Origin of the sequence: Neisseria meningitidis, from assembly GCF_022869645.1 — a bacterium.
Lineage (GTDB): Bacteria > Pseudomonadota > Gammaproteobacteria > Burkholderiales > Neisseriaceae > Neisseria > Neisseria meningitidis.
On sequence record NZ_CP064367.1, the window covers coordinates 337,533 to 394,186 of the forward strand.

At 50.5% G+C, this 56,654-nt stretch carries 59 protein-coding genes and 2 pseudogenes (1 of these 61 only partly in view); 16 read left to right on the forward strand and 45 right to left on the reverse strand.

Annotation, left to right across the window (positions count from 1 at the left end):
* The first annotated feature begins 23 nt into the window (after positions 1-23).
* The 6 genes from IUJ45_RS01770 to IUJ45_RS01795 all read left to right on the forward strand — a co-directional run bounded on the left by IUJ45_RS01770 (position 24) and on the right by IUJ45_RS01795 (position 6,442).
* Positions 24-572, forward strand: coding sequence for a carboxymuconolactone decarboxylase family protein (locus IUJ45_RS01770; protein ID WP_002236926.1), 549 nt, complete (start codon positions 24-26; stop codon positions 570-572).
* A 134-nt stretch (positions 573-706) separates the two neighbouring features.
* Positions 707-1,798, forward strand: coding sequence for an acyl-CoA dehydrogenase family protein (locus IUJ45_RS01775; RefSeq protein WP_002217325.1), 1,092 nt, complete (start codon positions 707-709; stop codon positions 1,796-1,798).
* Positions 1,799-2,255: 457 nt separating this feature from the next.
* The gene (locus IUJ45_RS01780; protein WP_002217326.1) at positions 2,256-2,426 is read left to right on the forward strand and encodes a rubredoxin; all 171 of its coding nucleotides are present in this window, start codon (positions 2,256-2,258) and stop codon (positions 2,424-2,426) included.
* A gap of 770 nt (positions 2,427-3,196) precedes the next feature.
* Positions 3,197-4,975, forward strand: coding sequence for an autotransporter adhesin NhhA (gene nhhA, locus IUJ45_RS01785; protein WP_002236925.1), 1,779 nt, complete (start codon positions 3,197-3,199; stop codon positions 4,973-4,975).
* Positions 4,976-5,107: 132 nt separating this feature from the next.
* Positions 5,108-6,115 (forward strand): IS5 family transposase, encoded by a 1,008-nt coding sequence (locus tag IUJ45_RS01790; RefSeq protein WP_002249842.1) that lies wholly within the window; start codon positions 5,108-5,110, stop codon positions 6,113-6,115.
* Positions 6,116-6,214: 99 nt separating this feature from the next.
* Entirely contained in the window at positions 6,215-6,442 is a 228-nt protein-coding gene (locus IUJ45_RS01795) for a hypothetical protein (RefSeq protein ID WP_025461126.1), read from the forward strand.
* On the opposite strand, the gene IUJ45_RS01800 is transcribed toward IUJ45_RS01795, so the two are convergent.
* Genes IUJ45_RS01800 through IUJ45_RS01820 form a run of 5 tightly spaced genes read right to left on the reverse strand, consistent with a single transcriptional unit; the run spans position 6,439 to position 7,973 of the window.
* Complete coding sequence (locus tag IUJ45_RS01800) at positions 6,439-6,945, reverse strand: DUF1804 family protein (protein WP_002213715.1); 507 nt, start codon at positions 6,943-6,945, stop codon at positions 6,439-6,441. The genes IUJ45_RS01795 and IUJ45_RS01800 overlap by 4 nt on opposite strands.
* A 2-nt stretch (positions 6,946-6,947) precedes the next feature.
* A complete protein-coding gene (locus IUJ45_RS01805; protein ID WP_002219313.1) occupies positions 6,948-7,145 on the reverse strand; it encodes a hypothetical protein in 198 nt (65 codons plus the stop codon).
* Entirely contained in the window at positions 7,142-7,408 is a 267-nt protein-coding gene (locus IUJ45_RS01810) for a hypothetical protein (protein WP_002222591.1), read from the reverse strand. The genes IUJ45_RS01805 and IUJ45_RS01810 overlap by 4 nt, the downstream gene beginning before the upstream one ends.
* Before the next feature lie 11 nt (positions 7,409-7,419).
* Positions 7,420-7,758 (reverse strand): hypothetical protein, encoded by a 339-nt coding sequence (locus IUJ45_RS01815; protein ID WP_082308612.1) that lies wholly within the window; start codon positions 7,756-7,758, stop codon positions 7,420-7,422.
* Positions 7,755-7,973, reverse strand: a complete 219-nt coding sequence (locus IUJ45_RS01820; RefSeq protein WP_002215845.1) for a hypothetical protein — start codon at positions 7,971-7,973, stop codon at positions 7,755-7,757. Before IUJ45_RS01820 ends, IUJ45_RS01815 begins: the two co-directional genes overlap by 4 nt.
* A 12-nt stretch (positions 7,974-7,985) precedes the next feature.
* Between IUJ45_RS01820 and IUJ45_RS01825 the strand changes: the two genes are divergently transcribed.
* Complete coding sequence (locus IUJ45_RS01825) at positions 7,986-8,156, forward strand: YegP family protein (protein WP_002215844.1); 171 nt, start codon at positions 7,986-7,988, stop codon at positions 8,154-8,156.
* A gap of 44 nt (positions 8,157-8,200) precedes the next feature.
* On the opposite strand, the gene IUJ45_RS11055 is transcribed toward IUJ45_RS01825, so the two are convergent.
* The 12 genes from IUJ45_RS11055 to serB all read right to left on the reverse strand — a co-directional run bounded on the left by IUJ45_RS11055 (position 8,201) and on the right by serB (position 16,689).
* The gene (locus IUJ45_RS11055; RefSeq protein ID WP_002247134.1) at positions 8,201-8,506 is read right to left on the reverse strand and encodes a hypothetical protein; all 306 of its coding nucleotides are present in this window, start codon (positions 8,504-8,506) and stop codon (positions 8,201-8,203) included.
* Complete coding sequence (locus tag IUJ45_RS01835) at positions 8,403-8,822, reverse strand: hypothetical protein (RefSeq protein ID WP_002246334.1); 420 nt, start codon at positions 8,820-8,822, stop codon at positions 8,403-8,405. Before IUJ45_RS01835 ends, IUJ45_RS11055 begins: the two co-directional genes overlap by 104 nt.
* Positions 8,794-9,030 carry a hypothetical protein gene (locus IUJ45_RS01840; protein ID WP_002215783.1) on the reverse strand — a complete coding sequence of 79 codons (237 nt, stop codon included), beginning with the start codon at positions 9,028-9,030 and terminating at the stop codon, positions 8,794-8,796. Before IUJ45_RS01840 ends, IUJ45_RS01835 begins: the two co-directional genes overlap by 29 nt.
* A 2-nt stretch (positions 9,031-9,032) precedes the next feature.
* Positions 9,033-9,197 carry a hypothetical protein gene (locus IUJ45_RS01845; protein WP_002215782.1) on the reverse strand — a complete coding sequence of 55 codons (165 nt, stop codon included), beginning with the start codon at positions 9,195-9,197 and terminating at the stop codon, positions 9,033-9,035.
* Between the two features lie 2 nt (positions 9,198-9,199).
* Complete coding sequence (locus IUJ45_RS01850; protein WP_002219372.1) at positions 9,200-9,406, reverse strand: hypothetical protein; 207 nt, start codon at positions 9,404-9,406, stop codon at positions 9,200-9,202.
* A complete protein-coding gene (locus IUJ45_RS01855) occupies positions 9,403-9,948 on the reverse strand; it encodes an N-acetylmuramoyl-L-alanine amidase (protein ID WP_002236920.1) in 546 nt (181 codons plus the stop codon). The genes IUJ45_RS01850 and IUJ45_RS01855 overlap by 4 nt, the downstream gene beginning before the upstream one ends.
* A gap of 307 nt (positions 9,949-10,255) precedes the next feature.
* Entirely contained in the window at positions 10,256-10,684 is a 429-nt protein-coding gene (locus tag IUJ45_RS01860) for a Mor transcription activator family protein (protein ID WP_002231473.1), read from the reverse strand.
* Positions 10,665-11,099 (reverse strand): gp16 family protein, encoded by a 435-nt coding sequence (locus IUJ45_RS01865; protein ID WP_002221084.1) that lies wholly within the window; start codon positions 11,097-11,099, stop codon positions 10,665-10,667. The genes IUJ45_RS01860 and IUJ45_RS01865 overlap by 20 nt, the downstream gene beginning before the upstream one ends.
* Positions 11,100-11,255: 156 nt before the next feature.
* Complete coding sequence (locus tag IUJ45_RS01870) at positions 11,256-12,212, reverse strand: IS110 family RNA-guided transposase (protein ID WP_002239693.1); 957 nt, start codon at positions 12,210-12,212, stop codon at positions 11,256-11,258.
* 612 nt (positions 12,213-12,824) lie between these two features.
* Positions 12,825-14,405, reverse strand: coding sequence for a bifunctional phosphoribosylaminoimidazolecarboxamide formyltransferase/IMP cyclohydrolase (gene purH / locus IUJ45_RS01875; RefSeq protein WP_082308613.1), 1,581 nt, complete (start codon positions 14,403-14,405; stop codon positions 12,825-12,827).
* 163 nt (positions 14,406-14,568) lie between these two features.
* Positions 14,569-15,792, reverse strand: coding sequence for a chloride channel protein (locus tag IUJ45_RS01880; RefSeq protein ID WP_002239037.1), 1,224 nt, complete (start codon positions 15,790-15,792; stop codon positions 14,569-14,571).
* Positions 15,793-15,855: 63 nt separating this feature from the next.
* Positions 15,856-16,689, reverse strand: coding sequence for a phosphoserine phosphatase SerB (serB, locus tag IUJ45_RS01885; RefSeq protein ID WP_002239684.1), 834 nt, complete (start codon positions 16,687-16,689; stop codon positions 15,856-15,858).
* 289 nt (positions 16,690-16,978) lie between these two features.
* On the opposite strand from serB, the gene IUJ45_RS01890 reads away from it, so the two are divergent.
* From IUJ45_RS01890 to pntB, 3 genes are all read left to right on the forward strand, one after another.
* Positions 16,979-18,520, forward strand: a complete 1,542-nt coding sequence (locus tag IUJ45_RS01890) for a Re/Si-specific NAD(P)(+) transhydrogenase subunit alpha (RefSeq protein ID WP_082308614.1) — start codon at positions 16,979-16,981, stop codon at positions 18,518-18,520.
* A gap of 3 nt (positions 18,521-18,523) precedes the next feature.
* Entirely contained in the window at positions 18,524-18,907 is a 384-nt protein-coding gene (locus IUJ45_RS01895) for an MAPEG family protein (RefSeq protein WP_002245953.1), read from the forward strand.
* 65 nt (positions 18,908-18,972) lie between these two features.
* Complete coding sequence (gene pntB, locus IUJ45_RS01900) at positions 18,973-20,358, forward strand: Re/Si-specific NAD(P)(+) transhydrogenase subunit beta (protein WP_002221094.1); 1,386 nt, start codon at positions 18,973-18,975, stop codon at positions 20,356-20,358.
* Positions 20,359-20,566: 208 nt separating this feature from the next.
* Here the strand turns inward: pntB and IUJ45_RS01905 are convergent, their stop codons facing one another.
* From IUJ45_RS01905 to IUJ45_RS01940, 8 genes and pseudogenes are all read right to left on the reverse strand, one after another.
* Entirely contained in the window at positions 20,567-21,040 is a 474-nt protein-coding gene (locus IUJ45_RS01905) for an NAD(P)H-dependent oxidoreductase (RefSeq protein WP_025458830.1), read from the reverse strand.
* A 597-nt stretch (positions 21,041-21,637) separates the two neighbouring features.
* The gene (locus IUJ45_RS01910; RefSeq protein WP_002225310.1) at positions 21,638-22,033 is read right to left on the reverse strand and encodes an IgG-binding virulence factor TspB family protein; all 396 of its coding nucleotides are present in this window, start codon (positions 22,031-22,033) and stop codon (positions 21,638-21,640) included.
* On the reverse strand, positions 22,017-22,334 hold the full coding sequence (locus IUJ45_RS01915) for a DUF1132 family protein (protein WP_002216597.1): 318 nt from the start codon (positions 22,332-22,334) through the stop codon (positions 22,017-22,019). The genes IUJ45_RS01910 and IUJ45_RS01915 overlap by 17 nt, the downstream gene beginning before the upstream one ends.
* Before the next feature lie 127 nt (positions 22,335-22,461).
* The gene (locus IUJ45_RS01920) at positions 22,462-22,740 is read right to left on the reverse strand and encodes a hypothetical protein (RefSeq protein WP_002215768.1); all 279 of its coding nucleotides are present in this window, start codon (positions 22,738-22,740) and stop codon (positions 22,462-22,464) included.
* Between the two features lie 6 nt (positions 22,741-22,746).
* Positions 22,747-22,965 carry a major capsid protein gene (locus IUJ45_RS01925; RefSeq protein WP_002233767.1) on the reverse strand — a complete coding sequence of 73 codons (219 nt, stop codon included), beginning with the start codon at positions 22,963-22,965 and terminating at the stop codon, positions 22,747-22,749.
* Between the two features lie 73 nt (positions 22,966-23,038).
* Entirely contained in the window at positions 23,039-23,236 is a 198-nt protein-coding gene (locus IUJ45_RS01930; protein ID WP_002215770.1) for a hypothetical protein, read from the reverse strand.
* A gap of 4 nt (positions 23,237-23,240) precedes the next feature.
* Positions 23,241-23,531, reverse strand: a complete 291-nt coding sequence (locus IUJ45_RS01935; protein WP_002233765.1) for a hypothetical protein — start codon at positions 23,529-23,531, stop codon at positions 23,241-23,243.
* A 44-nt stretch (positions 23,532-23,575) separates the two neighbouring features.
* A pseudogene (locus IUJ45_RS01940) lies at positions 23,576-24,921 on the reverse strand (replication initiation factor domain-containing protein).
* A 102-nt stretch (positions 24,922-25,023) separates the two neighbouring features.
* On the opposite strand from IUJ45_RS01940, the pseudogene IUJ45_RS01945 reads away from it, so the two are divergent.
* Positions 25,024-25,322: pseudogene (locus IUJ45_RS01945) on the forward strand (IS1595 family transposase); the annotation flags it as partial.
* Between the two features lie 70 nt (positions 25,323-25,392).
* Here IUJ45_RS01945 and trpD read toward each other — a convergent pair.
* Entirely contained in the window at positions 25,393-26,451 is a 1,059-nt protein-coding gene (gene trpD / locus IUJ45_RS01950) for an anthranilate phosphoribosyltransferase (RefSeq protein ID WP_002246148.1), read from the reverse strand.
* Positions 26,452-26,514: 63 nt separating this feature from the next.
* Positions 26,515-27,105, reverse strand: a complete 591-nt coding sequence (locus IUJ45_RS01955; RefSeq protein WP_002242531.1) for an aminodeoxychorismate/anthranilate synthase component II — start codon at positions 27,103-27,105, stop codon at positions 26,515-26,517.
* A 419-nt stretch (positions 27,106-27,524) separates the two neighbouring features.
* Between IUJ45_RS01955 and znuD the strand changes: the two genes are divergently transcribed.
* Positions 27,525-29,801, forward strand: coding sequence for a TonB-dependent zinc receptor ZnuD (gene znuD / locus IUJ45_RS01960; protein WP_002246147.1), 2,277 nt, complete (start codon positions 27,525-27,527; stop codon positions 29,799-29,801).
* A gap of 975 nt (positions 29,802-30,776) precedes the next feature.
* Here the strand turns inward: znuD and IUJ45_RS01965 are convergent.
* Positions 30,777-31,574, reverse strand: coding sequence for a phosphatidylserine decarboxylase (locus tag IUJ45_RS01965; protein ID WP_002226415.1), 798 nt, complete (start codon positions 31,572-31,574; stop codon positions 30,777-30,779).
* Between the two features lie 154 nt (positions 31,575-31,728).
* Here IUJ45_RS01965 and uvrA point away from each other — a divergent pair, with 154 nt between their 5' ends.
* The 4 genes from uvrA to IUJ45_RS01985 all read left to right on the forward strand — a co-directional run bounded on the left by uvrA (position 31,729) and on the right by IUJ45_RS01985 (position 37,333).
* Entirely contained in the window at positions 31,729-34,581 is a 2,853-nt protein-coding gene (gene uvrA / locus IUJ45_RS01970) for an excinuclease ABC subunit UvrA (protein ID WP_082308615.1), read from the forward strand.
* Between the two features lie 2 nt (positions 34,582-34,583).
* Positions 34,584-35,441, forward strand: coding sequence for an adenine-specific DNA-methyltransferase (gene yhdJ, locus IUJ45_RS01975; RefSeq protein WP_002246145.1), 858 nt, complete (start codon positions 34,584-34,586; stop codon positions 35,439-35,441).
* Positions 35,442-35,459: 18 nt separating this feature from the next.
* Positions 35,460-36,530 (forward strand): hypothetical protein, encoded by a 1,071-nt coding sequence (locus IUJ45_RS01980; RefSeq protein WP_002246144.1) that lies wholly within the window; start codon positions 35,460-35,462, stop codon positions 36,528-36,530.
* Between the two features lie 398 nt (positions 36,531-36,928).
* Positions 36,929-37,333 (forward strand): REP-associated tyrosine transposase, encoded by a 405-nt coding sequence (locus IUJ45_RS01985; protein ID WP_002246143.1) that lies wholly within the window; start codon positions 36,929-36,931, stop codon positions 37,331-37,333.
* 171 nt (positions 37,334-37,504) lie between these two features.
* Here the strand turns inward: IUJ45_RS01985 and sucD are convergent, their stop codons facing one another.
* The 17 genes from sucD to metF all read right to left on the reverse strand — a co-directional run.
* Positions 37,505-38,395 carry a succinate--CoA ligase subunit alpha gene (gene sucD / locus IUJ45_RS01990; protein ID WP_002221113.1) on the reverse strand — a complete coding sequence of 297 codons (891 nt, stop codon included), beginning with the start codon at positions 38,393-38,395 and terminating at the stop codon, positions 37,505-37,507.
* Between the two features lie 10 nt (positions 38,396-38,405).
* On the reverse strand, positions 38,406-39,572 hold the full coding sequence (gene sucC, locus IUJ45_RS01995; protein ID WP_002246142.1) for an ADP-forming succinate--CoA ligase subunit beta: 1,167 nt from the start codon (positions 39,570-39,572) through the stop codon (positions 38,406-38,408).
* Positions 39,573-39,670: 98 nt separating this feature from the next.
* The gene (locus IUJ45_RS02000; protein ID WP_002225316.1) at positions 39,671-39,958 is read right to left on the reverse strand and encodes a hypothetical protein; all 288 of its coding nucleotides are present in this window, start codon (positions 39,956-39,958) and stop codon (positions 39,671-39,673) included.
* A 94-nt stretch (positions 39,959-40,052) separates the two neighbouring features.
* Positions 40,053-41,486, reverse strand: a complete 1,434-nt coding sequence (lpdA, locus tag IUJ45_RS02005) for a dihydrolipoyl dehydrogenase (protein ID WP_002246141.1) — start codon at positions 41,484-41,486, stop codon at positions 40,053-40,055.
* A 259-nt stretch (positions 41,487-41,745) separates the two neighbouring features.
* Positions 41,746-41,937, reverse strand: coding sequence for a hypothetical protein (locus tag IUJ45_RS02010; RefSeq protein ID WP_002246140.1), 192 nt, complete (start codon positions 41,935-41,937; stop codon positions 41,746-41,748).
* Between the two features lie 64 nt (positions 41,938-42,001).
* Positions 42,002-43,183, reverse strand: coding sequence for a 2-oxoglutarate dehydrogenase complex dihydrolipoyllysine-residue succinyltransferase (odhB, locus tag IUJ45_RS02015; protein WP_002246139.1), 1,182 nt, complete (start codon positions 43,181-43,183; stop codon positions 42,002-42,004).
* Between the two features lie 99 nt (positions 43,184-43,282).
* On the reverse strand, positions 43,283-46,111 hold the full coding sequence (locus IUJ45_RS02020; protein ID WP_002246138.1) for a 2-oxoglutarate dehydrogenase E1 component: 2,829 nt from the start codon (positions 46,109-46,111) through the stop codon (positions 43,283-43,285).
* Positions 46,112-46,315: 204 nt separating this feature from the next.
* Positions 46,316-47,599 carry a citrate synthase gene (gene gltA / locus IUJ45_RS02025; RefSeq protein ID WP_002217384.1) on the reverse strand — a complete coding sequence of 428 codons (1,284 nt, stop codon included), beginning with the start codon at positions 47,597-47,599 and terminating at the stop codon, positions 46,316-46,318.
* Between the two features lie 111 nt (positions 47,600-47,710).
* The gene (locus tag IUJ45_RS02030; RefSeq protein ID WP_002213764.1) at positions 47,711-47,959 is read right to left on the reverse strand and encodes an FAD assembly factor SdhE; all 249 of its coding nucleotides are present in this window, start codon (positions 47,957-47,959) and stop codon (positions 47,711-47,713) included.
* 3 nt (positions 47,960-47,962) lie between these two features.
* Positions 47,963-48,670 (reverse strand): succinate dehydrogenase iron-sulfur subunit, encoded by a 708-nt coding sequence (locus tag IUJ45_RS02035; RefSeq protein ID WP_002221124.1) that lies wholly within the window; start codon positions 48,668-48,670, stop codon positions 47,963-47,965.
* Positions 48,671-48,789: 119 nt separating this feature from the next.
* The gene (gene sdhA, locus IUJ45_RS02040) at positions 48,790-50,553 is read right to left on the reverse strand and encodes a succinate dehydrogenase flavoprotein subunit (RefSeq protein ID WP_082308616.1); all 1,764 of its coding nucleotides are present in this window, start codon (positions 50,551-50,553) and stop codon (positions 48,790-48,792) included.
* A gap of 2 nt (positions 50,554-50,555) precedes the next feature.
* Positions 50,556-50,897 carry a succinate dehydrogenase, hydrophobic membrane anchor protein gene (gene sdhD, locus IUJ45_RS02045; RefSeq protein WP_002217389.1) on the reverse strand — a complete coding sequence of 114 codons (342 nt, stop codon included), beginning with the start codon at positions 50,895-50,897 and terminating at the stop codon, positions 50,556-50,558.
* A complete protein-coding gene (gene sdhC / locus IUJ45_RS02050; RefSeq protein ID WP_002217390.1) occupies positions 50,891-51,268 on the reverse strand; it encodes a succinate dehydrogenase, cytochrome b556 subunit in 378 nt (125 codons plus the stop codon). The genes sdhD and sdhC overlap by 7 nt, the downstream gene beginning before the upstream one ends.
* Before the next feature lie 279 nt (positions 51,269-51,547).
* Complete coding sequence (locus tag IUJ45_RS02055) at positions 51,548-52,951, reverse strand: dihydrolipoyl dehydrogenase (RefSeq protein WP_002217391.1); 1,404 nt, start codon at positions 52,949-52,951, stop codon at positions 51,548-51,550.
* A 248-nt stretch (positions 52,952-53,199) separates the two neighbouring features.
* Positions 53,200-53,937, reverse strand: a complete 738-nt coding sequence (locus tag IUJ45_RS02060; protein ID WP_033912956.1) for a redoxin family protein — start codon at positions 53,935-53,937, stop codon at positions 53,200-53,202.
* A gap of 278 nt (positions 53,938-54,215) precedes the next feature.
* Entirely contained in the window at positions 54,216-56,492 is a 2,277-nt protein-coding gene (metE, locus tag IUJ45_RS02065; RefSeq protein ID WP_082308617.1) for a 5-methyltetrahydropteroyltriglutamate--homocysteine S-methyltransferase, read from the reverse strand.
* 135 nt (positions 56,493-56,627) lie between these two features.
* A protein-coding gene (gene metF / locus IUJ45_RS02070) for a methylenetetrahydrofolate reductase (RefSeq protein WP_002217399.1) crosses the window boundary here: on the reverse strand, positions 56,628-56,654 show its 3' portion. It continues 852 nt past the right edge of the window; 27 of the gene's 879 nt are visible here — the last part of the coding sequence; the start codon falls outside the window, past its right edge; it ends in the stop codon at positions 56,628-56,630.

The window sequence follows — 56,654 nt, forward strand, 5'->3', positions numbered from 1 at the left end:
ATATTTGCGAACAAGGAAAGAAAATGGCACGTTTAACCGTACACACCCTCGAAACCGCCCCCGAAGCCGCCAAAGCGCGCGTCGAGGCGGTACTTCAAAACAACGGCTTTATCCCCAACCTTATCGGCGTATTATCAAACGCCCCCGAAGCCTTGGCGTTTTACCAAGAAGTCGGCAAGCTCAACGCCGCCAACAGCCTGACCGCCGGCGAAGTCGAAGTAATCCAGATTATTGCCGCCCGCACCAACCAATGCGGCTTCTGCGTGGCAGGGCACACCAAACTCGCAACCCTGAAAAAACTCCTTTCCGAACAATCCGTCAAAGCCGCGCGCGCTTTGGCGGCAGGCGAATTTGACGATGCTAAACTCGGCGCGCTCGCCGCCTTTACCCAAGCCGTAATGGCAAAAAAAGGCGCGGTATCCGACGAGGAACTCAAAGCATTTTTTGATGCGGGCTACAACCAGCAGCAGGCAGTCGAAGTCGTGATGGGCGTAGCCTTGGCAACTTTGTGCAACTACGTCAACAACCTCGGACAAACCGAAATCAACCCCGAATTGCAGGCTTACGCCTGATACGGCAAACCGCCCGAATATCGGGCGGTTTTTCAAAAACACCCCCTCAAACAAAAACAAGCCGCCTAAGCGGCAGGGAAGCAGCCGCGCATCAGGCGCGCCCCCGATTTCCCCGCAAACCTTAAGGAACAAAGATGAACGCCCAAACCCTGATTGCCAACGTTGCCGAATTCGTCAAAACCAAGCTCAAACCCATAGTGGACGACATCGACCGCAAAGGATACTACCCCGAAGCATTTATGCGCGAACTCGGCGCAATCGGTGGATTCGGCGCAGTCGGTACAGAAGCCGAAGGCGGCAACGGCTTGGGTTTGGCAACGCAAATCGCCGTATTGCGCGAAATCGGCAAAGAATGCGGCGCAACCTCTTTCAGTGCGTGGTGTCAGGCGGCTTGCGCGTGGTATCTGCACCAAACGCCCAACCGGGCCGTCAAAGACAAATACCTTGCCGACATCCTGCAAGGCAAAGTATTGGCGGGTACGGGCATGTCCAATACCGTCAAACACCTTGCCGACATCGAAAAACACAACCTCCAAGCCGAGCGCGTGGAGGGCGGCTACACAGTCAACGGCGCGCTGCCGTGGGTGTCCAACATCGGCGAAGACCACATTTGGGCGAATACCGCCCAAATCGGCGGCGGCTACGTCATGTTCATCACAGGCGGACAATGGGAAGGCGTAAGCCTGCAAAACTGCCCCGAATTTTGCGCCCTCGAAGGCACGCGCACCTTCAGCCTGAACTTCAAAGACGTATTTATCCCCGACGAAGACATCATCGCCGCGCCCGAACAGTTTGCCGACTACATCCAAAGCATCAAAGCAGGCTTTATCCTCCTGCAAATCGGCATCGGCGCGGGCGTGATAGACGGCAGCCTCGGCATCATCCGCCTCGCCAACGTCGTCAACGCCGAAGTCAACCGCTATCTCGACGACGGCTACGACAGCCTCAAAACAAGGCTGGACGGCGCGTGGGCAGAAACCGAACGGCTCGCCGGATTGGCTTGGAGCGGCACGCCCGACAACCTTACCACCCTCAAGCTGCGCGAAGCCGCCGCCGTACTGACACTTGCCGCCGCCCAATCCGCCGCCCTGCATTCCGGCGCAAAAGGCTACCTGATGCGGAGTCCCGCCCAAAGGCGCGTCCGCGAAGCAATGTTTGTCGCCATCGTAACTCCCGCGATCAAACACCTCCGCAAAGAAATAGCGGCAATCGAAGCCGCAAAATAAACAGGCGGAAAAAACCGAAACCCCCATCGCGTCATTCCCGCGAAAGCGGGAATCCAGCCCCCAACGTAACAGGAATCCATCGGAAAAAACAGAAACCCTCAAACCGTCATTCCCGCAAAAGCGGGAATCCAGCCCCCCCTAACGCAACAGGAATTCATCGAAAAAACCGAAACCTCCAAACCGTCATTCCCACGGAAGTGGGAATCCAGTAATCGAAAAACCACAGGAATCTATCGAAAAAAAACCAACCCCAAAAAAACCGGGCGGATACCGCACCATTCTCCCAAACCCTGATTTATAGCGGATGAACAAAAATCAGGGCAAGGCGGCGAAGCCGCAGACAGTACAAATAGTACGGGTGCTTCAGTACTTTAGAGAATCGTTCTCTTCGAGCTAAGGCGAGGCAACGCCGTACCGGTTTTTGTTAACCCACTATACAAAAAACAAGGAAACACAAATGGCGCAATATATGTGCGGCCCCTGCGGCTGGATTTACGATGAAGAACACGGCGACCCCGAACACGGCATCGCCCCCGGGACAAAGTTTGAAGACATCCCCGACGACTGGAAATGCCCCGAATGCGGCGTGGGCAAAGAAGATTTCTACCTGTTGGATTTCGTGATATAGCGGCAGCCGCACCCTTAGGGAAAACCCCGTCATCCGGCGTTCCGCCTGCGGCGGCAGGGAACACCGTTTTATAGTGGATTAACAAAAATCAGGACAAGGCGACGAAGCCGCAGACAGTACAAATAGTACGGAACCGATTCACTTGGTGCTTGAGCACCTTAGAGAATCGTTCTCTTTGAGCTAAGGCGAGCCAACGCTGTACTGGTTTTTGTTAATCCACTATATCCGTTTGCGCCCGCCAAGCCGTGTTGCACAGATGCGACACGGCTTTTTTCTTTCTGTTGTCCAAATGTAAATTTTCGTCAAAAAACATCAAAAATCACCCCCCCCCGAATTTGCGTAAAATAAAGTGTAATCCCTTTGATTATAAGGGAATGTTGACAATTAGATCGATTCTCCTAGGCTGACTTTCGCAATAAATGGGGTTGTCAATAATTGTGTATGGTCGTTTGCCGTCCGGCGGCCGTCATTCCCGCGCAGGCGGGAATCCAGCAACACAACGCAGCAGGACTTTATCGGAAAAAACCGAAACCCCACCGACCGTCATTCCCGCAAAAGCGGGAATCCAGACCCGTCGGCACGGAAACTTACCGGATAAAACAGTTTCCTTAGATTCCACGTCCCAGATTCCCGCCTTCGCGGGAATGACGAGATTTTAAGTTGGGGGAATTTATCAGAAAACCCCCAACCCCCAAAAACCGGGCGGATGCCGCACCATCCGCCCCCAAACCCCGATTTAACCATTCAAACAAACCAAAAGAAAAAACAAAATGAACAAAATATACCGCATCATTTGGAATAGTGCCCTCAATGCCTGGGTCGCCGTATCCGAGCTCACACGCAACCACACCAAACGCGCCTCCGCAACCGTGAAGACCGCCGTATTGGCGACACTGTTGTTTGCAACGGTTCAGGCGAATGCTACCGATGAAGATGAAGAAGAAGAGTTAGAATCCGTACAACGCTCTGTCGTAGGGAGCATTCAAGCCAGTATGGAAGGCAGCGGCGAATTGGAAACGATATCATTATCAATGACTAACGACAGCAAGGAATTTGTAGACCCATACATAGTAGTTACCCTCAAAGCCGGCGACAACCTGAAAATCAAACAAAACACCAATGAAAACACCAATGCCAGTAGCTTCACCTACTCGCTGAAAAAAGACCTCACAGGCCTGATCAATGTTGAAACTGAAAAATTATCGTTTGGCGCAAACGGCAAGAAAGTCAACATCATAAGCGACACCAAAGGCTTGAATTTCGCGAAAGAAACGGCTGGGACGAACGGCGACACCACGGTTCATCTGAACGGTATCGGTTCGACTTTGACCGATACGCTTGCGGGTTCTTCTGCTTCTCACGTTGATGCGGGTAACCAAAGTACACATTACACTCGTGCAGCAAGTATTAAGGATGTGTTGAATGCGGGTTGGAATATTAAGGGTGTTAAAACTGGCTCAACAACTGGTCAATCAGAAAATGTCGATTTCGTCCGCACTTACGACACAGTCGAGTTCTTGAGCGCAGATACGAAAACAACGACTGTTAATGTGGAAAGCAAAGACAACGGCAAGAGAACCGAAGTTAAAATCGGTGCGAAGACTTCTGTTATTAAAGAAAAAGACGGTAAGTTGGTTACTGGTAAAGGCAAAGGCGAGAATGGTTCTTCTACAGACGAAGGCGAAGGCTTAGTGACTGCAAAAGAAGTGATTGATGCAGTAAACAAGGCTGGTTGGAGAATGAAAACAACAACCGCTAATGGTCAAACAGGTCAAGCTGACAAGTTTGAAACCGTTACATCAGGCACAAATGTAACCTTTGCTAGTGGTAAAGGTACAACTGCGACTGTAAGTAAAGATGATCAAGGCAACATCACTGTTATGTATGATGTAAATGTCGGCGATGCCCTAAACGTCAATCAGCTGCAAAACAGCGGTTGGAATTTGGATTCCAAAGCGGTTGCAGGTTCTTCGGGCAAAGTCATCAGCGGCAATGTTTCGCCGAGCAAGGGAAAGATGGATGAAACCGTCAACATTAATGCCGGCAACAACATCGAGATTAGCCGCAACGGTAAAAATATCGACATCGCCACTTCGATGGCGCCGCAGTTTTCCAGCGTTTCGCTCGGCGCGGGGGCAGATGCGCCCACTTTAAGCGTGGATGACGAGGGCGCGTTGAATGTCGGCAGCAAGGATGCCAACAAACCCGTCCGCATTACCAATGTCGCCCCGGGCGTTAAAGAGGGGGATGTTACAAACGTCGCACAACTTAAAGGCGTGGCGCAAAACTTGAACAACCGCATCGACAATGTGGACGGCAACGCGCGTGCGGGCATCGCCCAAGCGATTGCAACCGCAGGTCTGGTTCAGGCGTATCTGCCCGGCAAGAGTATGATGGCGATCGGCGGCGGCACTTATCGCGGCGAAGCCGGTTACGCCATCGGCTACTCCAGTATTTCCGACGGCGGAAATTGGATTATCAAAGGCACGGCTTCCGGCAATTCGCGCGGCCATTTCGGTGCTTCCGCATCTGTCGGTTATCAGTGGTAAGGGCTTTTTCGCCTGTCTGCTGTTGGGACAGGCGGAAGGTTTGAAGGGAAGGGTGGCGATTTGCCGCCTGAGACCTTTGCAAAATCCCCCAAAATCCCCTAAATTCCCACCAAGACATTTAGGGGATTTCTCATGAGCACCTTCTTTCAACAAACCGCACAAGCCATGATTGCCAAACACATCGACCGTTTCCCGCTATTGAAGTTGGATCAAGTGATTGATTGGCAGCCGATCGAACAATACCTGAACCGTCAAAAAACCCGTTACCTTCGAGACCACCGCGGCCGTCCCGCCTATCCGCTGCTGTCCATGTTCAAAGCCGTCCTGCTCGGACAATGGCACAGCCTCTCCGATCCCGAACTCGAACACAGCCTCATCACCCGCATCGACTTCAACCTGTTTTGCCGCTTTGACGAACTGAGCATCCCCGATTACAGCACCTTATGCCGTTACCGCAACTGGCTGGCGCAAGACGACACCCTGTCCGAACTGTTGGAACTGATTAACCGCCAACTGACCGAAAAAGGCTTAAAAGTAGAGAAAGCATCCGCCGCCGTCATTGACGCCACCATTATTCAGACCGCCGGCAGCAAACAGCGTCAGGCCATAGAAGTTGACGAAGAAGGACAAATCAGCGGCCAAACCACACCGAGTAAGGACAGCGATGCCCGTTGGATCAAGAAAAACGGCCTCTACAAACTCGGTTACAAACAACATACCCGTACCGATGCAGAAGGCTATATCGAGAAACTGCACATCACCCCCGCCAATGCCCATGAGTGCAAACACCTGTCGCCGTTGTTGGAAGGTCTGCCCAAAGGTACGACCGTCTATGCCGACAAAGGCTATGACAGTGCGGAAAACCGGCAACATCTGAAAGAACATCGGCTGCAGGACGGCATTATGCGCAAAGCCTGCCGCAACCGTCCGCTGTCGGAAGCGCAAACCAAACGCAACCGATATTTGTCGAAGACCCGTTATGTGGTCGAACAAAGCTTCGGTACGCTGCACCGTAAATTCCGCTATGCGCGGGCAGCCTATTTCGGGCTGATTAAAGTGAGTGCGCAAAGCCACCTGAAGGCGATGTGTTTGAACCTGTTGAAAGCCGCCAACAGGTTAAGTGCGCCCGCTGCCGCCTAAAAGGCAGCCCGGATGCCTGATTATCGGGTATCCGGGGAGGATTAAGGGGATATTTGGGTAAAATTAGGAGGTATTTGGGGCGAAAACAGCCGAAAACCTGTGTTTGGGTTTCGGCTGTCGGGAGGGAAAGGAATTTTGCAAAGGTCTCGGGCTTTAATTGCGGCAAAAATAGACCAAGCGGAGATTTCTGATTCAGAAAAAAGCTGGCTGAAAAAAGAATTAGGGAAAATCAAGGACACTGCATTAAGTACGCTTACGGAAAATGCAATTAATGCTATCCTTGCCGCCACCCTCATTACTCTTTTAAAAAAATTTGTCGGCCTCTAACCAAACTTCTTCTCCACTTCCACCCCAAACGGCTCCAATACCTCCACAAAGGCAGGCAAATGTTTGGGGTGTTTTTCTTGCACAAACGCCATCAAGAACTCAATCAATTCCAAAGCCGTCGCCAGTTTTGACGTTTCCGGCATCACACGCGCATTGGCGGATACGGTTTTCGTAAACGCATCGGCCAGGCTGGCCAACAGCTTGGCGCGGTCGGACGGGGGCAAATCTTCGGTACTCGAATCCTGCAGCATCGTCATCGTGCTGTTGTACTGCACCATAAAACCGGCCAACATCGCACGGCTCAAGTCCTCAATACCGCCGCCGGCCAAAGTGTAGGCGGCGCGCATCTTATCCCAGTCGTCGCCTTTTTCCTTATCCGCACGTTTCCACGCACGCGCAGTGGTCTGCGGGATTTCGCACATCAAGGCCGCCGTTTCCAAAGTTTGCTCGCCGCTCACATAGAGCCGACGTAACTTTTCACGGATTTCTTGCGGGTGAGCCATAATTACAGTCCCATTTTCGCTTTAAGCAATTCCCAGCCGACCGTAATCACGCCGCCGCCCAGTGCGCCGAATGTAATGGCCGTGCGTTTCGTGTCTTGGCGGATTTGCGCAATTTCCGCCTGCATTTCTTTCTGATTTTTCAGCGTTTGATCAGTCTTGTTTTCAATACGCGCCAAGGCTTCCAAAATCGGGTCGCTCATGATTTGTCTGCTTTCCTGTCCAGTTTTTCGTTTACTTTTTCCAACTTGTTTTCGATGCGTCCCAACGAAGCCGCAATATTGTCGCGGTCTGCCTTGGCATCTTGCTTGGTGTGATAAGAGAGCTTGACCGCGTGCAGCTCCTCTTTCAGGTCGTCGATACGCTTGTCCGCCTCTTTCAGACGGCCTGAAATGCCGTTGACCCAAAACCAAAATGCCGCCGTCGCAATCGGCCACAGGGTTCTGAAACCAAATTCAAAGTCCATTTAAAACCCCTTTAAACCGGCACATCGCCGAATACGATACGGACGGCGTAACCGTCAGGGCGATTGCTGGCAATCTCCAGTCCATCACCATCATTACAAACACAGTAATACGCCCCCAAAGTTTGCCAAACCGCACGTTTAAAGGTGTCATAGTTCGTAATTGGATATTCAAGGTGAAACGTCGTCTGAAAATCCTTATCCATGCGTACCGCGTAATCGATACCGGCCTTATCCAACAAATCGGAAACATGAATGACAAACGGCTCTTGCTCGCGTGCGCGGCTTAAGCCCAATTCCAAATCGGCATGGCGCACAGCCAACTGACGTTCAACTAATTCACGGTAGGTCATTCTTTGATACCCATTAAATATTTTGTCCGCTTGTACAATTTCTTAACCCACGAAATATTTACAAATGTATAAACCTTTGCTACAACTTCGCCGTCATAGTGCGCATTTTCTCGTGCAGCCCGAAATTTCGCCCTGGCTTCTTCAGGGTTGTCCGCCCAAATGCTCAATGACCAGGACTTGCCGTTAAAGCGGTAAGAAAACGTGTACTCATTCATAGGAGAAACCTTATGTATTTTGAAATCTATAAAGACGCAAAAGGCGAATACCGTTGGCGTTTGAAAGCAGCCAACCATGAAATCATCGCTCAGGGCGAAGGCTACACCAGCAAGCAAAACTGCCAGCACGCAGTCGATTTGCTGAAAAGCACTACCGCCGCTACCCCTGTAAAAGAGGTATAAAATCCGCTTTCACCCTCAGCCCGCGCCCTACGCGGGCTTTTTTGTCAGTTTCCGACTTTGCGGGAGTGATTGCCCGCCCAGTCGCGCCAAGCCTGATTTTGGTTTTCAAGTTCGGCAACATAGCCGCCAAACTCGGCGGCGTGTTCCAACAGCGTTACTGTCTTGCCGTCTTTCGGCGGATTTGGGCGTACCGGCGCGACCATCAATGCGGCAGGCGGTGTCGGCATGACCGCCTTTTCGACAACCTTAATTTCCGTAGCCGAGGGCGCGCTTGTAGAGCTGCAAGCCGTGATGGCCAAAGCCGTCAATACAACCGCCGCCTGCATTTTTACGGTCTTGAGTAAGGACATTTTCGATTTCCTTTTTATTTTCCGTTTTCAGACGGCTGACTTCCGCCTGTTTTTTCGCCAAAGCCATGCCGACGGCGTGCGCCTTGACTTCATATTTTTTAGCTTCCGCACGCGCCTGTTCCAGTTCGCGGGCGTAGTTTTGAGCCGACAACAGCAGGGCTTGCGCCTTGTCGCGCTTCATTTTCTCAATGACCGCCTGCTGCTTCGCAAAAGCCGACTTGTAGCCTTGATGGTGCGACACCGCCAAACCCGTGCCGACAAGCGCGATGATGGCAATCGGTTGCCAGTTATTCGCCAGCAGTTTCACGAGATTCATTCTCGACCTCCTGACGTTTGACGCTGACCAACGAACGCGCCACCGCATAGCCGCCGACAATGCCCAAATACACCGCCCAAATCTCCGCCGACGGGTCGGGCAGCATCACAAACTTAACCGTCCCCGCCGCGCAGGCAACGTTTGCCCACAGTTTCGAGTGCGACACATTGCCTGTCGCTGGGTTTTTAAAAATATCCAAAATACGCATTGCTATTCCACACTTTTGGTTTGCAGGTGCCGTTTCAGCATTTCCTGATAATTGGCCAGTTCGCCCTCCGCAAATTCAAACGCCGCCAAGTCTGCCTGTTCGCTTGCCTCACGGCTTTTGGCCGACCACAGCCCAATCATCTTTTCGTAAAACGCAACCTGTCCCATGATTAACGACGATTCTTGCGTTTGCGCGCCGCGCGTTTCGCGGCTGCCACGCCTGAGTTTCTTAAATTTGGGCGTGGATAGGTGTGTATCGGACGAACATTTGGCATCTGTATAAGTGCGCGGTTTACCTGCTCATTACTAGGATTTTCTCCAATCAATTTTGTAAGAAAATAGGAAGCAGCTTCTTTCAATTTACCAATAATATTCATACTCTTGCCGCCCCCAATTCCATCGCAATCGCGTCCGCAATCGCGCGGCAGATGCCCCATTTAGTCGTCTTAAACAAGGCCAAATCAGTGTCGTTGCTGATGAAAAAAGGCTCAAACACAATGCCGCCGGCTTGTGCATAAGCCAGGCGCGAATGCTGGCCCGCATTGTCGGGTTTAAAGCCGTCTTCGCCGCGCAGTTTCCAGCCGGTTTTCTTGGCAACGGCTTTGCTCAACACCTGACACCAGCGTTTGTTTTTAACGGTACTCAAGGCTTCGATGCCTGTCGCCGCTTTGCTGACGGCAGCGTTGGTGTGAAACTCAATCGCCACATCCGAGCCGCGAATCAGCTTGACCGCTTCGCGCAGCGGCATATTGCCTTTGCCCGTGCCGTCGGTTTTAACAGTCAAACCGTAGTCATCGCGCAAAATAGCAGCCACGATATTGCGCATATCCTGCGCCAAGTCCGCCTCACGGTCGCTTCCGTTGACCGCACCCGGGTCGGTGTTGCTGTGTCCAGCGGTTAAGGTTACGGTTTTGCCCATTCATCATCTCCAAAAAATATTGATTGCATATAGTGGATTAACAAAAATCAGGACAAGGCGACGAAGCCGCAGACAGTACAGATAGTACGGAACCGATTCACTTGGTGCTTCAGCACCTTAGAGAATCGTTCTCTTTGAGCTAAGGCGAGGCAACGCCGTACTGGTTTTTGTTAATCCACTATAACATTTGAAAACCCCATTAAACCGTCTTTAACCCATCGTCCCGAACGGTAGATGTTTCACCCCTGCAAACCAAAAAAAAGACCGTCTGAATACAGACGGCCAAAGCCTGGTCACACATCACTGCCTAAAATAAAGCTGCCTGCTGTGCCGCAGGTCGGCTCATTTCATTGATAATCGTATATCCCGTTCGTGAAGAGATGCCGTATTTAGGGCATAGCTTCGTCATCGCCATAAGCCCGCTCTTCTTATCAATATCGCGCAATTTGACAAACTCCTGATAAAACCTATGGTTTCTCAACTGTATTAACGCCTTGCCGCACCGTGGGACATACAATTCCTCGCCACCATATACCTGCAACAGCTCATGTGTTTTCACTTCGCCGATGGCTTCGACCAAAATTGCCAAACGCTCGGTGTCCACCTTGCCCTTACCAAATTTAAACCGCGCCCCGCCAATCGCCTTGACCAGCTGTTCCGTCGCTGCCAGTCCGATGACATCCACAATGTCCAACACGGTATCCGGCAATAAATGTTCAACTTTTTCGAACCCCATCATCCCCACCCGCTTTTTCCGTTTTCCTGTTTTCCGCAATCTGCAACGCAGCAACCAGTTTATGTAGCTGCGTATCGTCTAAATATTCGACCTTATCCTTACCAAACATCCGCCGCGCCATTGCGTGTGCATAGTTCCAATGTTTGCCGCCGACGGTCAGCAGGGCTTCGACTTTGTCCAGCATTGCCGCTGATGATGTCCGACGCAGATGCGGTTTGCCGTGTGGGTTACCTTTTGCTTTAGGCTTAAATCCGTGCGACCGCATATCAGCGACAACAGACTCAAGTTCAGAAACATCCATATCCGCACACGACCGCTTATCCGTCACACGCTCCAACACCGCGCGATAGGTACCGTCATCCAAGCCCAGCTCCTTTTGAGCAATCTTAATTTTCGCAATCAACGCCCGGCGCATCTCAAACCCATAAAACACAATATATTGACTAATTAACGCATATTATACCAATAAAATACAATATATAGTATTAAGCCGATGTTTTTTGCGAAACGGACAGACATGAAAAAGCAACTGTATTTTTCACCCCGTCGGGCAAAAATACCAAAACTCAAATCAAGCCGTCCGGATACCGTTTTCGGCGGTATCGTTTTCGGCAAAATAATCACGCATCCGGGCATTCGATATCGTCAGCAGTTTGCGCATACATGCCGTAACGGCAACCTTATACGGCTTACCCTCGGACAGCGGGCGTTGGTGGAAATCCCGAATAAGCGGTTCAAAACGTGTCGCTGCCACGGTAGCCATATACAGTGCTTTACGCACCGCAGACCTTCCGCCAAAGCAGCGGCTTTTGAATTTGGTTTCCCCGCCCTCCCTCGGGTGCGGGGCAATGCCGGCCAAACCCGCTATCCGTTTGTGCGACAGCCGCCCCAATTCGGGCAACATCGCCATCAGCGTAGCCGTCGTTATCGAACCGATGCCTTTGATTTGCTCCGCCACTTGGTCTTTGCCGTCAAAATGCGTGTGGGTGTGGTTGTCGATTTGTTTGTCCAATTCGTCAATCAGCCGGTCAAAATGGGCAATCAGTTGTTTGACGCTTCCGACTTGCGTTTCGTGAACCTGATACAGACGGTTTTTCTCGGCAGTCCGCATATCCGCCGGTTGGTTGCGGCGGTTAACCAAGGCTTCCAACACTTCTTCCGCTTCGGTGGGCGGTTGGTAGGGCATGGTTTGCGAATCTTCTTTCTGTGCCGTCATCTGTGCGAAGAAGGCGGGCATTTTGGCATCTTTGGCGTCGGTTTTGGTCAGCGGCTGCGATTGGGCAAACTGATGCGTCTGACGCGGGTTGGCGATAATCACGGCTATGCCTGCTCGGCGGATGGCTTTGGCGGCGGGGATTTCGAGACCGCCAGTACTTTCCGTCACGACGAGGGCGACCTTGTGTTTTTTAAGGTATTCGATAGTATGGGCGATACCTTTGGGGTTGTTGGTTTCGGTTTTGGTTTTAGACAAAGACGAAACGGCGATGACGAAGTTTCGTTTGGCGATGTCGATATAGTGAATTAACAAAAATCAGGACAAGGCGGCGAGCCGCAGACAGTACGGATAGTACGGAACCGACTCACTTGGTGCTTCAGCACCTTAGAGAATCGTTCTCTTTGAGCTAAGGCGAACCAACGCTGTACTGGTTTAGATTTAATTCACTATACCTGCGTAATGGTATTGGGTACTCATCATAAACCTGCCTTGCATTCGGTTGTGTTGTCCGGCAACTGTCCGGTTGTGTCGATGGGTTGCCCTGCCGCTCCCTGAGCTACGCAACGGTTGTGTGCCTTGGGTGGGCGCGGGTGGCGGCCGGGCGGTTTGTTGCTATGATACAGTGATTCCAATATACAAGGGTGGGCTTCAGCCCACCGCTTCCGTCGATTCCGTCAATGTTACCCATTTCCACCGTCCCCGCCGAAACCAAAACCGCCGACTCCCGCCGGTTCTCCAAAAATTTTTGATGCAGCGGGCTGAAGCACACCCTGCATCCCACCTTTTACGAATCCTCCTACACCCTATACAACACCTTGAAAATCCACCCTGTCAGGAATACCCGAACCGTCATCCCTACCTTCACAAAATAGCGCAAAATGCCGTCTGAAAGCCCTTCAGACGGCATTGCCTTGTTCATCTGCCTTAATGGCGGAAGTGGCGGATGCCGGTTACCACCATCGCAATGCCGTGTTCGTCTGCCGCGTCGAAGACTTCTTGATCGCGCATCGAGCCTGCCGGATGGATGATGGCTTTAATGCCCTGTTCGGCAATCACGTCCACGCCGTCGCGGAACGGGAAGAAGGCATCGGAAGCGGCACATGCGCCGTTGAGGTCGAGACCGGCATCCTGCGCTTTGCGGGCGGCAATGCGGGTGCTGTCCACGCGGCTCATTTGTCCTGCGCCGATGCCGTAGGTTTGACCGCCTTTGCCGAAGACGATGGCGTTGGATTTGACGTATTTTGCGACGTTCCAGACAAACAGCAAATCGTTCCACTCCTGCTCGGTCGGTTGGCGTTTGGAGACGACTTTCAAATCGGCGCGGTTGATGCGGTGGATGTCGGGGGTTTGCACCAACAGTCCGCCGCCGACGCGTTTGAGTTCAAAGCGGTTTGCGCCTGCCTCAAGCGGCACTTCCAATACGCGCACGTTTTTCTTGGCGGCGGCGATTTCGAGGGCTTCGGCGGTGAACTTCGGCGCCATCAGGACTTCCATAAATTGATTGTCGGTAATCTGTTTCACGGTTTCGCCGTCCACTTCGCGGTTGAAGGCGATGATGCCGCCGAACGCGCTGGTGGTGTCGGTGGCGTAGGCGAGTTGGTAGGCGGTCAATGTATCGGCTGCAACGGCGACGCCGCACGGATTGGCGTGCTTCACAATCATGCAGGCGGGCGCGTCGAAGGATTTGACGGCTTCCCAAGCGGCATCGGCATCGGCGATGTTGTTGTACGACAATTCTTTGCCTTGCAGTTGTTTATAAGCGGCAAGGCTGCCTGCCGCAGGATGAATATCGCGGTAGAACGCGGCGCGTTGGTGCGGGTTTTCGCCGTAGCGCATATCTTGCACTTTAATCCAGCTTTGGTTGAACCGGCTCGGAAATTCGCCGATTTCGGGCGTGCCGCTCAAAACGCCGTCTGAAAGCGAGGTTAAGTAGTTGGAAATCATGCCGTCGTATTGGGCGGTGTGGCTGAACGCTTTGCGCGAGAGGTTGAAGCGGGTTTTGTCGCTCAACGCGCCGTTGTTGGCTTCCATTTCGGCGGCGATGGCGGGGAAGTCGGCGGTGTCGGTAACGATGGCGACGTGTTTCCAGTTTTTCGCGGCGGAGCGCACCATAGTCGGACCGCCGATGTCGATGTTTTCAATCGCGTCTTCCAGTGTGCAACCGGGCTTGGCGATGGTGGCAGCGAAGGGGTAAAGATTGACGCACACGAGGTCGATGTTGCCGATGCCGTGTTCTTCCATCTTGGCGACGTGTTCGTCCAAATCGCGACGACCGAGGATGCCGCCGTGGATTTTCGGATGCAGCGTTTTCACGCGGCCGTCGAGCATTTCGGGGAAACCGGTGTAGTCGGCGACTTCAATCACGGGAACGCCCGCACCGGCAAGCAGCTTCGCCGTGCCGCCGGTGGATAGGATTTCGACACCGAGCTTGTGCAGGGTTCGGGCAAATTCGACCGCGCCTGTCTTGTCGGACAGGCTGATCAGGGCGCGTTTGATGGAAGGCATAGGGATTTCCTTTTTCTGACGTTGGGATGGGAAACGGTAATGTTGTCGGGGCGGTATTATCCGCTATTTTCCACTTTCCGGCAGTAGGTTTTTGCAGATATTGTTGACAATTTACAAAGAAATGCCGTCTGAAAACCGGTTTCAGACGGCATTTTAATTTTGCCTATTTGAATCCCATTTTCTTTGCCACACATACTGCGCCTGCCATACCTGCGCATAAGGGCATAAGCAAGGCAACGGGGGCGTAGGTAAGCTCCAAAATAAAGGCTATGGCCGTCAGTGGCATTTTGAGGGAAACGCCGAGGAAAACGGCGGCGCCGACAACAGCCGCGCTTTCTGACGACATTTCGGGGAAAACGCTGTTCCACGCGGCGGCTGCGGCAAAGGCGATGGTGCTGCCGAGCATCATGGACGGGGTAATCAGGCCGCCGTATGCGCCTGCCGCCAGCGCCATCAAGACGACCAGCCATTTGACGGCGGTCAGCTCAAGGCTGTGCTGCCAGTCGGTCAATCCGCCAAAGGTCAGTTGGTTGCCTGCTTTGCCGTTGCCCAAAATTTCGGGAAACCAAACGGCAATCGCGCCGATGAGTGCAAACAAAGCAATCGCCAAAGGAATAATTCTCGGATTGTCGCGCTTGAGGAAGGGGAACTTTTCGGCACTGCGCCGGAAATATACCGCCGTTGCGCCCAGTATCGGGCCGATGACGGCGGAAAACCAAAGTAATGAAGTGTTTACGGCAAGGTTGGCGGGATGATATTGCTGCAGGTCGCCTAAGCCGATGCGCGCGACGGCGGTGGCAATGACCGAAGTCAGCAACGCGGCAGCGGCGGCCTGCTGCGTCCACACGCCCAACATCGCTTCGAGGATAAACAGCGTCGAGGCGAGCGGCACGTTATACACGGCCGCCAAACCCGCACCCGAAGCGCAAGCAATCAGTAGCCGCATTTCGCCTTCATCCAAACCCAAGCGTTTGCCGCCGGCAAAAGCAAACGCGGCGGTCATTTCGCGCGGGGCGACTTCGCGTCCGAGCGGCGAACCGAGTCCGACCGTTATGATTTGCAGCAGAACATGGAAAACCGTCGTCAGAAACGGCAGCCCCTGCAACGGCTGTTTCAAGGCGGCTTTGATTTCGATTTGCGGCTTGCCGAAACGTTTCAGCAACCACCAGCCGCTGCCTGCGACCGCGCCGCACAGCGTCAGCACGGCAACGCGCCGCATACCGGAAGCCTGTGCCACGCCTTCGCGGAACGAAGTGTACACGCCGTCCGCGCCATAACCGTATGCCGTATGCTGTATGAAGTGCATCAGTTCCGTCAGCACAATGCCGACCAAACCGCCGATAACGCCCGCTGCTGCCAGGGCAAACCAAAGTTTTCTGCGTCCCACTGTCGTTCCTGCCGTTCAAATGCCGTCTGAAAACCTTTCAGACGGCATCCGTTTCCTATCCGCCTATCCGAACAGGCCGCGTACACGCTCCAAACCGCCGAAGTTGATACAGGCATCGGCGGCTGCCTGCGCTTTCGGTTTGGCACGGTAAGCCACGCCCACGCCCGCTTCTTTGAGCATCGGAATATCGTTCGCACCGTCGCCCATCGCCAACACCTGATGCGGCTGCAATCCGAGGCGGCTGCGGTATTCGCGCAATAAATCCGCCTTTGCCTGCGCGTCGATAATTCTGCCTTTCAAACGTCCGGTCAGCCTGCCGTTTTCAATTTCCAAAATATTGGCGTGTTGGTATTCGAAGCCGAGGCGTTGTTGCAGACGTTCGGTAAAAAACGTGAACCCGCCGGACACCAGCAGGAATTTCACATTGTGCCTTTTGCATTCGTCCAACAAAAATTCCGCACTGGGCGAGAGCTTCAAAACGTTTTCATAAACGTCCGCCAAAATCTGTTCGTCCAATCCCGCCAACAGCGCGACGCGGCTGCGTAAAGACTGTTCGAAATCGAGTTCGCCGCGCATCGAACGCTCGGTAATTTCCGCTACTTTGTCTTTTAAACCCACGCCTGCCGCAATTTCATCGACGCATTCGATGGTAATCAGCGTCGAATCCATATCGCTGACAATTAAACCGAGTTCGCCGAAATCCATATCCGGCAACACGGCGTGGTCGATTTGACGGCTGCCAAGCAACGCCGCGTCCGCCTCGCTTAAAGAAAACCCTTCTTCAACAATAAAACGCATACGCTTTTCATCGGCGCAATCAGGTTCGGGCAGGCGGGAGGGGAAGTCGGAAGGCAGGGCTTCGGCGGAGGGAAATTGGAGGACGAGGGCTTGCGGCATGGCGGTGGCTCAAAAAATGCGGATTATATAGTGAAACGGCAAAGAATGTTACGGCGGGCGGGACTGCAATCGGAAAACGGCTTCAAAAACAAACGGCAGTATGTGTCGGACAACACGGGAAAATGCCGCAACTATTGCCAGCCTGATGAAAATTCGTTATAAGGGGATTATCTAAAATATATTAACATTTGAAGTGAATCGGTTTTAAACCGGTACGGCGTTGCTCCGCCCTGCCCCGATTTAAATTTAACCCACGATACATATAAACAACCCGAAAAAGGATTCAGAGATGAAAATCGGCATCCCACGCGAGTCATTATCCGGCGAAACCCGCGTCGCCTGTACGCCCGCCACCGTCGCCCTGCTGGGCAAACTGGGCTTTGAAACCGTTGTCGAAAGCGGTGCAGGTTTGGCGGCAAGTTTGGACGATGCCGCTTACCAAACAGCAGGCGCAACCGTTGCCGACAAAGCGGCGGTTTGGGCCTGCCCTTTGATTTATAAGGTTAACGCGCCGTCCGAAGGCGAGCTGCCGCTTTTGAACGAAGGTCAAACCATCGTCAGCTTCCTGTGGCCGCGCCAAAACGAGGCTTTGGTCGAAGCCTTGCGCGCCAAGAAAGTCAATGCGCTGGCGATGGACATGGTGCCCCGTATTTCCCGCGCGCAGGCTTTGGACGCTTTGTCTTCGATGGCAAACATCAGCGGCTACCGCGCCGTGATTGAAGCCGCCAACGCCTTCGGCCGTTTCTTCACCGGTCAAATCACCGCCGCCGGCAAAGTGCCGCCCGCGCAGGTTTTGGTGATTGGCGCAGGTGTGGCGGGTCTGGCGGCAATCGGTACGGCAAACTCGCTCGGCGCAGTGGTGCGCGCATTCGATACCCGCTTGGAAGTGGCGGAACAAATCGAATCGATGGGCGGCAAGTTCCTGAAACTCGACTTCCCGCAAGAATCGGGCGGCAGCGGCGACGGCTACGCCAAAGTGATGAGCGACGAATTTATCGCCGCCGAGATGAAACTCTTTGCCGAGCAGGCGAAAGAAGTGGACATCATCATCACTACCGCCGCCATTCCGGGCAAACCCGCGCCCAAGCTGATTACCAAAGAAATGGTGGAAAGCATGAAATCCGGCTCCGTCATCGTCGATTTGGCGGCGGCGACGGGCGGCAACTGCGAACTCACCCGCCCGGGCGAATTGTCCGTAACCGGCAACGGCGTGAAAATCATCGGCTACACCGACATGGCAAACCGCCTTGCCGGACAGTCTTCCCAGCTTTACGCCACCAACTTGGTCAACCTGACCAAGCTGTTAAGCCCGAACAAAGACGGCGAAATCACGTTGGACTTCGAAGACGTGATTATCCGCAACATGACCGTTACCCACGACGGCGAAATCACCTTCCCGCCTCCGCCGATTCAAGTTTCCGCCCAGCCGCAGCAAACGCCGTCTGAAAAAGCCGCGCCTGCCGCCAAGCCCGAACCGAAACCCGTTCCCCTGTGGAAAAAACTCGCGCCCGCCGTCATCGCCGCCGTGTTGGTACTGTGGGTCGGCGCGGTCGCACCCGCAGCATTCCTGAACCACTTTATCGTGTTCGTCCTCGCCTGCGTCATCGGCTACTATGTCGTTTGGAACGTCAGCCACTCGCTGCACACACCGCTGATGTCGGTGACCAACGCCATTTCCGGCATCATCGTCGTCGGCGCGCTGCTGCAAATCGGTCAGGGCAACGGCTTTGTTTCGCTGCTGTCGTTTGTTGCCATCCTGATTGCCAGCATCAACATCTTCGGCGGCTTTGCGGTAACACGCCGGATGCTGAATATGTTTAAGAAAGGGTAAGCCATGACTTTCGCCTATTGGTGCATTCTGATTGCCTGCCTATTGCCGCTTTTTTGTGCGGCGTATGCCAAAAAAGCGGGCGGATTCCGGTTTAAAGACAACCACAATCCGCGCGATTTTCTGGCGCACACGCAAGGCACAGCCGCCCGTGCCCACGCCGCGCAGCAAAACGGTTTTGAAGCCTTTGCACCGTTTGCCGCCGCCGTTTTGACGGCACACGCAACCGGCAATGCGGCGCAATCGACCATCAACACGCTTGCGGGCCTGTTCATCCTGTTCCGCCTCGCCTTTATCTGGTGCTATATCGCCGACAAAGCCGCTATGCGCTCACTGATGTGGGCAGGCGGATTTGCCTGCACCGTCGGGCTGTTTGTCGCGGCTGCTTGAAACAGATACCGTCTGAACAGTTCGGACGGCATTGAAAACAAATCATCGAAAATCGGAGAATTTCCATGTCTTCAGGACTCGTAACAGCGGCGTATATCGTTGCCGCAATTTTATTCATCTTCTCACTGGCGGGGCTGTCCAAACAGGAAACCGCCAAACAGGGCTGCTATTCCGGTATCGCCGGTATGGCGGTCGCCCTTTTTGTAACTGTTTTTTCCGACAATACCCACGGACTGGGCTGGATCATCATCGCCATGCTCATCGGCGCGGCAATCGGCATCTACAAAGCCAAAAAGGTGGAAATGACCGAAATGCCCGAACTGATTGCCCTGCTGCACAGCTTCGTCGGCCTAGCGGCGGTTTTGGTCGGCTTCAACAGCTATATCGCGCCGGGCAACGTTTCGCACGATATGCACACCATCCATCTGGTCGAAGTCTATTTGGGCATTTTCATCGGCGCGGTAACCTTTACCGGCTCGCTGGTCGCATTCGGCAAGCTCAACGGCAAAATCAGCAGCAGCCCGCTGCAACTGCCCGCCAAACACAAGCTCAACGCACTGGCACTTGGCGTATCGTTTGTGTTGCTGCTCGTATTTGTCGGCATTGACGGCAGCGGCTTCATCCTGCTGATAATGACTCTGATCGCCCTCGCATTCGGCTGGCACTTGGTCGCCTCCATCGGCGGCGCAGATATGCCCGTGGTCGTATCTATGCTCAACTCCTACTCCGGCTGGGCGGCCGCAGCGGCAGGCTTTATGCTCTCCAACGACCTGCTCATCGTTACCGGCGCGCTGGTCGGCTCAAGCGGCGCAATTCTGTCCTACATTATGTGCAAAGCCATGAACCGCTCGTTTGTCTCGGTAATTGCCGGTGGTTTCGGCAGCGACAGCGGCACATCATCTTCCGGCAGCCAAGAGATAGGGGAATACCGAGAAGTCAAAGCTGCCGATGTTGCCGAAATGCTGAAAGGCGCAAACAGTGTCATCATTACCCCGGGCTACGGTATGGCAGTCGCACAAGCGCAATACCCCGTTGCCGAAATCACCGAGCTTTTGCGTAAAAACGGCACAGAAGTACGCTTCGGCATCCACCCCGTCGCCGGCCGCCTGCCCGGTCATATGAACGTACTGCTTGCCGAAGCCAAAGTCCCCTACGACATCGTGTTGGAAATGGACGAAATCAACGACGACTTCCCCGAAACCGATGTGGTCTTGGTGATTGGTGCGAACGATACCGTCAATCCTGCCGCCCAAACCGACCCGAACAGCCCGATTGCGGGTATGCCCGTGTTGGAAGTATGGAAGGCAAAAGAAGTCGTCGTCTTCAAACGCTCGATGAATACCGGCTACGCAGGTGTACAAAACCCGCTGTTCTTCAACGAAAACAGCGTAATGTGTTTCGGAGATGCGAAGAAAACCGTGGATGACATTCTGTCCGAACTGAAAAAATAATGCCGTCTGAACAATTCGGCGCAGGTTTTCAATCTGTTTGATTTGAAAAAATCACTGCAAACCCCGTTTATGAAGGTTTGCAGTGATTTTTTTTGCATTGGGGCAAACATTTTCAGACGGCCCGTCCGAATAAGCACCTACATCTGAAACTGACACAAAATCAACGAAACAAACAAAATCCATCTCCGTGTTGAAGATGGATTTTTAATTAGCCGAACACTTTTTCCAAGTGTGCCTGATAATCTGCCAAGTATTTTTCCACTTGCGGATTTTTAACCACATCGTTACATAAGAATGTCGGCAGGCGGGTCATACCCAAAAACTCGTTGGCTTTGTGGAAGTGCATATACAAAACATCAACGCCTTTGCCTTCAAAGAAATCGCCTTCGCGGGTAAACGCCTCAATCGGCGCATTCCAAGTCAGTGAAAGCATATGTTTTTTGCCTTGCAACAAGCCGCCTGTGCCGTAGCCCTCAGTCGGATTGACGCTGTGTCTGCCGTCGCTTTGGTAGAGTTTGCCGTGTCCAGCGGTTAATACTTCGTCTATGTATTTTTTCACTGTCCAAGGCTCGTGCATCCACCAGCTCGGCATCTGCCAAATCACAGCATCCATCCAAACGAATTTTTCGATTTCTGCCTCAACATCATAGCCGGGAATCGTCAGAAATACCTGCATCGTCATTCCCGCGCATGCGGGAATCCAGACCTGTCGGTGCGGAAACTTATCGGGTAAAACGGTTTCTAGAGATTTTTCGTCCTGGATTCCCACTTTCGTGGGAATGACGGAATGTAGGTTCGTGGGAATGACGTGGTGCAGGTTTCCGTACGGATGGATTCGTCATTCCCGCGCAGGCGGGAATCCAATTCATTCGGTTTCAGCCGTTTCCGATAAATCACTGTAACGTTAAGTTCCCGGATTCCCACTTTCGTGGGAATGACGGCGTAAAGGTTTCCGTTTTTTAAGTTTTAGGTAACTAATGAGTTGTCATTCCCGCGCAGGCGGGAATCTAGACCTTAGAACAACAGCAATATTCAAAGATTATCTGAAAGTCCGAGATTCTAGATTCCCGCTTTCGCGGGAATGACGAAAAGTGGCGGGAATGACGAAAAGAGACCTTTGCAAAATTCCTTTCCCTCCCGACAGCCGAAACCCAAACACAGGTTTTCGGCTGTTTTCGCTCCATAACACCTCCTAATTTTACCCAAATACCCCCTTAATCCTCCCCGGATACCCGATAATCAGGCATCCGGGTTACCTTTTAGGCGGCAACAGGCGCACTTAGCCTGAGACCTTTGCAAATTTGTCGGTTTCGGGGTCGTATTGGTAGCCTCGTGCCTGTATGTCTTCTTTGAAAGTTTCGTATACGTCGTGGGCTAAAAGGGCTGTTCCGACATAGGGAACCGCCCTTGTGCTGAATTTCGCGCCTAAGCGGGCAAGTTTGCCGACCCCCGCCAATACGCCGGCGCGGGATACGCTGGCGGTTATTTTGGCGTTGATTCGGGCTTTTGCGCCCGTAGGGATGTGTGTTAAATCTACCGTTTTTATTAAATCAGATGAATAAGTTTTACTATTTTTAGGTACAAACTTATGAATTTTCGCACCTTGTCCGGTATCAACTGAAACAGTTTCAGATATTTTTACTGCATTTGCATTCGCTTCAAACGAATACATCATCAAAATTGCAATTATCGACAATTTCGCAAAATTCAAATTTGTATATTTTATGACCATCTTTCAGAGATTCTTTAATTACCATTTCTGAATTATCAGAAAATGAGATTAGCCAAATATCATGTTTAATTCTTCTATTCCAGAAAAAAGAGAAACAATCAATAACATTTTCAGACTTATTAATCTTCGCAAATTCAACAAATTCAGATTGCGCTATAACCGCCATCGATTGCCCAAAATACTTGCTGGACGGCTGATATTTATAAAGTGCCAACTGCGCCTGAGTGATAAACGGCTTGTTCATGGTTCTGCCTTTCAATGATTGTTTTGAAAGCCTGATTTTGACACCATAACTTCATGCGCTCAATCCTTAAACAGAACCGCCCCGATTAATACGGGTACGGAAACGCCGAGATAAAAATAAAAATCCATCATTTCAAAACCTTTTTCAGCAGGGAAACAAAGTAAACGGACGCGAGGATGCCGAATACTATCCAGCCTGTTTCAAGACCGCTTTGCAGGTTGTCTTTCGGACTGCATTCCGCCAATAAAAGCCTTAGCGGCTGACCGTCCGACATCTTCCACAGGCTGCCGTTATATTCCGGCCTGACAATCTGTCCGTTTTCTTTGATTCTTGGTACTACCAAGCTGAAATAAAGGTTTTCAGCCTGGTGCTTCTCAAGACATTTATTTCCGACTTGGTAGTACATGCCGTCTTACTTCATCACTCTCTTAACGATGGAAAAGACAAAAAGCGCGGCGAAAACGCCCACTACAATCCAACCGGCTTCCATACCGTCCGCTTTTGCGGCTTCCAAAGCGTTTTTTGCTGTATCGGGCAACGTTGCATTTGCATGTGCGGCCAAAGCCAGGGGAGCAGCTGTTACAACAGCCAGTTTTGCGCCGTATTTACGGCAGGTGTTAATAAATTTCATGATATTTTCCTTCAAAAAGTGTTTGGCGGTAATGGATGGAGCGTTTTTCAGACGACCGCCGAACATCCGAAAATCAGTCTTTCAAAAATCCGAATACGACAAATTCGTATTGGTTGCCGATTTCTTCCAAACCTGCGTTAATCGCTTCTTCGAAGTCGTAGAAATAATCGGCATTGGTGATTAATTTGGTATGTCCGATGTCGCCCGTTTCAGGAGAGAGATACAGAAAGTCCCCTGTTGATACGGACTGGACAACATAGACTTTCTGCATTCAATCAGCCTTTCTTAACGGGTTGAAAACCGATGACTTTCAGTTTTTGGGTTTTGCCCGTAGTGACGATTTCTACGTTCAGGTTTGCTTCGATGGGAAATTGGGCGTTTCGGAACTGCTCGAAATTGGCAGAGCCGCCGAAATCGTATTCAGTAGTAGAGCTGCCCAATGCGTTGCCTTGGGAGCTGTCTAAGGGTGTGGCGACAATCAGGCGGCAATAGTCGAAGCTCCTGCCTTCGATTTGTCCGTTGAATTTTTTAACGCCGACGATGTGGCCTTGAAGTTGGATGTTCATTTTTTGGTTTCCTTGTGTGATTAAACGTCTTTCGGGCAGACACTTTAAGCCCATGAAATCGGTAGTCTTGCGAATTTGTCGTAAATGAAGTTGTTATAGCTTTCTTCATTGTTGACGTGTTTTTGCTGTTCAAGCTGTTTTTCAAGATTCTCGTAATATTCGTACATATAGTAAGGGTCTTTGTACGGTTTGAATGCGGGCTGTTCATGAATGGCTTGAGCTTTCAAAAAGGCGCAGTCGTAGGCTTCGGGAGCCAAAGACTTGGGCAGCTTGTGATGACTCGGCTCAATCAGTTCAAACAGTTTGGCTTTGTCCAATTCGGGAAAAATGAATTTCAGACCGTTTGCCGCACGTCCAAACTGTTTTTTTACCCATTCAAGGTAGCGGTCGGCTGAAATGACCTTATCTTCCTTAACCGCGTGTATGCGCGTTGCCTTTTGGACGAATCGTTCGCAAATCGGATATGCGCCGCCGAAATATTCGCCCGGATTCTGCAAAACTTCGAAAGGGATAACGATATCTTTTGCTTTGAATTCAATTTCAAATCGCGTCCATGTGCTTGTTTTATCGCCCAACTGCTTGCCTTTTTCATAGACGCGGACATATTTGGACGATTCACGGGAGCCGATACCATAGGTCTTGCCTTTGGTCATTTTGGCTTCATCGTCTTCTTCCCAATCTGACCCCAAACATTCGCCTTTTGGTTTGACGTGATGACAGGTAAACATACCTTTATTTCGGTCTTCACGGGCTTGGTTCGGGCTGTATTCGCCGTTGAAAAAGTCTTTTGCGATATCAACGCGTGTTATTTTTGGGCGGATTGCATTAGTCAGGAATGCGAAAAGTCGTGATTCCCAGCCTTCTTTTGCGACGCCGCAACCGGTGCCGGTCAGTTCGAAAAGAATGGTATTGTTTTGTCCGCCAAAATGGACGCGACCGTATAGGACGTCTTCCGAACCCATCAACCAACAGCGCTCATAAAAACGCCCGCCCGAACCTTTGGACTCTTTGTAGATACCGAAACCGAAAACTTCTTCGGCGAGCATGGACGCGGCGCGAATAAAATCTTCGTCTTCCAAAAGACTTACACGAACGCCGTATTTATCGAAAAAGGGTTTTTCATGAAATGAAAAGCTAATTTGATCAATGAAAGCCGAATCTGATACACCGCGCCGAAGAGGAACGCCTAACAGGTTTCCTTTGCCGTCCGTTATGTACGTTTCGTAACATTCGAAGACTTCCTGAACCCTGCCTGCCGTTTCGGTTTCTGTACCCCCCCCCTGTTAGATAAGGGGGGAAGGTTTGAAGCGGTTGCCGGCTTCCTGCCGTCCGCTGGCGCGTCCGTCATCACGCCGGCAACCGCCTTTGTCATCCCTTGCTTATCTTCCATGGTGCGAATCCTCAAAAACGGGCAAAAAAAAAGTCCTGTTACTTGTAGAAAGTAAAGGACGTTAATTTTTGTTAATCGTCCCTTCTTAGGGACGCAATATATAAGGTTTATACCGTCGTTGTTCCTAATGCGCAATCAGCGACATTGTTGCCAATTATCCGAAAGAAAGTTAAGCCTGATGGCATTGTATACACGGATACCTTTCGTAGTTATGATGTGCTTGATATTAGTGAATTTAGCCATTTACGTAAGTTTAACGGCATTCCCAAAGAGCATTTGGGGCTGCATTTAAAGAAATTCCAATGGCATTTGAAATAGAATCTCAAATTCAGATTTTAAGACAATTAGTTAATGGGAATTTGGTCTGGTTATCTAGTACAACCCCAAAAGTTTTTATATAAAAACAGTTTGGTAAGTTCTCTTCGTGAAGTGCTTATGTTTTGCCACAAAAGTTCCATAATCATGGCGGCATCACCCAAGCTCCATCCTTCCAAGAAAATGGCATCTTTGTTGTGGTTGAAAACCGACAAACTCCTCTTTTTTCGATTTGGCCCTGCCTGAATCGATGGCTTCCCGTGCGGCAGATATGCCGTCTGAAAGCGAAGCAGCGACATTTCCGGCATACAGGGCGGCGGCGGTGTTGAGCAATACGATATCGCGCGCAGCCCCTTCTCTTCCTTCCAGCACCTCATTCATTTTCAACAAAGATTCCTGAGTATTGGCAACTTTGATTTCATCCAAATTGCGGCGGGTTTCGATACCGAAATCTTCTGGGCGGATGTCGTATTCGCTGATTTTTCCGTCTTTGAGCTCGGCAACGCGTGTTTTGCCCGTCAGTGTAATTTCATCCAAACCGCCCTCCCCGCAAACAACCAAAACATGCTTGGAGCCGAGCTGTTGCAATACTCTGGAAAGGATGCCGCACAAATCGGTGTGGAACACGCCCAAAAGCTGGTTCGGCGCGCCCGCAGGATTCGTTAACGGACCCAATATGTTGAAAATACTTCGGAAACCGAGCGAACGGCGCACCGGGGCGACATAGCGCATAGCGCTGTGGTGATTGGGTGCGAACATAAACCCTATACCGGTCTGGCTGATACTTTGGGCAATCTGTTCGGGAGTCAGGTTGAGGTTTGCGCCCATTTGCTCCATCACGTCAGCCGCACCGCTGGAGGAAGAGACCGACCGGCCTCCGTGTTTGGCAACCTTCGCGCCTGCCGCTGCGGCAACAAACATCGAAGTCGTCGAAATATTGAAGGTTTTGGCACCATCCCCGCCCGTACCGACGATATCGACCAGCCCCTCTGCATTCTCCAGCGGCACTTTTGTCGCAAACTCGCGCATGACGGCTGCAGCTGCGGTAATTTCGGAAACGGTTTCAACCTTGATACGCAATCCTGTCAAAATCGCCGCAATTTGTTCGGGCGGCACTTTTCCGCTCATCATTTGGCGCATCAAGTCGGTCATTTCATCGTAAAACAACTCATTATTGCTGATTAATCGTTCGATAGCCTGTTGCGGTGTAATCATTTTTTGTCCTCCGTTCAATATTCGGACGAAAATGCCGTCTGAAGGGCTTCAGACGGCATCACGTCAGATTTTTTGCGGTTTGAAGTTTTGAAATTCAACTAAAAAATTGTTTAACATATCATGTCCGTGTTCGGTCAGCAGAGCTTCAGGGTGGAATTGTACCCCCTCGACGGCATATTCCTTATGGCGCACACCCATAATCTCGCCGTCCTCAGTCCAAGCCGTTACTTCCAAACATTCGGGCATCGTATTCCGATCGATAACGAGGCTGTGATAACGCGTACAGGTAACCGGATTGGGCAAACCCTTAAACATACCCTTGCCCGAATGGGACACGGGCGACACCTTACCGTGCATCAGCGTTTTGGCGCGGACTATCCTGCCGCCGAACGCCTCGCCTATCGTCTGATGCCCGAGGCACACGCCCATAATCGGCAGCCGGCCGGCAAAATGGCGCATCGCCGCCACGGAAATCCCCGCTTCTTTGGGCGAACACGGGCCGGGTCCGATAACGAGATATTGCGGATTCAATGCCTCGATTTCTTCCAACGTAATATCATCGTTGCGGCGCACGGCGACTTCCTGCCCCAATTCAGCGAAATACTGGACGATGTTGTAAGTAAAACTGTCGTAATTGTCGATAAACAAAAGCATTTTGTGATTAACCTATTGATTTATAATTTGTTTGTTATTAACTGCATTTCCGATACCACCATCCATACCCCTTATATCTTAGCGTGCCCGATGCGCCCTCGTGAACCTGGGCAGAGCCTCGCGTTCTGACAAGTACGCCATTTTGCCACCTTTTCGACCGTTCGGGAACGTGCCGTTTTTATGCACTCATAAATTTTGGTTATCCCGCAGCCGAACATAGTGGGCAAACACAGCGGAATCTGCGTCAACATCAACCGCGCCCCCGAATGACGGCGGATACAAATGGACACCGCCCGATGCCGCAACCGTTTCATTTGAAAAACTTTTGCCTATGCCCTCTGAGTGTTCTCAAAATCTTATGATATAAAAAATGTAATGTTATATAATAACAAACTTTTGAAATGCGACGAGAAGCCAAAATGGCACAAACTACACTCAAACCCATTGTTTTATCAATTCTTTTAATCAACACACCCCTCCTCGCCCAAGCGCATGAAACTGAGCAATCGGTGGGCTTGGAAACGGTTACCGTCGTCGGCAAAAGCCGTCCGCGCGCCACATCCGGGCTGCTGCACACTTCGACCGCCTCCGACAAAATCATCAGCGGCGACACCTTGCGACAAAAAGCCGTCAACTTGGGCGATGCTTTGGACGGCGTGCCGGGCATTCACGCCTCGCAATACGGCGGCGGCGCGTCCGCTCCCGTTATTCGCGGTCAAACAGGCAGGCGGATTAAAGTGTTGAACCATCACGGCGAAACAGGCGATATGGCGGATTTTTCGCCCGATCACGCCATTATGGTAGATACCGCCTTGTCGCAACAGGTCGAAATCCTGCGCGGGCCGGTTACGCTCTTGTACAGCTCGGGCAATGTGGCGGGGCTGGTCGATGTTGCCGATGGCAAAATCCCCGAAAAAATGCCTGAAAACGGCGTATCGGGCGAACTCGGATTGCGTTTGAGCAGCGGCAATCTGGAAAAACTCACGTCCGGCGGCATCAATATCGGTTTGGGCAAAAACTTTGTATTGCACACGGAAGGGCTGTACCGCAAATCGGGGGATTACGCCGTACCGCGTTACCGCAATCTGAAACGCCTGCCCGACAGCCACGCCGATTCGCAAACGGGCAGCATCGGGCTGTCTTGGGTTGGCGAAAAAGGTTTTATCGGCGTAGCGTACAGCGACCGTCGCGACCAATATGGTCTGCCTGCCCACAGCCACGAATACGATGATTGCCACGCCGACATCATCTGGCAAAAGAGCTTGATTAACAAACGCTATTTACAGCTTTATCCGCACTTGTTGACCGAAGAAGACGTTGATTACGACAATCCGGGCTTGAGCTGCGGCTTCCACGACGACGATGATGCACACGCACACACCCACAACGGCAGACCGTGGATAGACCTGCGCAACAAACGCTACGAACTCCGCGCCGAATGGAAGCAGCCGCTCCCCGGTTTTGAAGCCCTGCGCGTACATCTGAACCGCAACGACTACCACCACGACGAAAAAGCAGGCGATGCAGTAGAAAACTTTTTTAACAACCAAACGCAAAACGCCCGTATCGAGTTGCGCCACCAACCTATAGGCCGTCTGAAAGGCAGTTGGGGCGTGCAATATTTACAACAAAAATCCAGTGCTTTATCTGCCACATCCGAAGCGGTCAAACAACCGATGCTGCTTGACAATAAAGTGCAACATTACAGCTTTTTTGGTGTAGAACAGGCAAACTGGGACAACTTCACGCTTGAAGGCGGCGTACGCGTGGAAAAACAAAAAGCCTCCATCCAGTACGACAAAGCATTGATTGATCGGGAAAACTACTACAACCAGCCCCTGCCCGACCTCGGCGCACACCGCCAAACCGCCCGCTCGTTCGCACTTTCGGGCAACTGGTATTTCACGCCACAACACAAACTCAGCCTGACCGCCTCCCATCAGGAACGCCTGCCGTCAACGCAAGAGCTGTACGCACACGGCAAACACGTTGCCACCAACACTTTTGAAGTCGGCAACAAACACCTCAACAAAGAGCGTTCCAACAACATCGAACTCGCGCTGGGCTACGAAGGCGACCGCTGGCAATACAATCTGGCACTCTACCGCAACCGCTTCGGCAACTACATTTACGCCCAAACCTTAAACGACGGACGCGGCCCCAAATCCATCGAAGACGACAGCGAAATGAAGCTCGTGCGCTACAACCAATCCGGTGCCGACTTCTACGGCGCGGAAGGCGAAATCTACTTCAAACCGACACTGCGCTACCGCATCGGCGTTTCCGGCGACTATGTACGAGGCCGTCTGAAAAACCTGCCATCCCTACCCGGTAGGGAAGATGCCTACGGCAACCGTCCTTTCATCGCACAGGACGACCAAAACGCCCCTCGCGTTCCGGCTGCGCGCCTCGGCGTCCACCTGAAAGCCTCGCTGACCGACCGTATCGATGCCAACTTGGACTACTACCGCGTGTTCGCCCAAAACAAACTCGCCCGCTACGAAACGCGCACGCCCGGACACCATATGCTCAACGTCGGTGCAAACTACCGCCGCAATACGCGCTATGGCGAGTGGAATTGGTACGTCAAAGCCGACAACCTGCTCAACCAATCCGTTTACGCCCACAGCAGCTTCCTCTCTGATACGCCGCAAATGGGCCGCAGCTTTACCGGCGGCGTGAACGTGAAGTTTTAAAATCGGACAGGCAAACAAAAAAGGTTTTCAGACGGCATTCTGAAAACCTTTTTTCTTTTTAATCAATTTGTTAGGAAATATGGCAAAGACAAAGAACAAACCACTATGCCATCATTCCCATTTTCTTTGTTTCATCATTCTTGCTTTCACGCCGTCATTCTCGCAAAAGCAGAAAAATCAAAGGCAGAAACCCATCATTCCCGCGCAGGCGAGAATCCAATTCATTCGGTTTCAGCCGTTTCCGATAAATCGCCTTAGCATTTGGGTTCTAGATTCCCACTTTCGTGGGAATGACGGCGTAAAGGTTTCTGTTTTTTAAGTTTTAGGTAACTAATGAGTCGTCATTCCCGCACAGGCGGGAATCCAATTCGTTCGGTTTCAGCCGTTTCCGATAAATCGCCTTAGCATTTGGGTTCTAGATTCCCACTTTCATGGGAATGACGCGGAAAGGTTTCTGTTTTTTTTTAAGTTTTAGGTAACTAATGTGCCGTCATTCCCGCGCAGGCGGGAATCCAATTCGTTCGGTTTCAGCCGTTTCCGATAAATCGCCTTAGCATTTGGGTTCTAGATTCCCACTTTCGTGGGAATGAGGCGGAAAGGTTTCTGTTTTTTTTTAAGTTTTAGGTAACTAATGTGCCGTCATTCCCGCGCAGGCGGGAATCCAATTCGTTCGGTTTCAGCCGTTTCCGATAAATCACTGTAACGTTAAGTTCCCGGATTCCCACTTTCGTGGGAATGACGGCGTAAAGGTTTCCGTTTTTTAAGTTTTAGGTAACTAATGAGTTGTCATTCCCGCGCAGGCGGGAATCCAATTCGTTCGGTTTCAGCCGTTTCCGATAAATCGCTGTAACGTTAAGTTCCCGGATTCCCATTTTCGTGAACATAACGGTGTGAACATTAGCAAAAATTCAAAAAACCAAACTTCCTCATTCGTGTGAATGATGATACTGATATTTTCTATTTCAGTTCGCAAAATTAATCTTTCAACACATCTTGCACAGCCGCCTGAATCTTAGCCGCCACTGCCTCGATTTGCCGTTGTTCGGCAGATGGGTTTGCCGCTGTTTCAACCGGAGCAGTTTGTAAAGCAGGCTCAGATTCAGGCTCGGATTCGATTTGCGGCGCAGTCAGCGGCAAACGCGCCAATACAGTGCTGACACCGTTTACTTTATCGCCAATCGCCACTTGCGCCTGCGCATCGACAGGCAGATACATATCCACGCGCGAGCCAAAACGGATAAAGCCATAGCGTTCGCCGCGAGACAGTTTCGCACCTGCTTGGGTGTAGCACAAAATACGGCGCGCCACCAAACCGGCCACTTGAACAAAAGTAATTTCACGACCGGAAGCCGTAGTCGCCAACACCGCATTACGTTCGTTTTCCGTGCTGGCTTTGTCCAAATCCGCATTCACGAATTTGCCTTTGTTATAGACCACTTTCGTTACCGTACAATCGGCAGGCGATTTTTGCGAATGCACGTTGAACACGTTCATAAAAATACTGATTTTCAAAGCATCGACATCACGATACGGATCGCGTGCGCGCTCGACCACCACGATACGGCCGTCAACCGGACTCAACACTGCTTCAGGATTTTGCGGAATCTCACGCGCAGGGTCGCGGAAAAACTGCAGGGCAAATACGGTAAACACCCAAAACGGCAAAGACCACCAGCCGCAACACATCGACACCAGCAGGCTCAAAGCCAAACCGCCGCCAATAATCGGCCAGCCCTCACGGGCGATAATCGGGTGGGGGTAAAGACGGTTCATTTGTCATCCTTTTGTTCAAGCGGGTTAAAATTGCCGACATTATAGCGGAATCTGCCGTACTCCGCCGACAAATGCCGTCTGAACGCGGCTTCAGACGGCATCCGAGAAAGTGCTACAATACCAGTTTTCCTTTATTTTTCAGGCGGCATCCATTATGTGCAACCATCATCCCCAACATTCGCACGACAACGACACCATCCGCATACGCGGCGCGCGCACGCATAATTTGAAAAACGTCGATTTGGACATTCCGCGCCACAAGCTCGTAGTGGTAACAGGCTTATCGGGCAGCGGCAAATCATCGCTGGCGTTCGACACGCTGTATGCCGAAGGACAGCGGCGTTATGTCGAGAGCCTGTCCGCCTATGCGCGGCAGTTTTTGCAGATGATGGACAAACCCGATGTCGATTTGATCGAGGGTCTGTCGCCCGCGATTTCCATCGAGCAGAAATCCACCAGCCACAATCCGCGTTCCACCGTCGGCACGGTTACGGAAATCCACGATTACCTGCGCCTTTTGTACGCACGCGTCGGCACGCCGTATTGCCCCGAACACAATCTGCCGCTATCCAGCCAAACCGTATCTCAGATGGTCGATGCCGTATTAAAACTGCCGGAAGACACGCGCGTGATGATTCTTGCGCCGGCAGTTCGTGAGCGTAAGGGCGAGTTTGTCGACTTCTTTGCTGACTTGCAGGCGCAAGGCTTTGCCCGTGTGCGCGTGGACGGCGAGGTCTATCAGCTTGACGAAGTGCCGAAGCTGGAAAAAAACATCAAACACAATATCGACGTGGTCATCGACCGCGTGAAAGTGAAGGCGAACATCAAGCAGCGGCTGGCGGAAAGTTTTGAAACCGCGCTGCGCCACGGCAACGAGCGCGCGCTGGCGATGGAAATGGACAGCGGCGAAGAGCATTGGTTTTCCGCGCGTTTCGCCTGCCCCGTATGTTCGTACAGCCTGCCCGAATTGGAGCCGCGCCTCTTTTCGTTCAACAACCCGATGGGCTCCTGCCCGACTTGCGACGGCTTGGGCAACACCAATTTCTTCGACTCCGAAAAAGTGGTCGCGCATCCCGAATTGTCGCTGGCTTCGGGCGCGATTGACGGCTGGGACAAGCGCAACCAGTTCTATTTCCAAATGATTCAGTCGCTGGCGCGGCATTACGGTTTCGACGTGCAGGCTGCTTGGGAAACCCTACCTGCAAAAATCAAAAAAGTCGTGTTGCACGGCTCGGGCAAGGAAGTCATTGATTTCACTTACCTGTCCGAACGCGGCACCACCTTCAACCGCAGCCACGCCTTCGAAGGCATCATCCCCAATCTCGAACGCCGCTACCGCGAAACCGACAGCGAAACCGTGCGCGAAAAACTGCGCGAATACCAAAACCACCGCGCCTGCCCGAGCTGCGGCGGCGCACGTTTGCGCAAAGAAGCCCGCTACGTTTACGTCAGCGGTGAGCCGTTGCACGAAGTTTCCGCCTGGCCGCTCACCAAAACCCACCAATTCTTTGAAACACTGGATTTAGACGGCAACAAAAAACAAATCGCCGAAAAAATCCTCAAAGAAATCACCGAACGCCTCGGCTTCCTGATTAACGTCGGGCTGGATTACCTGAATTTAAGCCGCTCCGCCGAAACCCTCTCCGGCGGCGAAGCCCAGCGCATCCGCCTCGCCAGCCAAATCGGCAGCGGCCTGACCGGCGTGATGTATGTACTGGACGAACCCTCCATCGGCCTGCACCAGCGTGACAATGACCGCCTGCTGGCCACCCTCAAACGACTGCGCGATTTGGGCAACAGCGTGATTGTGGTCGAACACGACGAAGACGCCATCCGCGAAGCCGATTTCGTGGTCGATATGGGCCCCGGCGCAGGCGAACACGGCGGCAACGTATTGATTGCCGACACGCCCGAAAACGTCGCCAAATGTGAAAACTCCGTTACCGGACAATACCTCAGCGGCAAAAAATCCATTGCCGTGCCGTCTGAACGCACGCCCGTCAATCCCGGCCGAATGCTCGTCCTCAAAGGCGCGCGCGGCAACAACCTCAAAAACGTTACCCTCGAACTGCCGCTCGGTTTAATTACCTGCATCACCGGCGTATCCGGCAGCGGCAAGTCCACCCTGATTAACGACACCCTCGCCAAAATCACCGCCCGCGAACTCAACCGCGCCCAAGAAGAACCCGCCCCATACGACGACATCCGCGGCCTCGAACACCTCGACAAAGTCATCAACGTCGACCAATCCCCCATCGGTCGCACCCCGCGCTCCAACCCCGCCACCTACACCGGCCTGTTCACCCCCATCCGCGAACTCTTCGCCGGCGTACCCCTCTCGCGCGAACGCGGCTACAACGTCGGCAGATTCTCCTTCAACGTCAAAGGCGGCCGCTGCGAAGCCTGCCAAGGCGACGGCGTGATTAAAGTCGAAATGCACTTCCTGCCCGACGTGTACGTCCCCTGCGAAGTCTGCCACGGCAAACGCTACAACCGCGAAACCCTCGAAATCCAATACAAAGGCAAAAACATCAGTCAAGTCCTCGACATGGCCGTCGAAGAAGCCCGCGAATTCTTCGACGCCGTCCCCACCGTATCGCGCAAACTGCAAACCTTGATGGACGTAGGCTTAGGCTACATCCGTCTCGGCCAATCCGCCACCACCCTCTCCGGCGGCGAAGCCCAGCGCGTCAAACTCGCCTTGGAACTCTCCAAACGCGACACCGGCAGAACGCTCTACATCCTCGACGAACCCACCACCGGCCTACACTTCGCCGACATCGCCCTGCTGCTGGAAGTCATAGACCGTCTGAAAGGCAAAGGCAACTCGATAGTGATTATCGAGCATAATCTGGATGTGATTAAAACCGCCGATTGGATTGTGGACTTAGGGCCAGAAGGCGGCGACGGCGGAGGGAGGATTATTGCGGTGGGGACGCCTGAAGAAGTGGCGGAAGAGAAAAGTAGTTATACTGGAAAGTATTTAAGTATGATTCTGAAAGGCTGAAAATGAAAAAATTTGAAATACAGTTTAATAAAAACTCTACTGTTATTCTTGGAGATTGTTTAGAAGTTCTAAAAACATTACCAAGTTCAAGTGTAGATTTAATTTTTGCAGATCCTCCTTACGGAATTGGTAAAGATTTTGGGAATAATAAAGACTTTTTTGCAGATGCTTATCAATATTTAGATTGGTGTGCCTCGTGGATTGATGAATGTATGAGAGTTTTAAAAGACAACGGCACAATGTATTTAATGAGTTCTGTACAATATATGCCTATTTTAGATAGGTATGTAGATGAAAAATATTTCATTATAAATAGAATTGTTTGGTCTTACGATTCATCAGGTGTTCAAGCTAAAAATAAATTTGGCTCTACCTACGAGCCAATTCTAATGTTTACACATCACAAAAACAGCAAATATACATTTAATTCCGAAGATATTTTAATAGAGGCAAAGACAGGAGCTGAAAGAAAACTGATAGATTATCGAAAAACTCCGCCGCAGCCCTATAATGCAAAAAAGATACCTAGTAATGTATGGGAATTTAATAGAGTTCGTTACAAAATGGATGAATACGAAAATCACCCTACACAAAAACCCGAGAAGTTATTAGAGAGAATTATTTTAGCTTCAAGCAATAAAGGGGATACCATATTAGATCCATTTAGCGGCTCATTTACTACTTCTTCTGTCGCAGTACGACTAAAAAGGAAGGCAATAGGTATAGAAATTAATCCAGATTATTTTAAGATTGGTATTAGAAGAACTCATATTTCTAATGAGTATAATGGGGAATTTTTAACTAAAAACAAGATGAGAAAAACTAGCAATAAATCAAAAAAAGATCATAGTAAAACTTAAATTTAATAGAGGTTTAAAATGAAAGAATTTGTTCAAGAAATTTTAATACAGTATTACCCTGATAATTACTCTTATATCTACAACAAAAGCCCATTATTACAGTATTTGGATTCAAAAATGGGGGCAATCTATGGGAATTCTAAGACCCGTAGAAGTTTGGCTAATATATATGCCATATATTCCTTACTGCATTTCTATGCTGAAAGTAAATTTATCAATAAACCAGAAGAATACAAAAAGTTCTACGGTTTTGAATATAACAAATTGTTTTATTTCTATCGGTCATTATATGGAGGAGATAAATTACAGAATCACGCTCTAAATAGTCGTGTAAATGGAGAGTTTAAAAATAAGTTTAACGAAGAATTAATAATTATCAACAATGGAAAATATTTAATTAATATTAAATATTTATATGTTGATAATTTTGACTTGTGCCAAGTTTCTATTGATATTATAGAAAAATATATTTATCTATTAAAGTGTAAAGATAGTTTTTTAGTCGAAACAATTGAAAATTTATTTGAATCTCATGATGTCAGTGAAAAGAAAAGACAAATTTCAATTTTATTAAATGAAAAATCAGAAGCAAGAATTTTTGAAATTATTTCGTATGCGATTTTAAAGAATCATTACAAAAATATCTCTGTATTCTTTGAATATTCTAGAGATAGTTTACAAGAAGAGTTTTTAAAATTATATAAAACTGGTAGAACAAATGCTAACGATGGTGGAATTGATTTTGTAATGAAGCCATTGGGTAGATTCTTCCAGGTAACGGAAGTAAATAATTTTGATAAGTATTTGTTGGATATAGATAAAGTATTGCACTTTCCTATTACATTTGTTGTTAAAACAGAAACATCAAAGGATCAAGTTAATTCGGAATTAATCGAATATATTAATAATAAATCAAATGGTATGGAGGTAATTATTAATAGATATAAAAATGCGATTGAAGAGATTATAACTATTAACGAGTTAAATGATTGGTTAAATGAATTGTGCAATTGCGATATAGATAAATTACTTAAAGATATCGATTTATACTATAAGCTTGAGTTAAATCTATTAGCTAATGATGAATAATTAAGCAAGCCGTAGCCTGCATATCCAACCGACCGCGTGCGTGGCTGCGCCACACACCCTACCTGTGAATTATGCGGAACTTCAAAACCAACGTGTAGGGTATATGCGGTACGCACGCGGTTGCTGCTTGATTGACGGTTTGCCGTTTCAACTTTTAACTGCGTTGAAGCTAGCGCTTTCAGACGACCTCTGATATCGTCTGAAAACCTCAACTTCAACAAAGTTAAAAACTTAAACAACAAATCATTCCTTCTCCAACATCCAAACCACAAACAAAAATCCTATGGCGCGTTATCGCAGAAACTTCATTGCCGGCGGCACATTCTTTTTCACCGTCAAACTCGCCGATCCAAAATCACACCTGCTTGTCGAACGTATCGGCTTCGCGTGCGGCTTATATGGATGTGCAAAAACAATATTCCTTTGAAACCGTCGCCGTATCCGTGCTGCCGAACCACATTCACGCCATTTGGACGCTGCCGCCCGATGATGCGGATTATTCCCTACTCCGGCGGCTGATTAAAACCAAATTCTCCGCACATTTCCCTCATGCCCAAAACCTGTCTGCAAGCAAACAGCGGCGGCACGAACGCGGTATTTGGCATCGGCGTTTTTACGAACACACCGTGCGCGATGAAACGGATTTGCGGCGTTGTGCAAACCATATCCGTTCCAATCCTATCAAACAAAAAATGTCGCGAGCCGAAACAGAAACCGGAACAATCCTGCAAAAAATAATATCAGTCTTTTCAAATGCGATACTTATCCATTCCCAGACTTCAAACAAGGCGTGTGCAACCTGACTTACGGGTTTGCTCCTGTTTGACCGATAAATATTCTGACTGCCTCAAAGGGCAAAAAATAATGTGGGTATGTTGAGGCTGCCTCTTTTTGAAATGACAAACAAAATGCCGTCTGAAACCCGATTTCCGGTTTCAGACGGCATTTGATGTTTAATCAGTTGTCAAACCTGATTATGCCAAACCTTTTGCCTTCAACACTTCCAGCATCGTCGTGCCCAACTCGGCAGGGCTGCGGGTGTAAGCGATACCGGCTTTTTCGAAAGCGGCGAATTTTTCTTCGGCAGTACCTTTACCACCAGAGATAATCGCACCGGCGTGGCCCATACGTTTGCCTTTAGGAGCGGTAACACCAGCAATGTAACCTACAACAGGTTTGGTTACGTTGGATTGGATGTATTCGGCTGCTTCTTCTTCCGCAGTACCGCCGATTTCACCAATCATGATGATGGCGTCAGTATCTGGGTCTTCTTGGAAGAGTTTCAGTGCATCGATTTGGTTCATACCAGGAATCGGGTCGCCGCCGATACCGATACAGGTTGATTGACCCAAGCCCAGTTTGGTGGTTTGTGCCACGGCTTCGTAAGTCAATGTACCAGAACGGGAAATGATGCCGATGCGGCCCGGAGTGTGGATGTGGCCCGGCATAATACCGATTTTGCACTCGCCCGGAGTAATCACGCCCGGGCAGTTAGGGCCGACCAAACGGGTACCGTTGCCGTTGGTTTCCAAATAACGTTTGGCTTTGAGCATGTCCAAAGTAGGTACGCCTTCGGTAATCACAACGACCAAGCCTACGCCTGAATCAACGGCTTCAACGATAGAATCCAACACAAACGGAGCGGGAACGTAAATTACGGATGCATCCGCGCCGGTTTCTTTAACAGCTTCTTTCATGGTGTTGAATACAGGCAGGTTCAGGTGGGTTTGACCGCCTTTGCCCGGGGTAACGCCGCCGACAACTTTAGTGCCGTAAGCCAGAGCTTGTTCGGAGTGGAAAGTACCGTTTTTACCGGTGAAACCTTGAACCAATACTTTGGTGTCTTTATTAATCAATACGCTCATTCTTTTCTCCTTAGGCGTTTACGGCTGCAACAATTTTTCCGGCTGCGTCATTCAGGCCGTCTGCAGAAGTCAGTTTCAGGCCTGATTCGTTCAGGATTTTCGCGCCGAGTTCGGCGTTGTTACCTTCCAAACGAACAACGACAGGAACGTCGACGTTGATTTCTTTAACGGCTGCCACAATAGCTTCCGCAATCATGTCACAACGTACGATACCGCCGAAGATGTTGATCAATACGCCTTTAACGGATTTGTCTTCCAGAATCAGTTTGAACGCTTCAACCACGCGGTCTTTGGTAGCGCCGCCACCAACGTCCAAGAAGTTGGCAGGTTGGCCGCCTTTGAGTTTGATGATGTCCATAGTGGCCATCGCCAAACCGGCACCGTTAACCATACAGCCGATGTTGCCTTCCAGGGCAACATAGTTCAGGTCGAATTCAGAAGCTTTCAGCTCACGTTCGTTTTCTTGAGATTTGTCGCGCAATTCAGCGATTTTTGGCAGGCGGTAGAGCGCGTTGCTGTCGATACCGATTTTGCCGTCTACGCAAGCCAGTGCGCCGTTTTCGCGAACTGCCAATGGGTTTACTTCAAACAGTGCGAAGTCGTTGTCGACAAACGCTTTGTACGCGCCGGTCATCAGTTTGACGAACTCGTTGATTTGTTTGTCTTTCAAGCCCAGTTGGAACGCAACTTCGCGAGCTTGGCAAGGTTGCAGGCCAACCAGCGGATCAACGGTTACTTTGAAGATTTTTTCAGGAGTTTCGGCAGCAACTTTTTCGATTTCCACGCCGCCTTCGGTCGAAGCCATGAATGTAATGCGGCGGGTAGAACGGTCAACCACTGCGCCCAAGTACAGCTCGGTTTGAACCGGATACATGTCTTCGCAAACCAAAACGCTGTTGACAGGTTGGCCGTTGGCATCCGTTTGGTAAGTTACCAAGTTGGTGCCAATCAGGCTTTCAGCCACTTCTTTAGCTTCTTCGCGGCTTTTAACGACTTTTACGCCGCCCGCTTTACCGCGGCCGCCGGCGTGTACTTGTGCTTTGACAACAGCGAATTTGCCGCCCAATTTGTCGTAAGCTGCAGCGGCTTCTTCGCCGTTGTGTGCCAAAATACCGCCTTGTACGGGCAAACCGTAGCTAGCCAGCAGTTCTTTAGCCTGATACTCGTGTAAATTCATGGATTTCTCCTTTAGATTAGTGGAATGCCCCGAGTTTGCCTCCAAATGGCAAGCCCGTGCGTTTCAGACTACCTTTCGGCGGTCGGAAAATCGTCGTTTCACTTGCTGAAAGGCAACCACATCCGCGCCAGCAGATACATGGCTGCACCGCCTCCCCCGAGAATAAAAAAGACGATGCCTTTTTTACGCGAATTCGGACAGAGCAGATAAACGGCAAGGCTGAAACTGATAAACAACAATGCCACGCGCCAAACCAATTCTTTATCTTTGAAACGGTTGAGCGTATAAGTTTCGGTCATCATCACATACATCTGCCACAATGCGGCCATACACATGCTGATGATGCCCGCCGGTATAAAGAAAATACCGACTATTTCTTTGTTCATAATGAATGTAAATGCTGTTTGTTTGTCTGACGGAATTATAAATCAGAAAACGAAGCTCTCGGAACATTCAATTTGTCGGAGGCCTTAATGTCTATCAACCGTGCAAAGCGCGTTTGTCGGCCGCCAATGCAGCTTCGTGAACCACTTCGGACAAGGTTGGGTGGGCATGGATGATGCGGGCGATGTCTTCGCTGCTGGCAAAGAATTCGAGCGCAGTCACGCCTTCGGTAACCAATTCGCTGACAACCGGGCCAATCATGTGTACGCCCAAGATGCGGTCAGTTTTGGCATCTGCCAACACTTTAACCGTACCTTTGGCTTTGCCCATGGCCAATGCGCGACCGTTTGCACCGAAACCTGAAGTACCTTTTTTGTACTCCACGCCTTCGGCTTTGAGCTGCTCTTCGGTTTTACCCACCCAAGCGATTTCAGGATCGGTGTAAATCACGAATGGTACGTTGTTGAAGTCGATATGCGGTTTTTGACCGGCAATGCGCTCAGCAACGGCAACGCCTTCGTCGCTGGCTTTGTGTGCCAACATCGGGCCGCGAACCACGTCGCCGATTGCCCATACGTTAGGCAGGTTGGTACGGCATTCGCCATCTACTTTGATAAAGCCGCGCTCGTCTTTTTCCAAGCCTACAGCTTCGGCGTTCAGGCCTTTGGTGTTTGGAATACGGCCGATAGCAACGATCAGTTTGTCGAATACTTCGGTTTTGGCTTCGCCGGCAGCAGTTTCGTAAGCAACGGAAACGCCTTCGCCTTCAGATTTGATGTCGCCGATTTTCACGCCCAATTCAATGCTCAAGCCTTGCTCTTTGGTAAAGTATTTGAAGGCTTCTTTGGCGATTTGTTGGTCGGCGGCAGCCAGGAAGGTCGGCGCGGCTTCAAGAATGGTAACTTCCGCACCCACGCGGTTCCATACGGAACCCATTTCCAAACCAATCACGCCGGAACCGATCACGCCGAGTTTGGTAGGTACTTCAGTCAGGTTCAATGCGCCTTCGTTGTCCAAAACGTTCACGTTGTCGATAGCGACTTGTGGCAGCGGACGCGGTACGGAACCGGTGGCTACGATGACGTGTTTGGCTTCGATAACGGTTTTCTCGCCTTTGTTATCGACTTCGATTTGGTAAGCATCGCCATTTTTACCGGCAAAGGAGGCAGTACCGAACAGGCTGGTTACTTTGTTTTTTTGGAACAGGAATTTCACTCCGCCGGTCAGTTTGGTCACGATGGCATCTTTGCGCTCAATCATTTTGGCCGCGTCGAATTTTACGTCGCCGACAGTAATACCGTGTTCGGCAAAATCGTGTTGCGCAGCGTGGAAATGTTCGCTGGATTGCAACAGGGCTTTAGAAGGGATACAGCCTACGTTCAAGCAAGTACCGCCCAATGCAGGGGCATTGCCTGCTTTGTTAACGCCTGCGTCAACACAAGCGGTTTTGAAACCCAGTTGCGCGGCACGGATGGCGGCAACGTATCCGCCCGGGCCTGCACCAATCACTACTACATCATATTGAGACATTGTGTCATCCTTTGCTTTTGGCAGTATCTCAAAATAAAAACGATACTTTTCGTTTCTTTTTTATTTTGAATGACTGCGTTTTGATGGTTTTAAGAAAAGGCCGTCTGAAAGTCCATACCAGCCGATTCATTCGAATCAAATGTTTCAGACGGTCTCAATCGTTTGTTGAGCCTATTGTAGCACGATACTACATTACGCTACATCTAACTAATATGAATCAGGTAATCGAGCAGTTTAAACGCCCGATTACCTTATTTAATTACTGCTCATATTTTTTGCAATAAGATTTTTTTGCCCGTACTTTGTCGCTCAACGCGGCACAGTTAGCCTTTTGTTGGGCTTCAAAATCCGCTTGTTTTTCAGCTTTTGATTTTTCTTGCACAATAATTACTTCTTTATCGCACGCAGTTAAAACAAAAAATGATAGGGTTATTAAAGCTGCCAATTTCATTTTTATTTCCTAATAAAAATTCAGACGGCCTTTTCATTAACAAATAAAAGGCCGTCTGAAACGATTACAGATCCAACAACAGGCGAGCTGGGTCTTCCAACGCGTCTTTAATGGCTACCAAAGTCAATACAGCTTCGCGGCCGTCGATGATACGGTGGTCGTAAGACAGAGCCAGATACATCATTGGACGGACAACAACTTGGCCGTTTTCAACCACAGCGCGCTCTTTAGTGGCGTGCATACCCAAAATCGCAGATTGAGGTGGGTTGATGATCGGGGTGGACATCATAGAACCGAAAGTACCGCCGTTGGTAATACTGAATGTACCGCCGGTCAGATCTTCGATAGCGATTTTGCCGTCTTTGGCTTTTTTCGCGTAATCAACAATTGCTTGCTCAATGTCGGCAATGCTCATTTGGTCGGCATCACGCAGGATTGGTACAACCAAACCGCGTGGGCTGCCAATCGCGATACCGATGTCGAAGTAGCCGTGGTACACGATGTCTTTGCCGTCCACAGAAGCATTCACAACCGGGTATTTTTTCAGGGCGGCAACAGCAGCTTTAACGAAGAAGGACATAAAGCCCAATTTCACGCCGTGTTCTTTCTCGAATTTTTCTTTGTACTTCGCACGCAAGTCCATGATTGGTTTCATGTTGACTTCGTTGAATGTAGTCAGAATGGCGTTTTCTTGTTGAGAAGCCAAGAGACGTTCTGCAACACGGGCACGCAGGCGGCTCATCGGTACGCGTTCTTCAGGACGTGCGCCTGCAGGAAGTGCAACAGCAGGAGCAGTGGCTGCGGCAGGTTTGGCAGCGGCATTTTGTACGTCTTCTTTCAATACGCGACCGTCACGGCCGGAACCTTGCAATGCGTTCACGTCAACACCGGTCTCAGCAGCCAGTTTGGCGGCGGCAGGCATAGCGGCGTTGTTTTGCGCGGCGGCAGGAGCGGCGGCCGGGGCTGCTTCGGCAGGAGCGGCTGCAGGTGCTTCAGCAGCGGCAGTAGCAGCTGTATCGATGCGTGCCAAAACTTGGTCGGCAACAACGGTTTCACCGTCTTGCGCTACGATTTCAACCAATACGCCGGCTTGTGGAGAAGGTACTTCCAAAACCACTTTGTCCGTTTCGATATCGATCAGGATTTCGTCACGGGCAACTGCTTCGCCAACTTTTTTCTTCCATTCCAAGAGCGTGCCTTCAGATACGCTTTCAGACAGCATAGGTACTTTTACATCAATAATCATTTTGTGTCTCCAATGGCCCTTTCAGACGGCCTGTTGTGTGTTTTTAATTCTGCATATGGGCATTCCGCCTGAGCAAACTCAGACGGAATGCTACTAGGCTTACAACGCCAAAGCGTCTTCAACCAATTGTTTCAATTGAGCAATGTGTTTGCTTGAGTAGCCCACTGCAGGCGATGCGCTGCTTGGACGACCGGCATAAGACAGTTTTTGCTCTTCGCTGATAACGTCTTCGATGCGGTGGCGGATTTGGTAGAACGCGCCTTGGTTTTTCGGCTCTTCTTGTGCCCAAACCACAGATTTTGCGTTCGGATATTTCGCCAGTTCAGCTTTAACCTCGTCGTATGGGAACGGATATAGCTGCTCAACGCGAACAATCGCAACATCATCTTCCAGTTTACGTTCGGCTCGACCGGCTTCCAAGTCATAGTAAACCTGACCGGCACACAATACCACGCGTTTCACGCTGTCGTTGCTTGCGCGTTCGGCGGTATCACCGATAACCGGACGGAAAGTCGAACCTTCGGTGAAGTTTTCCAGCGGGCTCATTGCACCTTTGAAGCGCAACAGGCGTTTGGACATGAAAATCACCAGCGGTTTGCGGTATGAACCTAAGACTTGACGTTGCAAGAGGTGGAACATTTGCGACGCTTCAGATGGCATGATGACTTGCATATTGTTCTCAGAACACAGTTGCAACCAACGTTCTACGCGTGCAGAAGAGTGCTCAGGGCCTTGACCGTCGTAACCGTGCGGCAGGATGGTGGTCAGACCGCACAAGCGACCCCATTTGGTTTCGCCTGAAGACAGGAATTGATCAATCGTCACTTGCGCGCCGTTGGCGAAATCGCCGAATTGAGCTTCCCAAATGGTGAGCTTGTCAGGAGCGGAGCAGGCAAAGCCGTACTCGAACGCCATCACGGCCTCTTCGTTCAAGATGGAGTCGATAACCAGGAACTCGCCCATTCCTTCGCCCATATGGCGCAGGGGAACATAAGTACCGTCGTCCCATTTTTCGCGTTTTTGATCGTGCAATACGGCGTGGCGGTGCGAGAACGTACCGCGTCCCGAGTCCTCACCGGAAATACGCACGCCGTGACCTTTGGTTACGAGGCTGGCGTATGCCAAGGTTTCGGCCATACCCCAATCTATGGCCTGTTTGCCGGATGCCATGGCTTTACGCGCTTCAATCACACGTTTTGCAGTCGGATGCAGGGCAAAGCCTTCCGGTACGGCGGTAAACTTCTCAGTGAGACGTTCAATATCTGCGGCAGGCAAACCGGTTTCGATGTGTTCGCGCCAATCTTTGCCTTGGTATTTGCTCCAGTCGATTTGCGTGCGTTGGAAGTTGCTCAACGTTGTTTGCTCGACGTGCTCGCCTTTGTCCAAAGCATCACGGTAGGCTTGGATGTAACCGTCTGCCTCGGCTTGGGTTAGCACGCCTTCGGCAATCAGTTGCTCGGTGTACAAAGCACGCGCACCCGGGTGTTGCGATACTTTTTTGTACATCATCGGTTGGGTCAAGGTCGGATCATCGCCCTCGTTGTGACCCCATTTACGGTAGCAGACAACGTCAATCACGATGTCTTTATGGAATTTTTTGCGGTAATCCAAAGCGGCTTGGATAGCAAAGCAAACGCGTTCGGGATCATCGCCGTTCACATGGATAACCGGGGCGGAAACCATTTTTGCGATATCGGTACAGTGTACGGTTGAACGGGTATCGCGGATATCGGAAGTGGTAAAGCCGATTTGGTTGTTGATGACGATATGAACCGTACCGCCGGTGGTATAACCGCGCGTTTTAGACAGGTTGAATGTCGCTTGGTTGACTCCCAGACCGATAAATGCGGAGTCGCCGTGAATCAATACCGGCAAGACTTTGTCGCGGCCGTTTTCGCCCAAACGTTTTTGTTTGGCGCGCGCAGAACCTTCCACCACCGGGTTGACGATTTCTAAGTGAGACGGGTTGAACGCCAAAGAAACATGCATCGGGCCGTGCGGGGTAGCAATATCGGAGCTGAAGCCCATATGGTATTTCACGTCGCCGCTGGGCAGTTTGATTTCGGCACGACCTTCAAATTCGGCAAACAAATCGCCGGGTTTTTTGCCCAAAATGTTCACCAAAACATTCAGACGGCCACGGTGCGCCATACCGATGATGACTTCTTCCACGCCGTCTTTACTGGCGTTTTGAATCAGGTAGTTCAAACCGGCAATCGCGCTTTCGCCGCCTTCGACACCGAAACGTTTCTGACCGACATATTTGGTATGCAGATAACGTTCCAAAGTTTCGGCAGCAGTCATCTCTTTCAAGATACGGCGTTTTTGATCGGCATTGTAATGCGGTGTGGACAATACGCTTTCAAAATAATTGCGTACCCAGCGGCGCTCTTCGGTATTGGGAATATAGATATATTCCAATGCGATGTGGCCGCAGTAGGTTTGTTTGAGGTTGCTGATGATTTGGGACAAAGGCAGTTTGCCGCGATTGGCAAAATCGCCCTCGCCCATATTGAATTGAAGCGTCATATCGGCATCTGACAGACCGTGGAATTTCGGATCGAGGGCTTCAATATCGCGCGGGGGGATACGTTTGAGCGGATCAAGTTGGGCTGCACCCACGCCTTGGATACGATAGGCAGAAATCAGCCGTAAAACGCTGACTTGCTTTTTCAGCATTGCCTCATCCGCACCGCCCGCAACGGCAGATGCAATTTTCTTTTTCGCCAAAGTAACAAATGATTCGCGAATCGGTGTGTGTGCGACATCGACAGCAACCGTCCCCGGCTGTTTGCTCAAATCGGTGAAATACTGCTTCCATTTTTCATCAACCGCATCGGGGTTTTCCAAAAAAGCCTCGTACAATTCCTCAATGTAAGGTGCGTTCGAACCGAACAGGTAAGAGAAATTGAGTTTTTCGTCCATCATGGCGTGCGCTCTTTTCTTTAAAATATAAACAAAGGGTAGAAGTCCGCGTCCTGACGGCTGAACTGATGCCGTCTGAAAAGACATTTTATTCTACCCTATTTTAAACCGGATTGCCTGTATTGATTTCATCCGACTACAATCAAATGTATACAGAAAGCAATCCGATTCTCTAATATTGCCTGTTTGACAATATATTAATGTATGTTACCTCTCTCCTGCCGGCACATAATCGCGGCGTTCCGAACCGGTATAAAGCTGGCGCGGGCGGCCGATTTTCAGCGAAGGATCGCTGATCATCTCGTGCCAGTGCGAAATCCAACCTACGCTGCGCGACAGGGCGAAGATGACGGTAAACATTTCGGTCGGGATGCCCAGCGCGGACAGGACGATGCCGGAATAGAAATCGACGTTTGGATACAGCTTGCGTTCGATAAAGAACGGGTCTTTCAGCGCAATCTGTTCCAATTCCATCGCCAGTTTGAATTTCGGACTGTCTTCCAAGCCCAATTCCTTCAAAACTTCATAGCAGGTTTCGCGCATAATGCTGGCACGCGGATCCATATTGCGGTACACGCGGTGACCGAAGCCCATCAGACGGTATTTGCGTTGTTTCACACCTTCCATGTATGCGGCAACATTAGACACATCGCCGATTTCGTCCAACATTTTCAACACGGCTTCGTTCGCACCGCCGTGCGAAGCACCCCACAGGCAGGCGATACCGGCAGCAATACAGGCAAACGGATTCGCACCCGAAGACCCTGCCAGACGGACGGTTGAAGTTGAGGCGTTTTGCTCGTGGTCGGCATGCAAAATAAAGATGCGGTCGAGCGCGCGTGCCAAAACGGGATTGGGTTTGTAGTCTTCACACGGCGTGGCGAACATCATATGAAGGAAGTTTTCGGAATAAGAAAGATTATTCTTCGGATAATTGAACGGCAGACCGTTTGAATAGCGGTAGCACATTGCCGCAATGGTCGGGATTTTAGAAATCAGGCGGTAAATCGCGATTTTGCGGTGTTCGGGATTGCTAATGTCCAAGCTGTCTTGGTAGAACGCAGACAGTGCGCCGACCACGCCGACCATCATCGCCATCGGATGCGCGTCGCGGCGGAACCCCCGGAAGAACCAAGTCAGCTGTTCATGCACCATCGTGTGGCGGCGGACGGTATTGTCAAATTCTGCCTTTTGCTCGGGAGTCGGCAGTTCGCCGTAAATCAACAGGTAGCAGACTTCCAAATAATCGGACTTTTCGGCCAGCTGCTCGATGGGGTATCCGCGATAATAAAGCAAGCCTTGATCGCCGTCGATGTAAGTAATTTTAGACTCACAGCTTGCGGTTGAAACAAATCCGGGGTCGAAGGAAAACAAACCTGTATTTTTTGTCAGCCCCCGAATGTCAACCACATCGTGCCCGATGCTGGCTTCCAATACCGGCAGCTCCAAACCTGCCTGACCCGGTACGTTGAGTTTGATTGATTTGGACATATTATTGCTCCTTTGCAAGTTATAACCCACGTTACTGCATCCGCAGCACGTTCTTTGCCTTCAGACGGCTTTTGCATTTTGAAATCTGCCTGCAGGCAGATTTCAGATGCCTCATGCCCGTCTGATTTTTTCAAGCATCGGGATAAGGTGCCCTTTGTCCGTTTCCGAATGCCCGTTAATCAAGGCAAGCAATTCTTGATCTTGAAATTCAAGGATTTCGGAAAACTCGGACAGCTCTTTATCGCTCAAATGCTCGAATTCTTTTTCCATAAACCTGCCGAAGATTAAATCTAATTCCAACAATCCCCGGCGGGTTTGAAAACGGATTTTCCGTTTGGCAATATCGTCAAAAACCATCATTTCTTAAACGGCCCGTTTCAACATAATCTCTTTAATCTTACCGATGGCTCGGGTCGGATTCAAGTGTTTAGGACATACGTCTACGCAGTTCATAATGGTGTGGCAACGGAACAAACGGTATGGGTCGTTCAGATTATCCAAACGCTCATTAGTGATGGTATCACGGCTGTCCGCAATGAAACGGTAAGCATTCAGCAAACCGGACGGACCAACGAATTTATCAGGGTTCCACCAAAATGACGGGCAGGCAGTCGAACAGCAGGCGCACAAAATACACTCGTACAAACCGTCCAACTCTTTACGCTCTTCCTGAGTTTGCAGACGCTCTTTGTCCGCATCAATCGGATTATCGTTGACAACATAAGGTTTGACGGAATGGTATTGTTTGAAGAACTGGGTCATATCCACAATCAGGTCGCGGATAACAGGCAGACCTGGCAGAGGACGGATTTTAACCGGCTGTTTCAAGCCACGCAGATCGGTCAAACATGCCAAGCCGTTTTTGCCGTTGATGTTCATACCGTCAGAACCGCAAATCCCTTCGCGGCAGGAACGGCGGAAAGACAATGTATCATCTTGTGCTTTCAGGCGCACTAAAGCGTCCAAAAGTTTAACGTCGGTTGGTTCCAATTCCAACTCGTAACGCTGCATATAAGGTTTGGCATCAACGTCCGGGTTGTAACGGTAAATTTCAAAACTCATTTTTTCCATGAGAAGTGTTCCTTTTCTCATAAACTGCCCAATGATTTTGTATTATAAATTCAAGCAGTTCAATGTGGGTATGGTTAGATTTCAGACGACCTTTGAGGCGAAGACCGTCTGAAAACGCATCAATAAACGCGCTTGGCCGGTTTGATGTATTCCACGCTCAAAGGCTTGGTGTGCACCGGTTTGTAGGACAAGGTATTGGTATCTGAATGGTACAGCGTATGTTTCATCCAGTTTTCATCATCGCGCTCAGGATGGTCGTCTGAAGCGTGCGCACCGCGTGATTCTTTACGTGCTTCGGCAGACACCAAAGTCGCTTTCGCCACTTCAATCAGGTTATCCAATTCCAAAGCCTCGATACGCGCGGTATTCCACACTTTGCTCTTGTCTTTGATTTCGGTACGTTTCACGCGCTCGGCAATCTCCATAATTTCTCGAACGCCTTTGCTCAGAATCTCATCGGTACGGAACACACCGGCGTGCAGTTGTACAGAGCGTTGCAGTTCGCGGCGCAATGCATCAACGTTTTCACCATCGGTTTGGCTGTCCAAACGCTCGATACGTTGGCGGGTCAACTCACCAGCATTAGTAGGCAAAGGTTTCCAGTCGCTTTGCTCTTTGATGAATTTAATCATGCTGTCGCCGGCAGCTTTACCGAATACCACCAAGTCCAGCAGGGAGTTCGTACCCAAACGGTTCGCACCGTGTACGGAAGCACAGGCGCACTCACCTGCGGCATACAGGCCTTTTACAGGCACTTCGTATTCGTCTCCTTGCGGCACAACGACTTCGCCGTGGTAATTGGTCGGAATGCCGCCCATCATATAGTGGGTAGTCGGCACAACGGGAATCGGGTCTTTAATCGGATCGATACCAGCGAACTGAATGGAAATCTCGCGGATGCCCGGCAGTTTTTCCATAATTTTTTCTGCGCCGATATGGTCGATTTTCAGTAAGACATGGTCTTTGTTTTTACCGCAACCGCGACCTTCGTAGATTTCCATCGCCATCGCGCGGGAAACAACGTCGCGAGAAGCCAAGTCTTTTACGGTCGGCGCATAGCGTTCCATAAAGCGTTCGCCGTCGGCATTCAACAGAATACCGCCCTCGCCGCGTACGCCTTCGGTAATCAACACGCCCGCACCTGCCACGCCGGTCGGGTGGAATTGCCAGAATTCCATGTCTTCCAACGGGATACCTGCACGCGCACAAATACCCAAACCATCGCCGGTATTCATATAGGCATTGGTAGAAGACGCATAAATACGGCCGCCGCCGCCGGTAGCAAACATCACAGCTTTAGCGTGGAAAATATAAACTTCGCCGGTTTCCATTTCCATGGCGGTTACGCCGACGACATCGCCGTTTTCATCACGAATCAAATCTTGTGCCGTCCATTCCACAAAGAATTGCGTATTGGCACGGACGTTTTGTTGGTACAAAGTATGCAGCATCGCATGACCTGTACGGTCGGCAACCGCACAGGCGCGTTCTACCGCGCGTTTACCGTGTTCGGCAGTATGGCCGCCGAAAGGACGCTGATAAATTTTACCGCTTTCCACACGGTCAAAAGGCATACCCATGTGTTCCAACTCAATTACGGCTTCAGGCGCGGCGCGGCACATAAACTCAATCGCATCTTGGTCGCCCAACCAGTCGGAACCTTTCACGGTATCGTACATGTGCCAGTCCCAACGGTCTTCCTGCACATTACCCAGAGAGGCGGAAATACCGCCCTGCGCCGCTACGGTATGCGAACGGGTCGGGAACACTTTAGACAAAACGGCACAATTCAGACCGGATTTGGATAATTGGAGGGCTGCGCGTAAACCTGCACCACCACCGCCGACAATCACGGCATCAAACTTGCGAACAGGAAAACCCATACTTACCCCCAAATTACTTTAATTGAATACACCAAGCAGCCGACCAGCCAGACGATGGTGGCAACCTGCAAAAACAAACGCACGCCGAAGGGTTTGATATAGTCCATCCACAAATCGCGGATACCCACCCAAGCGTGCAAGAATACGGCGATGAAGCTCACTTGGGTAAATACTTTTACCCAAGTTTGACTAAAAAATGCCTGCCATGCCGAATATTCTTTAGGCAGGGAAAATAGAACCACTAAAAGTGCAACGGTATAAATCAACATAATAACCGCAGTCGCACGTTGCATCGCCCAATCGCGCAAACCGTAATGGGCACCGGTCAATTTACGTTCTACCATAACAACGCTCCCAAAACGACAGTCAAAACCAATGCAGAAGCAAATACGGCTTTAGCGGTATTGCGCGCAGTATTCAGCTCAAGGCCTTTGTGTGCATCCAAAAATAAAAAGCGGATACCGGCGAGAGAATGGTGCAGATAAGCCCACAATACACCGATTAAAACCAGCTTGACCAAAGGATGGGAAACAATGGCACGGTAAGTTTCAAATGCAGACTCTTGACTCAGGGTACCGGACAGGAAATACAGCAGGAAAGGCAGCATAATAAACAGCCCGACCCCGCTGATGCGGTGAAGGATGGAAACTATCCCGGGTATCGGCAGACGGATGTTCGGCAAATCCAGATAAACAGGACGCGGTTTGGCAGACATAGTCAATTCCTCTGTAGTTATATATCGACTCAAAAACCGTAAACCCATTGCTACACTGGGTTACATAAACGTTAATTTACCTGTTTTATCCCATTTTGAACAGTGTATTTTAAAAACAAACTGATAGATTTTGACAAACACGCGTGGAAACAGCAGATTAAAAGAAAGATTTTTAGTTTTGCCGCCCCCCTTCCCGACACGGTATCAGCATCCGACCCCATCCCCAAAAACAAAATGCCGTCTGAAAAAATTTCAGACGGCATTGTTTTGCCATATCGGTCAGGCTTTCAATTTCGCATCGGCATCGCGCAACGCGGTACGCAGACCTTCCTCGATAACGGGATGGTAGAACGGCATATCCAGCATTTGCGGAACGGTCATCTTCATTTGATGCGCCCATGCCAACAAGTGCGCCAAATGTTCGGCGGCAGGGCCTACGATTTCCGCGCCGATAAAGCGGCCGGTGGCTTTTTCGGCATACAGGCGCATATGGCCTTTGTTCACCAGCATCACGCGGCTGCGGCCTTGGTTTTTGAACGATACTTCGCCGATGACAAATTCGTCGGCTTGGTATTGCGCGGCAACCTGCGCGTATTTCAGACCGACAAAGCCGATTTGCGGACTGGTAAACACCACGCCGATGGTGCTGCGCCGCAAACCGCCGCCGATATTCGGGTAACGGCCTGCATTGTCGCCGGCAATCTTGCCTTGGTCGGCAGCTTCGTGCAGCAGGGGCAGTTGGTTGGACGCGTCGCCCGCAATAAAGATATGCGGAATGCTGGTCTGCATGGTCAGCGGGTCGGCAACGGGTACGCCGCGCGCATCTTTTTCGATATTGATATTTTCCAAACCGATATTGTCAACGTTCGGACGGCGGCCCACGGCTGCCAGCATATATTCGGCAACAAATACGCCTTTTTCGCCGTCCTGCTCCCAATGGACTTCTACATTGCCGTCTGCATCGAGCTTGACCTCGGTTTTAGCATCCAAATGCAGTTTCAATTCTTCGCCGAACACGGCTTTCGCCTCGTCTGAAACGACGGGGTCGGAAATGCCGCCGATGATTCCGCCCAAACCGAAAATTTCAACTTTCACGCCCAAACGGTGCAATGCCTGACCCAGTTCCAAACCGATAACACCCGGCCCGAACACGGCAACGCGCTTAGGCAGCGTATCCCATGAGAAAACGTCATCGTTGATAATCAAACGATTGCCCAAAGACTGCCATTGCGGCAGGATGACGGGACGCGAACCGGTAGCAATCACGAAACTTTTTGCCGTAATTTGAGTATGCTCGTCGATTTGGACGGTATGCTCGTCGATAAATTTAGCCGAACCCATGATGCGCTTGTCGGCAGGCCACTCTTCCACATCGGCAACGACAAAGCCGACAAAACGGTCACGCTCGGATTTGACGCGCTGCATGACCTCTTCGCCGTTGACGACGATGCTGTCTTTGTCCAAATGCACGCCGAACGGGTCGGTATGCAATGCGTGATGACGCGCCTCTGCGGCGGCAATCAAGAGTTTGGAAGGCATACAGCCCACGCGCGCGCAGGTCGTGCCGAACACATTGTTTTCAATCAGGTAAACATTATCCGAATGTAAACGGGCATTGCGAAACGCACCCATACCGGCAGTACCGCCGCCGATTACGACGACATCCGCTTGAATTTTTTTCATAATCTTTGTCCTTCCGTTTTCGTCTGAAACATTGCCGACACAGAACATATCGGTTTCAGACGGCATTTAAATATTTTCCCAATCAAAAACATCATTCAGATAAATAAAAACAAAATTTCGATTGAGTGCAACAATATCCAAATTCTCTTATAAATATAGAGTTATTCGGAGCGGCAGTGTAGAACCGCCCGAATAACTCTATCCGGTATATCAGACAGTTTAATCAAACCGCCTTAAGCAAACAGCTATCAGTTTTTAGCCAAGTAAGCTTCCAAATCTTCGCTGCCGCCGATGTATTTGCCGCCGATGAAGACTTGAGGGGCAGTCATCTTGCCGGTAATGGCGCGAACGGAAGTAACGGTTGCATCTTTGCCCAATACGATTTCTTCGTAAGACAAACCTTTGTCTTGCAAAGCTTGTTTGGCTTTAGCGCAGAATTGGCAACCTGGTTTAGTGAAAATTGCCACAGACTCTTGAGCCTTCCAATCGGGAGCAACGAATTGCAGCATAGTATCTGCATCGGATACTTTGAACGGATCGCCCGGTTCTTCAGGTTCGATGAACATTTTTTCAACCACGCCGTCGTTAACCAGCATGGAGTAACGCCAAGAGCGTTTACCGAAGCCCAAGTCTTCTTTACCGACCAGCATACCCATACCTTCGGTAAATTCGCCGTTGCCGTCAGGAATCATGTAGATGTTGTCGGATTCTTCTTCGGCAGCCCAAGCGTTCATTACGAACGTATCGTTTACAGATACGCAGCAGATTGCGTCAACGCCGTTTTCTTTGAACGCGCCGAACAATTCGTTGTAACGCGGCAGGTGTGAAGAAGAACAAGTCGGGGTAAATGCACCGGGCAGGGAGAATACGACTACTTTTTTGCCTTTGAACAAATCATCGGTAGACACATCTTTCCAAGTGTCGCCGACGCGGGTGCGGAATACTACGGAAGGTACTTTTTGACCGGTACGATCTTGCAAAGCCATTTTAAGCTCCTTAATAGATTGGTTTGAGAAATAATTGTGAATCGCTGGGCATTCTACCCCATGCAAAATGATTTGTATAATTTATAGTTCAAATAATATAAATTATTTAAAACTATCAAACACAACTCCGATTTGCCTGTTTCCCACATATAAAGCCGAATTAGAAAAAAACAAGCTGCAATGAAAAGATTTTCCGGCAACTGCGCCCTTGCGCCGCAAATCAGGACAAAATACCGTCTGAAAGGCTTTCAGACGGTATTTATTCATACGGTCTCGGCTTATTTCGCCAATTCGGCACGCAATTTGTGGGTTACGTTCATCATCACTTGGAGTTGTTCCAGAGTTTCTTTCCAGCCGCGTGTTTTCAGGCCGCAGTCCGGGTTAACCCACAGACGTTCAACCGGTACAACCTCGATGGCTTTGCGCAACAGGTGCTCCACTTCGGCTTCTGTCGGTACGCGCAGGCTGTGGATGTCGTAAACCCCCGGGCCGATGTCGTTCGGGTATTTGAATTCGCCGAACGCGGTCAAGAGTTCCATGTCGGAACGTGAAGTCTCGATGGTGATCACGTCCGCATCCATTGCAGCAATCGCAGGCAGGATATCGTTGAACTCGGAGTAGCACATATGAGTGTGGATTTGTGTGCTGTCTTCGCAACCGGCAGAGGACAGGCGGAAGGATTCGCCCGCCCAGTTCAGGTAGGCATCCCAATCGGCGCGTTTCAGCGGCAAGCCTTCGCGGATGGCAGGTTCGTCAATTTGGATGACTTTGATGCCGGCTTTTTCCAGATCCAATACTTCGTCGTTCAGAGCCAGTGCGATTTGTTTGCACACGGTAGAGCGAGGAATGTCGTTGCGGACGAAAGACCATTGCAGAATGGTTACAGGGCCGGTCAACATACCTTTCATCGGGCGTTTGGTCAGGCTTTGTGCGTAAGTAGACCAAGCCACGGTCATGGCTTCAGGACGGCTTACGTCGCCAAAGATAATCGGTGGTTTCACGCAGCGTGAGCCGTAGCTTTGTACCCAGCCGTATTGAGTGAATGCAAAACCGCTCAACAATTCGCCGAAGTATTCAACCATGTCGTTACGCTCGGCTTCGCCGTGTACCAGTACGTCCAAGTCCAGTTTTTCTTGCTCTTCAACCACCAAGGCGATTTCTTTTTTCATCGCGGCTTCGTAATCGGCGGCAGACAGTTCGCCTTTTTTGAAGGCTGAGCGTGCCTGGCGGATTTCGGTGGTTTGCGGGAAAGAACCGATGTTGGTAGTCGGTAGCAGAGGTAGGTTCAACCATGCTTGTTGCGCTTTGATACGGTCGGCAAATGGAGATTTGCGTTGGTCTGCGTTGGCAGGCAAATCGGCCAGGCGTTTGGCAACGTCTGCACGATGGATTTCGCTGCTGTTGGCACGGGAGTCGGCAGCAGCTTGGCTGGCGGCGAGTTCTTCGGCAACAGAATCACGGCCTTCGTTCAATGCAGCTTTCAGAACGCGCAATTCTTGGGTTTTTTGCAGGGTGAATGCCAACCAAGAGTACAGGTCGGGTTTGTTGGCTTTCAGTTTTTCTTCAACTGACAAGTCAAATGGAGTGTGCAGCAGAGAGCAAGAGCTGGAAATCCACAAACGGTCGCCCAGTTTGGCTTGCAGAGGCTCAACAGTTTCCAAAACTTTGTTCAGGTTGGCGCGCCAGATGTTGCGGCCGTCGATGATGCCTGCAGACAGAACTTTGTCGTAGTCGGCAAATGCGTCCAGTTGCTCGGGAGCGCGTACCAAGTCGATGTGCAGGCCGTCAACAGGCAGGGATTTCAACAATGCGGCGTGTTCGGCAACAGAACCGAAGTAAGTGCTCAGCAGGATTTTGGCACTTACTTTGCTCAAAGTAGCGTAAACGTCTTTGTAGGCTTCTACCCATTCTTTAGGCAGATCGACAGTCAAAGCAGGCTCGTCGATTTGAATCCACTCGGCACCGGCTTCAACCAAAGCAGTCAGGATTTCAACGTAAACAGGCAACAGTTTAGGCAACAGGCTCAGACGGTCGAATTCGACGGCGCCTTTTTCTTTACCAACCCACAGGAAGGTCAACGGACCAACAACGGTCGGTTTGGCTTTCAGGCCCAAAGCTTGGGCTTCTTGCAGTTGTTGAACATAGTGTTTGGCATTGGCTTTGAATTCGGTATCGGCGTGGAATTCAGGCACCAAGTAGTGGTAGTTGGTGTCGAACCATTTGGTCATTTCGATAGCGAATTGGTCTTTGTTACCGCGCGCCAGTTGGAAGAATTGTTCCAAAGACAGGTTTTGGCTGTCGAAGCCGAAGCGGGCGGGAATCGCGCCGGTGGCGACTTGCAGGTCGAGGATGTGGTCGTAGAAAGTGAAATCGCCTACGGCAACGAAATCGGCGTTGGCAGCGACCTGGTGTTTCCAGTTTTTCTCGCGCAAGTCTTTAGCAACAGCCAGCAATTCTTGCTCGCTGATTTCTTTGCGCCAGTATTTTTCTTGTGCGAATTTCAATTCACGGAAGGCGCCGACACGCGGGAAGCCTGAGAAATGTAATGTTGTCATGTTGAACTCTCCAGTTGGATTTTGTAAGAACCGGTTCAATCCGAATCGGTCGGTATTGTAAATCAGAATGGCTCGGATGGGGCGGCGTTTTGCTTTTCAGACGGCCTCGGATGCCGTCTGAAGCCGTTTTCAGCTTTAAGGGCGCACGCCTAAAATATGGCA

Excerpts from the sequence above, each read along its gene's own strand:
- IUJ45_RS01925 (WP_002233767.1), bottom strand. The coding sequence starts at position 22,965 with ATGAAATTTATTAACACCTGCCGTAAATACGGCGCAAAACTGGCTGTT.
- IUJ45_RS01985 (WP_002246143.1), top strand. The coding sequence starts at position 36,929 with ATGGATGTGCAAAAACAATATTCCTTTGAAACCGTCGCCGTATCCGTG.
- sdhD (WP_002217389.1), bottom strand. The coding sequence starts at position 50,897 with ATGGTAGAACGTAAATTGACCGGTGCCCATTACGGTTTGCGCGATTGG.
- metE (WP_082308617.1), bottom strand. The coding sequence starts at position 56,492 with ATGACAACATTACATTTCTCAGGCTTCCCGCGTGTCGGCGCCTTCCGT.
- IUJ45_RS02035 (WP_002221124.1), bottom strand. The coding sequence starts at position 48,670 with ATGGAAAAAATGAGTTTTGAAATTTACCGTTACAACCCGGACGTTGAT.
- uvrA (WP_082308615.1), top strand. The coding sequence starts at position 31,729 with ATGTGCAACCATCATCCCCAACATTCGCACGACAACGACACCATCCGC.
- sdhC (WP_002217390.1), bottom strand. The coding sequence starts at position 51,268 with ATGTCTGCCAAACCGCGTCCTGTTTATCTGGATTTGCCGAACATCCGT.
- serB (WP_002239684.1), bottom strand. The coding sequence starts at position 16,689 with ATGCCGCAAGCCCTCGTCCTCCAATTTCCCTCCGCCGAAGCCCTGCCT.
- trpD (WP_002246148.1), bottom strand. The coding sequence starts at position 26,451 with ATGATTACACCGCAACAGGCTATCGAACGATTAATCAGCAATAATGAG.
- nhhA (WP_002236925.1), top strand. The coding sequence starts at position 3,197 with ATGAACAAAATATACCGCATCATTTGGAATAGTGCCCTCAATGCCTGG.
- IUJ45_RS01800 (WP_002213715.1), bottom strand. The coding sequence starts at position 6,945 with ATGGCTCACCCGCAAGAAATCCGTGAAAAGTTACGTCGGCTCTATGTG.
- IUJ45_RS01845 (WP_002215782.1), bottom strand. The coding sequence starts at position 9,197 with ATGGGACAGGTTGCGTTTTACGAAAAGATGATTGGGCTGTGGTCGGCC.
- sdhA (WP_082308616.1), bottom strand. The coding sequence starts at position 50,553 with ATGGGTTTTCCTGTTCGCAAGTTTGATGCCGTGATTGTCGGCGGTGGT.
- sucC (WP_002246142.1), bottom strand. The coding sequence starts at position 39,572 with ATGAATTTACACGAGTATCAGGCTAAAGAACTGCTGGCTAGCTACGGT.
- IUJ45_RS01780 (WP_002217326.1), top strand. The coding sequence starts at position 2,256 with ATGGCGCAATATATGTGCGGCCCCTGCGGCTGGATTTACGATGAAGAA.
- IUJ45_RS02010 (WP_002246140.1), bottom strand. The coding sequence starts at position 41,937 with ATGAAATTGGCAGCTTTAATAACCCTATCATTTTTTGTTTTAACTGCG.
- IUJ45_RS01905 (WP_025458830.1), bottom strand. The coding sequence starts at position 21,040 with ATGACGATGCAGGTATTTCTGACGATTCCCGGCTATGATGTTGAGGCA.
- IUJ45_RS01930 (WP_002215770.1), bottom strand. The coding sequence starts at position 23,236 with ATGCAGAAAGTCTATGTTGTCCAGTCCGTATCAACAGGGGACTTTCTG.
- yhdJ (WP_002246145.1), top strand. The coding sequence starts at position 34,584 with ATGAAAAAATTTGAAATACAGTTTAATAAAAACTCTACTGTTATTCTT.
- IUJ45_RS02060 (WP_033912956.1), bottom strand. The coding sequence starts at position 53,937 with ATGGCTTTGCAAGATCGTACCGGTCAAAAAGTACCTTCCGTAGTATTC.
- IUJ45_RS01835 (WP_002246334.1), bottom strand. The coding sequence starts at position 8,822 with ATGAATCTCGTGAAACTGCTGGCGAATAACTGGCAACCGATTGCCATC.
- IUJ45_RS02055 (WP_002217391.1), bottom strand. The coding sequence starts at position 52,951 with ATGAAAAAAATTCAAGCGGATGTCGTCGTAATCGGCGGCGGTACTGCC.
- IUJ45_RS01890 (WP_082308614.1), top strand. The coding sequence starts at position 16,979 with ATGAAAATCGGCATCCCACGCGAGTCATTATCCGGCGAAACCCGCGTC.
- IUJ45_RS01825 (WP_002215844.1), top strand. The coding sequence starts at position 7,986 with ATGTATTTTGAAATCTATAAAGACGCAAAAGGCGAATACCGTTGGCGT.
- gltA (WP_002217384.1), bottom strand. The coding sequence starts at position 47,599 with ATGTCCAAATCAATCAAACTCAACGTACCGGGTCAGGCAGGTTTGGAG.
- IUJ45_RS01935 (WP_002233765.1), bottom strand. The coding sequence starts at position 23,531 with ATGAACATCCAACTTCAAGGCCACATCGTCGGCGTTAAAAAATTCAAC.
- IUJ45_RS02030 (WP_002213764.1), bottom strand. The coding sequence starts at position 47,959 with ATGATGGTTTTTGACGATATTGCCAAACGGAAAATCCGTTTTCAAACC.
- IUJ45_RS01865 (WP_002221084.1), bottom strand. The coding sequence starts at position 11,099 with ATGCGCCGGGCGTTGATTGCGAAAATTAAGATTGCTCAAAAGGAGCTG.
- IUJ45_RS01965 (WP_002226415.1), bottom strand. The coding sequence starts at position 31,574 with ATGAACCGTCTTTACCCCCACCCGATTATCGCCCGTGAGGGCTGGCCG.
- IUJ45_RS01815 (WP_082308612.1), bottom strand. The coding sequence starts at position 7,758 with ATGACCTACCGTGAATTAGTTGAACGTCAGTTGGCTGTGCGCCATGCC.
- znuD (WP_002246147.1), top strand. The coding sequence starts at position 27,525 with ATGGCACAAACTACACTCAAACCCATTGTTTTATCAATTCTTTTAATC.
- IUJ45_RS01840 (WP_002215783.1), bottom strand. The coding sequence starts at position 9,030 with ATGCGTATTTTGGATATTTTTAAAAACCCAGCGACAGGCAATGTGTCG.
- IUJ45_RS01770 (WP_002236926.1), top strand. The coding sequence starts at position 24 with ATGGCACGTTTAACCGTACACACCCTCGAAACCGCCCCCGAAGCCGCC.
- IUJ45_RS02020 (WP_002246138.1), bottom strand. The coding sequence starts at position 46,111 with ATGATGGACGAAAAACTCAATTTCTCTTACCTGTTCGGTTCGAACGCA.
- IUJ45_RS01810 (WP_002222591.1), bottom strand. The coding sequence starts at position 7,408 with ATGGACTTTGAATTTGGTTTCAGAACCCTGTGGCCGATTGCGACGGCG.
- IUJ45_RS01895 (WP_002245953.1), top strand. The coding sequence starts at position 18,524 with ATGACTTTCGCCTATTGGTGCATTCTGATTGCCTGCCTATTGCCGCTT.
- pntB (WP_002221094.1), top strand. The coding sequence starts at position 18,973 with ATGTCTTCAGGACTCGTAACAGCGGCGTATATCGTTGCCGCAATTTTA.
- IUJ45_RS01860 (WP_002231473.1), bottom strand. The coding sequence starts at position 10,684 with ATGGGGTTCGAAAAAGTTGAACATTTATTGCCGGATACCGTGTTGGAC.
- IUJ45_RS01915 (WP_002216597.1), bottom strand. The coding sequence starts at position 22,334 with ATGAACAAGCCGTTTATCACTCAGGCGCAGTTGGCACTTTATAAATAT.
- IUJ45_RS11055 (WP_002247134.1), bottom strand. The coding sequence starts at position 8,506 with ATGTCCTTACTCAAGACCGTAAAAATGCAGGCGGCGGTTGTATTGACG.
- IUJ45_RS01805 (WP_002219313.1), bottom strand. The coding sequence starts at position 7,145 with ATGAGCGACCCGATTTTGGAAGCCTTGGCGCGTATTGAAAACAAGACT.
- lpdA (WP_002246141.1), bottom strand. The coding sequence starts at position 41,486 with ATGTCTCAATATGATGTAGTAGTGATTGGTGCAGGCCCGGGCGGATAC.
- IUJ45_RS01855 (WP_002236920.1), bottom strand. The coding sequence starts at position 9,948 with ATGGGCAAAACCGTAACCTTAACCGCTGGACACAGCAACACCGACCCG.
- IUJ45_RS02000 (WP_002225316.1), bottom strand. The coding sequence starts at position 39,958 with ATGAACAAAGAAATAGTCGGTATTTTCTTTATACCGGCGGGCATCATC.
- IUJ45_RS01980 (WP_002246144.1), top strand. The coding sequence starts at position 35,460 with ATGAAAGAATTTGTTCAAGAAATTTTAATACAGTATTACCCTGATAAT.
- odhB (WP_002246139.1), bottom strand. The coding sequence starts at position 43,183 with ATGATTATTGATGTAAAAGTACCTATGCTGTCTGAAAGCGTATCTGAA.
- IUJ45_RS01920 (WP_002215768.1), bottom strand. The coding sequence starts at position 22,740 with ATGTACTACCAAGTCGGAAATAAATGTCTTGAGAAGCACCAGGCTGAA.
- IUJ45_RS01955 (WP_002242531.1), bottom strand. The coding sequence starts at position 27,105 with ATGCTTTTGTTTATCGACAATTACGACAGTTTTACTTACAACATCGTC.
- IUJ45_RS01850 (WP_002219372.1), bottom strand. The coding sequence starts at position 9,406 with ATGAATATTATTGGTAAATTGAAAGAAGCTGCTTCCTATTTTCTTACA.
- IUJ45_RS01910 (WP_002225310.1), bottom strand. The coding sequence starts at position 22,033 with ATGATGTATTCGTTTGAAGCGAATGCAAATGCAGTAAAAATATCTGAA.
- IUJ45_RS01790 (WP_002249842.1), top strand. The coding sequence starts at position 5,108 with ATGAGCACCTTCTTTCAACAAACCGCACAAGCCATGATTGCCAAACAC.
- sucD (WP_002221113.1), bottom strand. The coding sequence starts at position 38,395 with ATGAGCGTATTGATTAATAAAGACACCAAAGTATTGGTTCAAGGTTTC.
- IUJ45_RS01775 (WP_002217325.1), top strand. The coding sequence starts at position 707 with ATGAACGCCCAAACCCTGATTGCCAACGTTGCCGAATTCGTCAAAACC.
- IUJ45_RS01820 (WP_002215845.1), bottom strand. The coding sequence starts at position 7,973 with ATGAATGAGTACACGTTTTCTTACCGCTTTAACGGCAAGTCCTGGTCA.
- purH (WP_082308613.1), bottom strand. The coding sequence starts at position 14,405 with ATGCCTTCCATCAAACGCGCCCTGATCAGCCTGTCCGACAAGACAGGC.